General features: G+C 70.5%; 52 protein-coding genes (1 of these 52 running past the window's edge). 28 read left to right on the forward strand and 24 right to left on the reverse strand.

The window, feature by feature from the left end; all coding sequences use genetic code 11:
* Positions 1-196: 196 nt before the first annotated feature.
* From KTR66_RS24715 to KTR66_RS03985, 6 genes are all read right to left on the reverse strand, one after another.
* Positions 197-2,188, reverse strand: a complete 1,992-nt coding sequence (locus KTR66_RS24715) for an ABC transporter ATP-binding protein (protein ID WP_249731835.1) — start codon at positions 2,186-2,188, stop codon at positions 197-199.
* A complete protein-coding gene (locus KTR66_RS03965) occupies positions 2,185-3,006 on the reverse strand; it encodes an ABC transporter permease (RefSeq protein ID WP_213610688.1) in 822 nt (273 codons plus the stop codon). The genes KTR66_RS24715 and KTR66_RS03965 overlap by 4 nt, the downstream gene beginning before the upstream one ends.
* Positions 3,003-3,962 (reverse strand): ABC transporter permease, encoded by a 960-nt coding sequence (locus tag KTR66_RS03970; protein ID WP_213610690.1) that lies wholly within the window; start codon positions 3,960-3,962, stop codon positions 3,003-3,005. Before KTR66_RS03970 ends, KTR66_RS03965 begins: the two co-directional genes overlap by 4 nt.
* Positions 3,962-5,476, reverse strand: a complete 1,515-nt coding sequence (locus tag KTR66_RS03975; protein WP_213610692.1) for an ABC transporter substrate-binding protein — start codon at positions 5,474-5,476, stop codon at positions 3,962-3,964. The genes KTR66_RS03970 and KTR66_RS03975 overlap by 1 nt, the downstream gene beginning before the upstream one ends.
* Positions 5,477-5,494: 18 nt before the next feature.
* On the reverse strand, positions 5,495-6,154 hold the full coding sequence (locus KTR66_RS03980) for a DUF1028 domain-containing protein (protein WP_213610694.1): 660 nt from the start codon (positions 6,152-6,154) through the stop codon (positions 5,495-5,497).
* 103 nt (positions 6,155-6,257) lie between these two features.
* Entirely contained in the window at positions 6,258-7,556 is a 1,299-nt protein-coding gene (locus KTR66_RS03985) for a M28 family metallopeptidase (RefSeq protein WP_213610696.1), read from the reverse strand.
* Positions 7,557-7,644: 88 nt separating this feature from the next.
* On the opposite strand from KTR66_RS03985, the gene KTR66_RS03990 reads away from it, so the two are divergent.
* On the forward strand, positions 7,645-8,805 hold the full coding sequence (locus KTR66_RS03990; RefSeq protein ID WP_213610698.1) for a M20/M25/M40 family metallo-hydrolase: 1,161 nt from the start codon (positions 7,645-7,647) through the stop codon (positions 8,803-8,805).
* 14 nt (positions 8,806-8,819) lie between these two features.
* Positions 8,820-9,452 carry a uracil-DNA glycosylase family protein gene (locus tag KTR66_RS03995; RefSeq protein WP_213610700.1) on the forward strand — a complete coding sequence of 211 codons (633 nt, stop codon included), beginning with the start codon at positions 8,820-8,822 and terminating at the stop codon, positions 9,450-9,452.
* On the opposite strand, the gene KTR66_RS04000 is transcribed toward KTR66_RS03995, so the two are convergent.
* Positions 9,415-10,197 carry an IclR family transcriptional regulator gene (locus KTR66_RS04000; protein WP_213610702.1) on the reverse strand — a complete coding sequence of 261 codons (783 nt, stop codon included), beginning with the start codon at positions 10,195-10,197 and terminating at the stop codon, positions 9,415-9,417. The genes KTR66_RS03995 and KTR66_RS04000 overlap by 38 nt on opposite strands.
* A gap of 434 nt (positions 10,198-10,631) precedes the next feature.
* Between KTR66_RS04000 and KTR66_RS04005 the strand changes: the two genes are divergently transcribed.
* Positions 10,632-12,731 carry a hydantoinase/oxoprolinase family protein gene (locus KTR66_RS04005; protein WP_213610704.1) on the forward strand — a complete coding sequence of 700 codons (2,100 nt, stop codon included), beginning with the start codon at positions 10,632-10,634 and terminating at the stop codon, positions 12,729-12,731.
* The gene (locus tag KTR66_RS04010) at positions 12,728-14,269 is read left to right on the forward strand and encodes a hydantoinase B/oxoprolinase family protein (RefSeq protein WP_213610707.1); all 1,542 of its coding nucleotides are present in this window, start codon (positions 12,728-12,730) and stop codon (positions 14,267-14,269) included. Before KTR66_RS04005 ends, KTR66_RS04010 begins: the two co-directional genes overlap by 4 nt.
* Before the next feature lie 36 nt (positions 14,270-14,305).
* Here KTR66_RS04010 and KTR66_RS04015 read toward each other — a convergent pair whose 3' ends face one another.
* Positions 14,306-14,659, reverse strand: a complete 354-nt coding sequence (locus tag KTR66_RS04015) for a hypothetical protein (RefSeq protein ID WP_213610709.1) — start codon at positions 14,657-14,659, stop codon at positions 14,306-14,308.
* A gap of 54 nt (positions 14,660-14,713) precedes the next feature.
* Positions 14,714-15,880: a ribonuclease D gene (rnd, locus tag KTR66_RS04020; protein WP_213610710.1), complete on the reverse strand. Its 1,167-nt coding sequence runs from the start codon at positions 15,878-15,880 to the stop codon at positions 14,714-14,716.
* Between the two features lie 105 nt (positions 15,881-15,985).
* Between rnd and aspS the strand changes: the two genes are divergently transcribed.
* Positions 15,986-17,764 (forward strand): aspartate--tRNA ligase, encoded by a 1,779-nt coding sequence (aspS, locus tag KTR66_RS04025; protein ID WP_213610712.1) that lies wholly within the window; start codon positions 15,986-15,988, stop codon positions 17,762-17,764.
* 64 nt (positions 17,765-17,828) lie between these two features.
* Here the strand turns inward: aspS and galE are convergent, their stop codons facing one another.
* On the reverse strand, positions 17,829-18,827 hold the full coding sequence (gene galE, locus KTR66_RS04030; protein WP_213610714.1) for a UDP-glucose 4-epimerase GalE: 999 nt from the start codon (positions 18,825-18,827) through the stop codon (positions 17,829-17,831).
* A gap of 92 nt (positions 18,828-18,919) precedes the next feature.
* On the reverse strand, positions 18,920-19,741 hold the full coding sequence (locus KTR66_RS04035; protein ID WP_213610716.1) for a squalene/phytoene synthase family protein: 822 nt from the start codon (positions 19,739-19,741) through the stop codon (positions 18,920-18,922).
* A gap of 62 nt (positions 19,742-19,803) precedes the next feature.
* On the opposite strand from KTR66_RS04035, the gene KTR66_RS04040 reads away from it, so the two are divergent.
* The 3 genes from KTR66_RS04040 to KTR66_RS04050 all read left to right on the forward strand — a co-directional run bounded on the left by KTR66_RS04040 (position 19,804) and on the right by KTR66_RS04050 (position 23,442).
* On the forward strand, positions 19,804-21,765 hold the full coding sequence (locus KTR66_RS04040; RefSeq protein ID WP_213610717.1) for a methyl-accepting chemotaxis protein: 1,962 nt from the start codon (positions 19,804-19,806) through the stop codon (positions 21,763-21,765).
* 88 nt (positions 21,766-21,853) lie between these two features.
* The gene (locus KTR66_RS04045) at positions 21,854-22,492 is read left to right on the forward strand and encodes a superoxide dismutase (protein ID WP_213610718.1); all 639 of its coding nucleotides are present in this window, start codon (positions 21,854-21,856) and stop codon (positions 22,490-22,492) included.
* A 200-nt stretch (positions 22,493-22,692) separates the two neighbouring features.
* Complete coding sequence (locus KTR66_RS04050; protein ID WP_213610719.1) at positions 22,693-23,442, forward strand: substrate-binding domain-containing protein; 750 nt, start codon at positions 22,693-22,695, stop codon at positions 23,440-23,442.
* 497 nt (positions 23,443-23,939) lie between these two features.
* Here KTR66_RS04050 and KTR66_RS04055 read toward each other — a convergent pair whose 3' ends face one another.
* Genes KTR66_RS04055 through yajC form a run of 4 tightly spaced genes read right to left on the reverse strand, consistent with a single transcriptional unit; the run spans position 23,940 to position 26,790 of the window.
* Positions 23,940-25,178, reverse strand: a complete 1,239-nt coding sequence (locus tag KTR66_RS04055) for a cytochrome P450 (RefSeq protein WP_213610720.1) — start codon at positions 25,176-25,178, stop codon at positions 23,940-23,942.
* A 41-nt stretch (positions 25,179-25,219) separates the two neighbouring features.
* Positions 25,220-25,594: a YkvA family protein gene (locus KTR66_RS04060; protein WP_249731836.1), complete on the reverse strand. Its 375-nt coding sequence runs from the start codon at positions 25,592-25,594 to the stop codon at positions 25,220-25,222.
* Complete coding sequence (locus KTR66_RS04065; RefSeq protein ID WP_213610721.1) at positions 25,572-26,453, reverse strand: alpha/beta fold hydrolase; 882 nt, start codon at positions 26,451-26,453, stop codon at positions 25,572-25,574. Before KTR66_RS04065 ends, KTR66_RS04060 begins: the two co-directional genes overlap by 23 nt.
* A 4-nt stretch (positions 26,454-26,457) precedes the next feature.
* On the reverse strand, positions 26,458-26,790 hold the full coding sequence (yajC, locus tag KTR66_RS04070; protein WP_213610722.1) for a preprotein translocase subunit YajC: 333 nt from the start codon (positions 26,788-26,790) through the stop codon (positions 26,458-26,460).
* Between the two features lie 86 nt (positions 26,791-26,876).
* Between yajC and KTR66_RS04075 the strand changes: the two genes are divergently transcribed.
* Genes KTR66_RS04075 through KTR66_RS04085 form a run of 3 tightly spaced genes read left to right on the forward strand, consistent with a single transcriptional unit; the run spans position 26,877 to position 29,274 of the window.
* The gene (locus KTR66_RS04075) at positions 26,877-27,719 is read left to right on the forward strand and encodes an ATP-binding protein (RefSeq protein WP_213610723.1); all 843 of its coding nucleotides are present in this window, start codon (positions 26,877-26,879) and stop codon (positions 27,717-27,719) included.
* Positions 27,716-28,321 carry a pyridoxamine 5'-phosphate oxidase family protein gene (locus tag KTR66_RS04080; protein WP_213610724.1) on the forward strand — a complete coding sequence of 202 codons (606 nt, stop codon included), beginning with the start codon at positions 27,716-27,718 and terminating at the stop codon, positions 28,319-28,321. The genes KTR66_RS04075 and KTR66_RS04080 overlap by 4 nt, the downstream gene beginning before the upstream one ends.
* Positions 28,318-29,274, forward strand: coding sequence for an MBL fold metallo-hydrolase (locus tag KTR66_RS04085; RefSeq protein ID WP_371819017.1), 957 nt, complete (start codon positions 28,318-28,320; stop codon positions 29,272-29,274). The genes KTR66_RS04080 and KTR66_RS04085 overlap by 4 nt, the downstream gene beginning before the upstream one ends.
* A gap of 45 nt (positions 29,275-29,319) precedes the next feature.
* Here the strand turns inward: KTR66_RS04085 and KTR66_RS04090 are convergent, their stop codons facing one another.
* A complete protein-coding gene (locus KTR66_RS04090; RefSeq protein WP_213610726.1) occupies positions 29,320-30,030 on the reverse strand; it encodes an MORN repeat-containing protein in 711 nt (236 codons plus the stop codon).
* 138 nt (positions 30,031-30,168) lie between these two features.
* Between KTR66_RS04090 and KTR66_RS04095 the strand changes: the two genes are divergently transcribed.
* A complete protein-coding gene (locus KTR66_RS04095) occupies positions 30,169-30,759 on the forward strand; it encodes a transposase (RefSeq protein WP_213610728.1) in 591 nt (196 codons plus the stop codon).
* 8 nt (positions 30,760-30,767) lie between these two features.
* Here the strand turns inward: KTR66_RS04095 and KTR66_RS04100 are convergent, their stop codons facing one another.
* The gene (locus KTR66_RS04100) at positions 30,768-31,511 is read right to left on the reverse strand and encodes a nitronate monooxygenase family protein (protein WP_213611323.1); all 744 of its coding nucleotides are present in this window, start codon (positions 31,509-31,511) and stop codon (positions 30,768-30,770) included.
* A gap of 45 nt (positions 31,512-31,556) precedes the next feature.
* Positions 31,557-31,844: a hypothetical protein gene (locus tag KTR66_RS04105; RefSeq protein ID WP_213610730.1), complete on the reverse strand. Its 288-nt coding sequence runs from the start codon at positions 31,842-31,844 to the stop codon at positions 31,557-31,559.
* An 86-nt stretch (positions 31,845-31,930) separates the two neighbouring features.
* On the opposite strand from KTR66_RS04105, the gene glmM reads away from it, so the two are divergent.
* The 5 genes from glmM to KTR66_RS04130 all read left to right on the forward strand — a co-directional run bounded on the left by glmM (position 31,931) and on the right by KTR66_RS04130 (position 37,765).
* Positions 31,931-33,301, forward strand: coding sequence for a phosphoglucosamine mutase (gene glmM, locus KTR66_RS04110; protein ID WP_213611325.1), 1,371 nt, complete (start codon positions 31,931-31,933; stop codon positions 33,299-33,301).
* Positions 33,298-34,104, forward strand: coding sequence for a bifunctional hydroxymethylpyrimidine kinase/phosphomethylpyrimidine kinase (gene thiD, locus KTR66_RS04115; RefSeq protein WP_213610732.1), 807 nt, complete (start codon positions 33,298-33,300; stop codon positions 34,102-34,104). Before glmM ends, thiD begins: the two co-directional genes overlap by 4 nt.
* Positions 34,097-35,035: a hypothetical protein gene (locus KTR66_RS04120; protein ID WP_213610734.1), complete on the forward strand. Its 939-nt coding sequence runs from the start codon at positions 34,097-34,099 to the stop codon at positions 35,033-35,035. Before thiD ends, KTR66_RS04120 begins: the two co-directional genes overlap by 8 nt.
* Positions 35,036-35,059: 24 nt before the next feature.
* Positions 35,060-35,539: an ureidoglycolate lyase gene (locus KTR66_RS04125; RefSeq protein ID WP_213610736.1), complete on the forward strand. Its 480-nt coding sequence runs from the start codon at positions 35,060-35,062 to the stop codon at positions 35,537-35,539.
* A 159-nt stretch (positions 35,540-35,698) separates the two neighbouring features.
* Positions 35,699-37,765, forward strand: coding sequence for a TonB-dependent receptor (locus KTR66_RS04130; protein WP_249731864.1), 2,067 nt, complete (start codon positions 35,699-35,701; stop codon positions 37,763-37,765).
* Here the strand turns inward: KTR66_RS04130 and KTR66_RS04135 are convergent.
* On the reverse strand, positions 37,762-38,622 hold the full coding sequence (locus KTR66_RS04135) for a VacJ family lipoprotein (RefSeq protein WP_213610740.1): 861 nt from the start codon (positions 38,620-38,622) through the stop codon (positions 37,762-37,764). The two genes, KTR66_RS04130 and KTR66_RS04135, sit on opposite strands and share 4 nt — an antisense overlap.
* 63 nt (positions 38,623-38,685) lie before the next feature.
* Here KTR66_RS04135 and hpnI point away from each other — a divergent pair, with 63 nt between their 5' ends.
* The 10 genes from hpnI (at position 38,686) to KTR66_RS04185 (ending at position 47,455) form a co-directional block, all read left to right on the forward strand.
* Positions 38,686-39,831 carry a bacteriohopanetetrol glucosamine biosynthesis glycosyltransferase HpnI gene (gene hpnI / locus KTR66_RS04140; protein ID WP_213610742.1) on the forward strand — a complete coding sequence of 382 codons (1,146 nt, stop codon included), beginning with the start codon at positions 38,686-38,688 and terminating at the stop codon, positions 39,829-39,831.
* Positions 39,828-40,688 (forward strand): hopanoid biosynthesis-associated protein HpnK, encoded by an 861-nt coding sequence (gene hpnK / locus KTR66_RS04145; RefSeq protein WP_213610744.1) that lies wholly within the window; start codon positions 39,828-39,830, stop codon positions 40,686-40,688. The genes hpnI and hpnK overlap by 4 nt, the downstream gene beginning before the upstream one ends.
* A 30-nt stretch (positions 40,689-40,718) precedes the next feature.
* A complete protein-coding gene (locus tag KTR66_RS04150) occupies positions 40,719-41,498 on the forward strand; it encodes an SDR family oxidoreductase (protein ID WP_213610746.1) in 780 nt (259 codons plus the stop codon).
* 56 nt (positions 41,499-41,554) lie between these two features.
* Positions 41,555-41,956 (forward strand): dihydroneopterin aldolase, encoded by a 402-nt coding sequence (gene folB / locus KTR66_RS04155; protein WP_213610748.1) that lies wholly within the window; start codon positions 41,555-41,557, stop codon positions 41,954-41,956.
* Between the two features lie 291 nt (positions 41,957-42,247).
* A complete protein-coding gene (gene uvrC / locus KTR66_RS04160; RefSeq protein WP_213610750.1) occupies positions 42,248-44,131 on the forward strand; it encodes an excinuclease ABC subunit UvrC in 1,884 nt (627 codons plus the stop codon).
* A 5-nt stretch (positions 44,132-44,136) separates the two neighbouring features.
* Positions 44,137-44,754 (forward strand): CDP-diacylglycerol--glycerol-3-phosphate 3-phosphatidyltransferase, encoded by a 618-nt coding sequence (pgsA, locus tag KTR66_RS04165; RefSeq protein WP_213610752.1) that lies wholly within the window; start codon positions 44,137-44,139, stop codon positions 44,752-44,754.
* Between the two features lie 61 nt (positions 44,755-44,815).
* Entirely contained in the window at positions 44,816-45,442 is a 627-nt protein-coding gene (locus KTR66_RS04170) for a hypothetical protein (RefSeq protein WP_213610754.1), read from the forward strand.
* A 3-nt stretch (positions 45,443-45,445) separates the two neighbouring features.
* Positions 45,446-45,697 (forward strand): molybdopterin converting factor subunit 1, encoded by a 252-nt coding sequence (gene moaD, locus KTR66_RS04175; protein ID WP_213610762.1) that lies wholly within the window; start codon positions 45,446-45,448, stop codon positions 45,695-45,697.
* A gap of 16 nt (positions 45,698-45,713) precedes the next feature.
* On the forward strand, positions 45,714-46,157 hold the full coding sequence (locus KTR66_RS04180) for a molybdenum cofactor biosynthesis protein MoaE (RefSeq protein ID WP_213610765.1): 444 nt from the start codon (positions 45,714-45,716) through the stop codon (positions 46,155-46,157).
* Positions 46,154-47,455: a hypothetical protein gene (locus KTR66_RS04185; protein ID WP_371819019.1), complete on the forward strand. Its 1,302-nt coding sequence runs from the start codon at positions 46,154-46,156 to the stop codon at positions 47,453-47,455. Before KTR66_RS04180 ends, KTR66_RS04185 begins: the two co-directional genes overlap by 4 nt.
* A 4-nt stretch (positions 47,456-47,459) precedes the next feature.
* Here KTR66_RS04185 and KTR66_RS04190 read toward each other — a convergent pair whose 3' ends face one another.
* The 5 genes from KTR66_RS04190 to xseA all read right to left on the reverse strand — a co-directional run bounded on the left by KTR66_RS04190 (position 47,460) and on the right by xseA (position 55,816).
* Positions 47,460-48,911 carry a TolC family protein gene (locus KTR66_RS04190; protein WP_213610768.1) on the reverse strand — a complete coding sequence of 484 codons (1,452 nt, stop codon included), beginning with the start codon at positions 48,909-48,911 and terminating at the stop codon, positions 47,460-47,462.
* The gene (locus KTR66_RS04195; protein ID WP_213610769.1) at positions 48,908-52,069 is read right to left on the reverse strand and encodes an efflux RND transporter permease subunit; all 3,162 of its coding nucleotides are present in this window, start codon (positions 52,067-52,069) and stop codon (positions 48,908-48,910) included. The genes KTR66_RS04190 and KTR66_RS04195 overlap by 4 nt, the downstream gene beginning before the upstream one ends.
* Before the next feature lie 84 nt (positions 52,070-52,153).
* Positions 52,154-53,440, reverse strand: coding sequence for an efflux RND transporter periplasmic adaptor subunit (locus tag KTR66_RS04200; RefSeq protein ID WP_213610770.1), 1,287 nt, complete (start codon positions 53,438-53,440; stop codon positions 52,154-52,156).
* A gap of 145 nt (positions 53,441-53,585) precedes the next feature.
* Complete coding sequence (locus tag KTR66_RS04205; protein ID WP_213610771.1) at positions 53,586-54,371, reverse strand: M23 family metallopeptidase; 786 nt, start codon at positions 54,369-54,371, stop codon at positions 53,586-53,588.
* The gene (gene xseA, locus KTR66_RS04210; protein WP_213610772.1) at positions 54,368-55,816 is read right to left on the reverse strand and encodes an exodeoxyribonuclease VII large subunit; all 1,449 of its coding nucleotides are present in this window, start codon (positions 55,814-55,816) and stop codon (positions 54,368-54,370) included. Before xseA ends, KTR66_RS04205 begins: the two co-directional genes overlap by 4 nt.
* A 47-nt stretch (positions 55,817-55,863) precedes the next feature.
* Here xseA and purD point away from each other — a divergent pair, with 47 nt between their 5' ends.
* Positions 55,864-56,312, forward strand: the beginning of a protein-coding gene (gene purD, locus KTR66_RS04215; protein ID WP_213610773.1) for a phosphoribosylamine--glycine ligase. 826 nt of this gene lie beyond the right edge of the window; 449 of the gene's 1,275 nt are visible here — the first part of the coding sequence; the start codon lies at positions 55,864-55,866; the stop codon falls past the right edge of the window.

The raw sequence follows: 56,312 nt of genomic DNA on the forward strand, positions 1-56,312 counted from the left end.
ACAAACTCTCGACGATGGTCCAGCACTGATAACGCCTTCCAGGGCATCGCCTCTCTCCCGAGAAACCACGCCCAAAAGCGTCAACCATCTCTCCGAACATCCGTCAGGGATGTGTCCGGTCTGAACAAGGCCCCAGACCCCTTCAATAAGATGGGGTCCGGGGTCCGTGACCCCGGCCGCCGGAGGCCCTTTTTTCTTACCCCAATGCCGCCGGCATCGCGGCCAATTCGTCTTCCGGCAAATGACACGCGATCCGATGCGCCTCGCCGAAGACGCGCACCGGCGGCGCCTCCGTGTCGCAGAGGCTGCCGATATGGCGCGGGCAGCGGTGGGCGAAGCGGCAGCCCATGCTCCCCTGCCCGCTCTGCACATCGCCCTTGAGGCGGATGCGGGCCTCCGCGCGGCCTTCGGCGCCGACCACGGGGACGGCGGAGAGCAGCGCCTCGGTGTAGGGGTGATAGGGCGGCGCCAGGACTTCGGCCGCGCGGCCTTCCTCGACAATGGCGCCGCGATACATGACGGCGATGCGGTCGGCGATGTGGGCCACCACGCCGATATCGTGCGAGATGAAGAGATAGGCGACGCCGAGCTCGTCGCGCAGGTCGGTGAGAAGGTTCAGCACCGCGGCCTGGACGGAGACATCGAGGGCCGAGACCGCCTCGTCGCAGACCAGGAAATCCGGGCGGCTGGCGAGCGCGCGGGCGATGCCGATGCGCTGCTTCTCGCCGCCCGACATCTGGTGCGGGTAGCGGCTGCGATAGCTGGGCGGCAGACGCACCAGGTCGAGCAGGCGTTCGACCTCGCGCGTGGCGGCGGCGCCGTCCGCGATGCCGAAGCGGATGAGCGGGCGGCGCAGCGCCTCATCCACCGTCTGGCGCGGGTTGAGCGAGCTGTCGGGGTTCTGGAAGACGATCTGCGCCCGCCTGCGGAATTCGGTGGAGGCGTCTGGCGGGATGGATTGCCCATCGAAGCGGATGGCGCCGCTATCGGCGGCGATGAGGCGCAGCACGAGGCGGCCGAGCGTGGATTTGCCGCAGCCGGATTCACCGACCAGGCCCAGCACCTCGCCACGGCCGATGGTGAGCGAAACGCCGTCCACGGCGCGGGTGCCGGCGCGCTTCTTGAAGAGGCCGCCGCCGCCGAAGCTGCGGGCCAGGCCTTCGGCTTGGAGAAGGGGCGTCGGCGTGGGGCGTGTTGCGGCCTCGGGTGCCTCCGGGATGGGCCAGGGCTGGCCGGCGATGTCGAGGATGCGGTGGCAGCGGGCGCGTCGCGTTTCGCCGAGCAGGAGTTGCGGCTGGTCGCAGCCCGCGGCGGCGAAGGGGCAGCGGGGCTGGAAATTGCAGCCTGGCATGGGCTGCGTGAGGTCCGGCAGGCCGCCCGGGATGGGGGCCAGGCGCGCCATGCGGCCGCGATCCACGCGCGGAAGCGCAGCCAGCAGGCCGCGCGTGTAGGGGTGGCTGGGGGTGGCCAGAACCTCGGCGCAGGGCCCCTGCTCCACCACGCGGCCGGCGTAGAGGACGGTGAGTTCGTCGCAGAGACGGTCCACGATGCCGAGATTGTGGCTGACCAGCAGCATGGAGACGCCGCGCTCGCGCCGCAGCTTTTCCAGGAGGTCGAGGATCTGGGCCTCGACCGTCACGTCCAGCGCGGTGGTGGGCTCGTCGAGCAGGAGCAGTTCGGGCTCGCAGGCGAGCGCGGTTGCGATGATGGCGCGCTGCTTCATGCCGCCGGAGAGCTGGTGCGGATAGGCATGCGCGATCTCGGCCGGGCGGGGGATGCCCATCTCGCCCAGCAGCGTGATGGCGCGGGCGAGTGCGGCCTCGCGCGAGAGGCCCTGGTGCTGGACCAGCGGCTCCGCCACCTGGAAGCCGATGGTGAGGGAGGGGTTCAGCGCGGCCGCCGGGTCCTGGAAGACGACGCCGATGCGCCGGCCGCGCAATGCCTCGGCGGCGGCGCGCAGATCGGCGCCGTCGAAGGTGAGCGCCGCCGTCTCCAGCGTGGCGCCCTGGCCGAGCAGGCCGAGGATGGCGAGCACCACGGAGGATTTGCCCGAGCCGCTTTCGCCGACGAGGCCCATGGCCCCGCCGCGCCGAATGGCGAAGGAGACATCCTGCAGCGCATGCACCGGGCCGCGCTGCGTGGCGTAGCGGAGCGAGAGGCGCTGGATGTCGAGAAGGGGCGCGCTCAATGTCCGCGTCCTCTCAGGCGCGGATCGAGCAGGTCCCGCAGCCCCTCGCCCACGATGTTCACCGCGATGAGCAGCACGCAGAGGCAGAGGCCCGGCGCGAGGCCGATCCAGGGCGCCTCGCTGATGAAGGGGCGGCTTTCGGCGATCATCAGGCCCCATTCGCTGTCGGGCGGTTGCGGGCCGAGACCCAGGAAGCTGAGCGCCGAGCCCAGCAGGATGGCGAAGGTGATGCGCAGCGCGGTCTCCACGATCAGCGGCGGCCAGGCATTGGGCAGGATCTCGCGCACCAGGATGTGATATCCGCCCTCGCCGCGCGCGCGGGCGGCTTCCACGAAGTCCTCGGCCAGCAGGTCGAGCGCGACCGCGCGCGCCACGCGCGTCATGATCGGCACATAGACGAGGCCGACGGCGATGATGGTCTTGGCGAGGCCCGGCTCGGTGACGGCGAGGATGAGCAGGCCCAGCAGCACGGGCGGGATGGAGATCATCAGGTCCACCCCGCGCATGATGACCTCCTCCGTCCAGCCGCGGCGGAAGGCGGCGATGAGGCCGAGCGGCACGCCGATGGCGAGCGAGATGGCGGTGGCGCCGAAGCCCATCAGCAGCGAGTGATGCGCGCCGGCCAGCACGCGGGAGAAGACATCGCGGCCGAATTCATCCGTGCCGAACCAATGGGTGGTGGAAGGCGGTTGCAGGCGGGCACGGACGTTGAAGGCATCGGGCTCGAAGGGCGCGATCCAGGGGCCCGCGATGGCGAGGAGGATGATGGCGGTGACGATGACGCCACCGATCCACAAGGTGCGGGGAATGCGGTTCATCCGGCGCTGCCGCTCACCCGGATGCGGGGGTTCAGCACGGCGTAGAGGATGTCGGCCACCAGGTTGGCCAGCGCATAGATCGCGGTGATGACGATCATGCCGCCCATCATCAGCGGGATGTCCTGGTTGTCGATCGCGTAGATCAGCATGCGGCCAAGGCCGGGGAAGGCGAAGACGCTTTCAACGACGACGATGCCGCCGATCAGGATGCCGACATCCACGGCCAGCACGGTGATGGTGGGCAGCAGCGCATTGGGCAAAGCGTGGCGGCGCAGCACGATGCGCTCGGGCAGGCCCTTGGCGCGGGCAGCGAGCACGTACTTGCTCTCGATCGCCTCCAGCATGGAGGAGCGGGTGAGGCGCGAGACATGCGCGATGAGGCCCAGCACCAGCGTGGAGACCGGCAGGATCAGGTGCTTGGCCCAGCCGAGGAAGCCGCCATCGGCGAGCGGCGTGTAGCCGGTGGCGGGCAGCCAGCCGAGCCAGACGGCGAAGAAGATGATCACCAGGATGCACCAGAAGAATTCCGGCACCGCGATGAAGAAATACTGCGCGAGGGTCAGGCCGCGATCGGACCAGGAGCCGACATGGGTGGCGGAATGGATGCCCAGCGCGATGCCGATGATCGCCACCAGCACGATGCTGATGGAGGCGAGGATGGCCGAACGCCCCAGCGCCTCCAGGATCACCGGGCCGGCGGGGCGGTCCATGGTGAGCGACATGCCGAAATCGCCGCGCATCAGGCCGGTGAACCAGCGCCAGTATTGCTCATAGAGCGGCAGGTTGAGGCCCAGCCGCTCCTCCAGCTCAGCGATCGCCTGGTTGGTGGCGAATTCGCCGAGGATCATATGCGCGACGCTGCCCGGCAGGATATGGACGATGGCGAAGACCATCACCGTCATCGCCCAGAGGACGAAGAGGACCGAGACGAAGCGGCGCGCGAGAAACCCCAGCATCAGGAGGCGATGAAGCCCGCGCGGAGGTCGAACCAGCGCATCGGGTGCGTCTTCACGTCGCGCACCGAGGACCGGTAGGCGCAGGCGAATTTCTGCGCATAGGCGATGTAGCCCGGCGGGTTCTCCACCATGGCGCGCTGCATGGCGACGTAATGCGTCTTCTGCTGGTTGAGGTCGCCCGTCAGGCGGGCGGCTTCGAGGGCCGCATCCACGCGTGGCTCATTGTACATCCAGAGGCGCTCATTCTGGCTGCCGCGGGAATGCAGGAAGGGGAAGGTGGAGGTGTCGATGGTGGGGCGCGCGAAATAGCCGTCGATATAGGCCGGCGCCTTGCCCGCGACCTCGGCCGAGTAGCGGGCGAAGGGCACGCGCTGGATGTCGAAGTCGAAGCCGGCAGGGCGCGCCATCTGCTGGAGCGTGACGCCCAGGCGCTCGCGCACCGGGCGGCCCACCGGGATCACCAGCGGCACGCGCAGGCCGTTGGGGTGCCCGGCCTCGCGCAGCAGGCGCCGGGCCGTCGCCACATCGGGGCGCGTGGGGAAGCCGATGTCGCTCGCGAAGAAAGGGTGGCTGGGGGCGATGGGGCTATGCGTGGGCGAGCCCTCGCCGAAGAGCACGGCCTCCGCCACATCGGCCTTGGCGACCGCGATGTTCAGCGCGCGGCGCACGCGCGGGTCGTTGAAGGGGGCGATGCTGTTGTTCAGGATCGCACCATCCCAGGAGGCGGTGGCCACACTCTCCACGCGCACATTGCGCGCATCGCGCAGCGCGCGGATGTTCTCGGGGCCGAGATCCCAGACCACGTCGAGATCGCCCGCCTGCAAGGCCGCGATGCGCACCGACATCTCGGGCAGGATGCGCATCTCCACGCCGTCCAAGCGCGGGCCGTTCTCCCAATAGTTGGGGTTGCGCGCATAGACCACGCGGTCACCGGGCGCATAGCTGCGGAAGACGAAGGGGCCGGTGCCGATGGGGTTGGTCGCGAGCTCGTCGAGCTTGTCGGCCGGGACGATCTTCACCTGGCGGTCGGAGAGGATGTCGGCGAAGCCGCCGTACGGATAGGAGAGGCGGAAGATGACCGTATAGGGATCAGGCGCTTCCATCGCCGCGATCATGTCGTAATTGCTGCGGCTCGCCGCCCCCGTCGCGGGGTCGAGGATGCGGCGATAGGTGACGATCACGTCATTGGCCGTCATCTCGCGGCCGTGGTGGAACTTCACGCCGCGGCGCAGCTTGAATTCCCAGGTCTTGAGGTCCTGCGAATAGGTCCAGGATTCCGCGAGCTCCGGCACCACTTCCTGCTCTTCCGTCATGCGCGTGAGGCCGTTGAAGACGAAGACGGAGTGCATGAACTCCTCGCCGATCGTTGTCTTGGCGGGGTCGAGCGCGCGGAGGTTGGCGCTCATCGCGATGCGCAGCGTGCCGCCGCCGGCCTGGGCGCCGCCCGGGCGCGGCAGGCTGACGGCGCTGACCAGCGCAGGAAGGGCCAGGGCAGAGCGGCGGGGGAACTGCATATCGGTCTCTCCTGAGGTTCAGATGACGCCGGGCGCGGCGTCGGGGTCCACGGCACGGGTGACGAATTCGCGCAGCGAAGGAATGTAGGCGTTCCACAGCGCGCGCAGCGCGGAGATGGCCTCAGGCGCGAGGTCCACACGGAGGTCCACCAGCGGGAAGATTTCCTTCTCGACAACGATCAGCGCGGCGGAGATGACGGGCTTGCCCTCGCCGCCCGCCGCCTCGCCCGCTTCCATGGCGCGCATCAGGCGCTCGGCCAGCTGTTCGTCGGCACTCTCGGTGAAGGCCTTGGCCATGGCGGCGGGCACGCGGTCGTTCGCCAGGATATTGCCCATGGCGATGCAGTCGGTGACGTGGACGGCGGCGCGGGCGGGCTTCACGGCGGCGCCGTCGAATTGCGCGGTGCGGCCCTGGGCATCCATGACGGCGAGCTGGCGCCATTTGTGGTGCGGCGTGCCGGCGACCAGGGCGGCCAGCGTCTCCTCCGCCGAGCAGCCGCTGCGCAGGAGTTCCAGGCCGCGCGGGCCGAGGCGCGGGTCGGTGCGGTGCTGCGTCAGCACGCCGCCAATGCCGGGTGCGACATGCGGCACGCGCGAACCCACCGCGATGCTGGAGGTGGTGACGGCGGCGCCGAACTGCCCGGTGCGGGCGCAGCGGCCGAGGAGCGAATAGGTCATGTGGGAAGGCTACTCCGCTTCAGGGGCATGTCAGGGGGGGGCGACCCCGATTGTCCAGGAAAAACGACAGGCGCTGCCCAAGGTGGCGGCAGATGCGCGCGGATCATGCGGTGAGCCGCTGCACGGTCGCCTGATCCATGCGCGGGACCGGAACGGTCTCGCTCGCGCAGCCGGCCAGGACCAGCATGGCGGCGATGCTGGCGGCGAGCTTGAGCTGATGCGGATGCACCTTGTCCGGCGTATCGGCGGGCGTCAGCAGGAAGCGCATGTTGGAGAGCGGGCGGTCGAAGCCTGCGCACAACCGCAGCGCGGGGATGCCGTGGCGGATGTAGTTGGCGTGATCCGAATTGCCCATGAAGGGCGCGCTGATGCCGATGGAAAGCCCCGCCGGCTTCAGCGCCGCGTGCAGGAATTCCGCCATGCCGGGCACGCCGCTGGTCAGTGCCGTGATGCCCTCGGCGCCGGCCAGCGAGTCGAGGTTCACGTTCAGCACGCGCCTGGCGCGCTCGGCGGGCGGCATCTGCGCGAGGTGCGCGGCGGAACCCAGCAGCGCCCATTCCTCGATGTTGAAGAGGCCCACCTGCACGCCGCGCTGCAAACCAGGCACCACGTCACGGATGGCCTCGGCCACCGTCAGCGCGCAGGCGAGGCCGCTGGCATTGTCGATGGCGGAGCAGGCCAGGTCATGCCCGTCGATATGAGCAGACAGCACCACCAACTCGTCGCTCTGGCCGGGGATGGTGGCGAGCAGGTTCTCCGCGCTGCGATCCTCGAAGATACCTTCCACGAACATGCGGATGCGCTGGCCGGATTGCGCCGCCAGCGCCGCGCCCGCCTCGAAGCTCAGCCCCGCGCAGGGAATGTTGCCGGGCGCGCCATTGCCCGCTGAGCCGGTCACCGGCAGCAGGCCGGGCTCGTGGCAGGCGATGAGGAAGCCCGCCGCCCCCGCATCCCGCGCGCATTCGTATTTCTTGCGGCGATGCACATGGCCGGTGCCCACCATGAATTCATGCCGCACCAGGATGATGGCACCGCGCACCGCCTCGCCGACGGCCAGGATCTGCTCGGGCGTGCCGCGGCCGAGATCGAGCAGCGGCGCCTCCAGCCCCTCGGGCGGCGTCGCGGGCGAGCGGCCCAGCGCCTCGGCCTTGTGGGTGATGCCCTGCGCGTCCGTGATGCGGGCGCCGATGCGGGTCCAGCCGCGATAGGGGATGGGCTCGCGCGTGACGGCGGCGCCGGTCACTTCGGCGAGGCGCGGGGCGAGCCATTCGACCGCCGCCTTCTCGCTCGCCGTGCCGGAAAAGCGGCCGCCCGTGGCGCAGATGGCGGCGAAGTCCGCGTTGATTCGGGGCGAGGCCCAGATGCGGCCCAGAACCTTCTCGATCACGCATGGCTGCAGCATCGGCCACCCTCTTCGTCTCAACCGGGGACAGGCTGACGCGCCACGCGGCATCGGTCTAGGGTTGACCGGACAAAAAGGAAGGCACCCCATGACCGATATCCATCGCCACGCCGCCGGCATGCAGGCGGCACTCCCCGAGATCCTCGCCATGGCCGAGCGCTGCGTGAACATCGACAGCGGCAGCTACATGGCGGGCGGGGTGAATGCGGTGATCGACATCTGGGCCGGCATGCTCTCGGGCATGGGGTTCAGCGTGGAGCGCACCCCCCTGCCCGGCTTCGGCGACCAGATGACGGCGCGGCTGGCCCTCGGCGGCAATGGGCCGCGCGTGCTGGTGCTGGGCCATGCGGATACGGTCTGGCCTGAAGGCATCGCCGCCATCTGGCCCTTCAAGCGGGAGGGCGACACGCTGACCGGCCCCGGCGTGGGCGACATGAAGACCAATGTGGTGATGGCGCTGCACGCCATCCGGATGCTGCTGGCGGAGAAGGCGCTGGGGCACCTGGCTTCCATCACCGTCTGCATCGTGCCGGATGAGGAGATCGGCAGCCCGGGCAGCCGCGCCTGGCTGGAGGCGGAATCGCGCAATGCCGATCTCTGCCTGACGCTGGAGCCCTGCCGGCCCAATGGCGGCATGGTGGTGGGGCGCGGCGCGGTGGGCGCCTTCTACCTGAACGCGACGGGCATCACGGCGCATGTGGGCTCGGCGCGGGAGAAGGGCGCCTCGGCGCTGGCCGCACTCGCCGCGCTGGTCGAGCCGCTGGAGGCGCTGGGCGACCCGGCCAATGGCCTCTGCGCCACCGTCGGCATCCTGCGCGGCGGCGATGCGCGGCAGGTGGTGCCGGGCTCGGCCGAGATGCATGTGGACCTGCGCGCGCCGGATGATGCGGCGGGCGAGAAGCTGCTGGCCGAGGTGCGCGCCATCGCCGCCCGCCCGCCGCGGGATTCGCGCGTCACCATCACCGCGCGCGGCGGCTTCACGCGGCCCGCCTTCCCGACGCATGAGGGCACGCGCGTGCTCTATGCCAAGGCGGAGGAATTCTGCCGCGCGCTGGAGATCCCGGTGCACCAGGTGGTTTCGCGCGGGGGCTCGGATGGCAGTTTCTCGGCGCGCCTCGGCGTGCCGACGATCGATGGCCTCGGCCCCATCACGCATGAGACCTGCAGCCGGCGCGAATGGGTGGAGGTGCCCTCCATCATCACGCGGGGCGCAGTGCTGGCGGGGCTGATGGCCTCGGCGGGGCGCTGACGCATGCCGGGCGGATGAGGCAGCGCCTCGGCGAAGCCGCCTCGCCGCCTCCTGCGCCGGCTGATCCGCTCGGCCGGCTCGTCGCCGAGATCGGGGCCTGCCGGGCCTGTGCCGCGCATCTGCCGGCGGGCTGCCGGCCGGTGGTGCGGCTGGGCTCGGATGCCTCGATCCTGGTGATCGGCCAGGCGCCGGGCACACGGGTGCATGCGAGCGGCACGCCATGGGATGATGCGAGCGGCCTGCGCCTGCGCGACTGGATGGGGCTGCCGCCGGAGGTGTTCTACGACACGGCGCGCATCGCCATCATGCCCATGGGCTTCTGCTATCCGGGCACGGGGGCGAGCGGGGACCTGCCACCGCGCCCCGAATGCGCGCCGCTCTGGCACGAGCGGGCGCTGGCGCTGCTGCCGCGGCGGCGGCTCACGCTGCTTGTCGGCAGCTATGCGCAGAAGCGCTATCTGCCGGGGGCGCGGCGGCGGAGTGTGACGGAGATGGTCAGGGACCACGCGGCGCATGGGCCGGGCCTCTTCCCCCTGCCCCACCCCTCCTGGCGCTGCAATGGCTGGATGCGGCGCAACCCTTGGTTCGGGGCCGAGGTCCTGCCAGCGCTCAAGGCGCGGGTGGCGGCGGCGCTTCGGGCGGGCTGATGCGGATGAGTTCGGGCGGCTGCATGCCGTCCGGGAAGGGCGCACCCAACGTCGCGCAAAGGCCGCGCGCCGCGGCGGCAAGCTGCGCCGACAGCGCGTCGAGATTCGCCGTCGAGAGGCGCATGATGGGGCCGCTGATGTTCATCGCGCCGCAGAGCTGGGCGGGCGGGCCCCAGATGGCGGTGGAGAGCGAGGCGGTCTGCGGATCGGCGAGGCCTGCCGAGAAGAAGACCGTCTGGCGCCGCCGCGCTGCATCGGCCGCCGCGTCGCCATGCAGCAGCGTATGGCTGATCGAGGTGCGGTCGAGCGGCTTCAGATTCGGCATGACATGCGCGATGCGCACGATCTGCGGGCTTTCGACGCGGAACAGGGTGAGGCGGTTCTCCCCCTCGCGCACCTGGAAGGTCACCGTCTCGCCGGTCAGGGCGGCCAGGTCGCGCAGGACGGGCATCACATGATCTTCCAGGCGGAACTGGGCGCGATAGGCCTCGCCCAGCTGCAGCAGGCGGGCGCCAAGCTGGTAGCGCCCATCGGCGAGGCGGACGATGTAGCCGCGGCGTTCCAGCGAGACGAGGTTGCGCAGCACGGTGGGCTTGGCGAGGCCGGTGGCGCGAGCGAGCTCGGAGAGGCCGCGGGTGGTGGTGGCCCCCAGAAACGCATCCAGGATGGAGAGACTGCGCTCGACGGCGACGATGCCGCCGGAGCGGGGCTCAGGCCTTCCGGAGGATTCGTTGCGTGGTTTCATTACCTCCCATGTCATGTTTTTTTCCCGGCAGGTCAATGCCGCCGCGCTGGTCATCCGCACCACTTTGCCCATCATGGGAGGCCTGGGATGACCGAATTGACAGGCGATGGGCTGCGTTTCACCATGCGTACCGGCGGTTCATTTTTTGCAGGAACACTATATGCCGTTCGGAATAGTCAAGGATTCACGCCCATATGGAGCAGGCGGCCTGCTCGCGATCCGGCACAGTGATTCGAGGCCGTGGCAGCAATTTCCGCTGACTGATCCGGACAAATCTGCCATTCTCGCCGCCGCAATGCCCGGCAGATGACAGCGCGGTTGGATACCGCCGAGCCGAGACGATCAGGGGCCATACTTTCCCAAGGTCCGGAATGATGGTCCGCTGGAAAGACCGAGCCCTTCCCTCTCTGTGAGCCTGACGGAACCCGTTCCACGTGACTGTCCCTGGCATCTCCCTTGGCATCGATATCGGTGGAACCTTCACCGACCTCGTCCTGCATGACCCCGCGCTCAGCCGGTCGGGCAGCCTGAAGATCCTCACCACCCATTCCGACCCGGTCCAGGGCATCCTGGAGGGCACGCGCCGGCTGCTGGGCGAGGCGAGCGTGGACGCGGGCGAGATCACCCGCGTGGTGCATGCGACGACGCTTTTCACCAATGCGCTGATCGAACGGAAGGGCGCGCTCACCGCGCTGATCACGACGGCGGGCTTCCGCGACATCCTCAAGATCGGGCGCGAGCGCCGCTACGAGCTGTTCGACCTTTCGCTGCGTCCGCCCGCGCCGCTGATGCCCGATGCGCTGCGCCTCGAAGTTCCCGAGCGCGTGAAGGCGGATGGCACGGTGGCGACGCCGCTGGACCTCGCCGCACTCGACGCGGCGGCGGATGCGGCCGTGGCGGCGGGTGCCGAGGCGATCGCGATCCTCTTCCTCCACAGCGACCTGCACCCGGCCCATGAGGAGGCCGCCGCACGGCGCATCCAGGCGCGCCACCCGGGCATCGCCGTCACCGCCTCCCACGCCATCGTGCGCGAGGTTCGCGAATATGAGCGCGGCTGCACCGCGAGCGCCAACGCCTATGTGGCGCCGATGGCAGGGCGCTACCTCGCGCGGCTGGGCGGGGAACTGGCCGCGCTCGGCATCGCCGCGCCGCTGCTGCTGACGCTGTCCAATGGCGGGATGACGCATCTCGAGGAGGCGGTGCGCGCCCCCGTCCAACTGCTGGAATCCGGCCCCGCGGCGGGCGCGCTCGCCGCCGCCTATCTGGCCGGCGGGCAGGAGCCGCGCATCCTCGCCTTCGACATGGGCGGCACCACGGCCAAGCTCAGTGTCGTCGAGCACGGCGAGCCGGAGGTGGTCTTCGGCTTCGAGGCGGCCCGCCAGGCGCGCTTCATCGAGGGCAGCGGATTGCCCATCCGCATCTCGACCGTGGATCTGATGGAGATCGGCGCGGGTGGCGGCAGCATCGCGCGGCGCGATGCGATCGGCCTGCTGAAGGTAGGGCCGGACAGCGCGGGCTCGGAGCCCGGGCCCGCCTGCTACGGGCGCGGCGGGACTGAGGCGACCGTCACCGACGCCAATCTTCTGCTGGGCTATCTCGACCCGACCCGCTTCGCCGGCGGGCGTCTGCCGCTGGATCGCGACGCGGCCGAGGCGGCCATGGCGCGGCTCGCGGCCACGCTCGGCATCACGCCCGAGGCGGCGGCATGGGGCATCCATGACGTGGTGACGGAGGCGATGGCGAGTGCCGCGCGCACCCATCTGGCCGAGCGCGGGCGCGATGCGTCCGGCTTCACGCTGGTCTGCACCGGCGGCGGCGGGCCGGTGCATGGCTATCACCTGGCGCGCAAGCTCGGCATCCGGCGCGTCATCGTGCCGCCTGAGGCGGGTGTGGCCTCGGCCCTCGGGCTGCTGACGGCGCCGCCACGGGTGGACCGGGTGGCAACGCTGGGGCGGCGCCTGCTGGCCTGGCGCGCCGCCGAGCTGGAGGCCGCCTTCGCCGCGCTCGAAGCCGATGCGCGGGGCGTGCTGGCGCGCGGCGCCATGGACCATAAGAGCTGGGCCGAGGATGCGCCGGCACCGGAGCGCGTGGTGGATGCGCGCTGCGTGGGCCAGGGGGCGCATATGCCCGTGACCCTGCCGCCCGCGCCCTGGCCGAGCGACGACGCGGCGCTGCATGCGATGGTCACCGCGGCTTTCACCGCCGCCTATCAGGAGCGCTTCCGCCGCCCGCCCCCCGCCGTGCCGATCGACCTCGTCCACGCGCGGATCGTGCTGCGAGGTGCGGCGCGGCCGCTGCCCCTGCCGCCGGCGCGGCGCGGCTGGGAGGGACCGGCCAAGACGCATCAGCGGCGGATCATCTCCGGCGGTGCTGGCGCCATGGCCGACATCTATTCCCGCCCCGGCCTCGCGCCCGGCTTTTCGGCCTGCGGACCCGCGCTGGTGGAGGAGAGCGGCTCCACCCTCGTCGTCGGCGACAAGGGGCGGCTCAGCGTGCTGGAAACCGGCAACATCCTGGTGGAGATCCGCGCATGAGCAAGCTCGATCCCGTCAAGCTCGAGCTGGTCTGGACGCGGCTGATCTCGGCGGTGGATGAGGCGGCCAAGGCGATCGTCCGCACCTCCTTCTCGACGCTGTCGAACGAGGCGAATGACTTCGCCTGCGTGTTGACCGATGGGCAGGCGCGCTCGCTCGCGCAGAACACCGGCTCGATCCCGAGCTTCATCGGCACGCTGCCCAATACGGTGCGCGCCATTCGTGAAGCGATCCCCGAAAGCGAGATGCGGCCGGGCGACATCTACGTCACGAACAATCCCTGGATCGGCACGGGCCATCTGAACGATGTCTGCCTGGTGCGGCCGATCTTCCATGGCGGACGCATCGTGGCCTATGGCGCGACGACGAGCCATGTGCCCGATATCGGCGGGCGGCTGCGCAGCACCGAGGCGCGCGAGCTGTTCGAGGAAGGCTTCCACATCCCGCCCATGCTGCTGCTGCGCGACGGCGTGGCCGATGCCACGCTGATCAAGCTGCTGCGCACCAATATCCGCACGCCTGACCAGACGGAGGGCGACATCTGGGCGCAGGCCTCCGCCGTCACGCTGATCGGCGACCGTGTGGTGCAGACGCTCTCGGATCATGGGCTGGCGGATCTGACGGCGGTCGCCACCGAGATCTTCGACCGCTCGGAGGCCGCGATGACCGAGCGTCTGCGCGCCCTGCCGGAGGGAAGCTGGAGCGCGGCGTTCGAGACGGACGGGATGGACCAGCCCTTCCATCTGGAAGTGCGGGTGACGCTGAAGGATGGCGCGCTGCTGGCGGATTTCAGCGGCAGCAGCCCGCAGCAGCCGCGCTCGGTGAATTGCCCCTTCACCTATACGCGCGCCATGACCTGGTTCGTGCTGAAGGCGATGCTGCTGCCCGAACTGCCAAGCAATGAGGGCATCTTCCGCCCGATCCGGATCAGCGTGCCGGAGGGCTGCATCCTGAACCCGCGCGAGCCCGCGCCGGTGGGCGGGCGCGCGGCGACGGGCCATTACGTGCCGGTGCTGATGTTCCAGGCGCTCGCCGAGGCGATCCCGGACAAGGTGCGCGCCGCCCCCGGCAGCCCGCTCTGGATGATGAGCCTCGCGGGCCGCGACCAGGCGGGGCAGCCCTATGCGGGCACGCTCTTCTTCAATGGCGGGACCGGCGCGGGGGCGGCGCAGGATGGCTGCGATTCCATCTCCTGGCCGTCGAACATCTCGGCGACCCCCGTGGAAGTCGCCGAACGCACGGCGCCGGTGATGATCCATCGCAAGGTGCAGCGTGCGGGCTCGGGCGGCGCTGGCCGCCACATGGGCGGGCTGGGGCACGAGACCGAGATCGAGTGCGAGACGGATGGCATGGCCGCCGTCTTCGTCACCGAGCGCATCAAATACCCCGCCCCCGGGCTGTTCGGCGGCGGCCCGGGCGCGCGGGGCGAGGTGCTGATGGACGGCAAGCCCGTGAACACGCGGGTGCAGCAGGTGCTGAACCGGGGCACGCGCGTGACGGTGCGGACGCCGGGCGGCGGGGGCTACGGCACGGGCTGAACGCCTGAAGATTGTGAACCTGAACGCGGCTGCGCGCTACCGCACAATACCCAGGTCAGCGCGCATGGCTTCTTGCAGAGTGGCATGCGCCCTCACCCGTCCGGAGCGATCGTCATTCGTATCAATGATCAGACGTATTGCGTCTCGAACTTCCTTTGACGCGACCAGGTCACACCGCATCTGCCAATAGGCAAAATGCTTGGCAGCCTCGTCCGTGCCCTCAACTGCAGCCCGATGATAAGCTTCAAGAAGCCCGACGTAAGCCGCCTTCTTCTCCTGGAAGCGCAACTCGTCCTTCTTTGACCTCTGAGATAACCAAGCTTGCACGAGCGTAGTGACAATCGAGCCGAGTCCGAAGGCGGTCAATAACGGGATAAGTTGCAGCATCATGAGCCAATCAGTGCCCCCTGTCGCAGAGTAAACTTCCCTCCGCAGCGGCTGTCATTAATCGGTGCGGATCAGCCGCACACGCCGCCCCGCCACGCCGAGCGCGAGGCGCCCGGTCTTCAGCGCCAACGCATCCTCGCCGAAGACCTCGCGCCGCCAGCCCTGCAGGGCGCGGATCTCGGGCTCGGCTTCGCTGGCAAGGCGCTCCAGGTCCTCGCTGTCGGCCAGCAGCTTGGGGGCGACGTGATGCGCCTCCGCACTCGCGGCCAGGAGCACCTTGAGCAGCGCCACCAGCGCGGGCGAGGCCCCTGCCCCGCGGCGCGCTTCCAGCGGCTGGGGCAGTTCCTCCTCCGGGAGCGTCTTGGCCTCGGCGATGGCGGCGAGCAGCGAGGCGCCGGACTTGCCGCGGGCGAAGCCCTCGGAGATGCCGCGGGCGCGGGCGAGCTGGTCGGCCGTGGTGGGTGCGGTCGCGGCCACTTCCAGCAGCGTCTCGTCCTTCACCAGGCGCCCGCGCGGGATGTTGATGCGCTGCGCCTCGGCCTCGCGCCAGGCGGCGGCCGCGCGCAGCACGCCGAGGAAGCGACGGTTGGTCGTCTTGGGCTTCAGCCGCTCCCAGGCCTCGGAGGGCTCGGTGATGTAGGTGGAGGGCTGGAGCAGCGCGTCCATCTCCTGCGCCACCCAATCGAGCCGCCCTTCGGCCATGAGCTTCTCGCGCAGACGGAGATAGACCTGCCGCAGGTGAGTGACGTCGCCCGCCGCATATTCGATCTGCGCCTTGGAGAGCGGGCGGGCCGACCAGTCGGAGAAGCGATGCGCCTTGTCGATGGAGGCGCCGGCCAGCGCGCGGACCAGGCTGTCATAGCTCGCCTGGTCGCCGAAGCCGGCCACCATGGCGGCGATCTGGGTGTCGAAGAGCGGCGTGGGGACGGCGCCGAATTTCAGGAGGAAGATCTCCACATCCTGCCGGGCGGCGTGGAAGACCTTCACCACGGCCGGGTCGGCCAGCAGGTCACCCAGCGGGGCGAGGTCCATCCCCGGCGCCTCGGCATCCACCACGGCCACCTCGTCGCGGCCGGCGAGCTGGACGACGCAGAGCTCGGGCCAATAGGTGCGCTCGCGCATGAACTCGGTGTCCACCGTCACGAAGGGCTCCTGGCGGAGTCGTTCGCAGAGCTCGGCCAGCTCGGCGGCTTGGGTGATCAGGCGGGGCGATGGTTCCGGCATGGGTCCGGTTTGCAGCCGGAAGGGCCGCCATGCAAGGGCATGGCTTGACAGCACGGCCCCGCGAAGGCCCTTACCGGGGCCGCACATTGCTCATTGCAGGATCACATGCACGCCTACCGCACCCATACCTGCGGCGCGCTCCGCGCCGAACATGCCGGGCAGACGGCCCGCCTCTCCGGCTGGGTGCACCGCAAGCGCGACCATGGCGGGCTGCTCTTCATTGACCTGCGCGACCATTATGGCCTGACGCAATGCGTGATCCCGAGCGGCTCGGCCGTCTTCGCCGCCGCCGAGGGTCTGCGCGCGGAGAGCGTCATCACCGTCACCGGCGAGGTGGTGGCGCGCGAGGCGGGCACGGTGAATGACAAGCTGCCGACGGGCGCGATCGAGCTGCGCGTGAAGGAGCTGGTGGTGCAGTCCACGGCCGATGTGCTGCCCTTCCAGGTGGCCGATGACAGCCCGGCCCCGGAAGAGCAGCGCCTGCGCTACCGCTTCCTCGACCTCAGGCGCGAGCGGCTGCAGCGCAACATGATCCTGCGCGCCCAGATCATCCAGGACATCCGCGAGCGCATGATCGCCACGGGTTTCAACGAGTTCCAGACGCCGATCCTGACCGTGTCCTCGCCCGAGGGCGCGCGCGACTTCCTGGTGCCGGCCCGCCTGCATCCGGGCAAGTTCTACGCGCTGCCGCAGGCACCGCAGCAGTACAAGCAGCTGACGATGGTGGCGGGCTTCGACCGCTACTTCCAGATCGCCCCCTGCTTCCGCGACGAGGCGGGCCGCGCCGACCGCACGCTGATGTTCTACCAGCTCGATGTCGAGATGAGCTTCGTCACGCAGGAAGATGTCTTCACGACGATGGAGCCGGTGATCCGCGGCACCTTCGAGCGCTTCGCGGATGGCCGCCATGTGGATGCCGGGCCCTGGATCCGCATCCCCTATGCCAAGGCGATGCTGGACTATGGCTCGGACAAGCCGGATCTGCGCAACCCGCTGGTGATCCGGGACGTGACCGAGCAGTTCAAGGGCTCGGGCTTTGGGCTGTTTGCGAAGATCGCGGCCTCGGGCGGCGTGGTGCGTGCCATCCCCGCCCCCGGTGCGGGCGGCAATCCGCGCAGCTTCTTCGACAAGCTGAACGAATGGGCGCGGGCCGAGGGCGCGGGCGGCCTCGGCTACATCACCTTCGACGCGGAAGGCCCCAAGGGCCCGATCGCGAAGAACCTGGAAGCGGACCGCGCCGAGGCGATCCGCGTGGCTTGCGGGCTGAACCCGGGCGATGCCGTCTTCTTCGCCGCCGGCAAGGAGGCCGATGCCGCCAAATTCGCCGGCCAGACGCGCCTGCGCCTGGGCAATGAGCTGGGGATCACGGAGAAGTCCGGCTTCCGCTTCTGCTGGATCACCGACTTCCCCTTCTATGAGCTGAACGAAGACACCAACCAGGTGGATTTCAGCCATAACCCCTTCTCGATGCCGCAGGGCGAGATGGAGGCGCTGGAAACCCAGGACCCGCTGACCATCCCGGCCTACCAGTATGACGTGGTCTGCAACGGCTATGAGATGGCCTCGGGCGCCATCCGCAACCACAAGGCGGAGATCATGGTGAAGGCCTTCGGCATCGCGGGCTATCCGCCCGAAGCCGTGGAAGAGCGCTTCGGCGGCATGCTCAACGCCTTCCGCTACGGCGCGCCCCCGCACGGCGGCATGGCGGCGGGCATCGACCGCATCGTCATGCTGCTGGCGGAGGAACCCAACCTGCGCGAGGTGAACCTCTTCCCGATGAACCAGCAGGGCGAGGAGCTGATGATGGGCTCGCCCTCGACGGTGGACGAGCCGCGGCTGAAGGAACTGCATATTCGCGTGCAGATGCCGCAGCCGAAGAAGTAACACGAGGGGCGCTGCCCCTCGACCCCGCCGGGGTCCGTGGCGGACCCCGGACCCCGGCCGCGAGTCAGGCCGCTTCGCGGGCGCCGTAGCCCTGGGGATGCGCGGCATGCCAGTTCCACGCCGTCCTGACGATCTCGTCCAGCGCGGCATATTTGGGCGTCCAGCCGGTCTCGGCCCGGATCAGCGCGGAGGAGGCCACCAGCGCCGGCGGGTCGCCCGCGCGGCGGGGGCCGTTCTCATGCGGGACCTTGCGGCCGGAGACGCGCTCGACGGCCGCCATCACCTCGCGCACCGAATGCCCGGCGCCATTGCCGAGGTTGTAGCGCACCGAGCCCTGGTCGAGCCGCGGCAGCACGGCGATATGCGCGGCGGCCAGGTCCATCACATGGACGTAGTCGCGCACCGCCGTGCCGTCCGGCGTGTCGTAATCCGTGCCGAAGACATGCAGCGGCGGCAGGCGGCCCAGCGTGGCCAGGATCGCGCGGGGGATGAGATGCGTCTCGGGCTCATGGTCCTCGCCGGCGCGGCCGAGAGGGTCGGCGCCGGCCGCGTTGAAGTAGCGCAGCGAGGCGGAGCGCAGGCCATGCGCGCCCTCGGCCCAGGCCAGCGCCTGCTCCATCATCAGCTTCGACAGGCCATAGGGGTTCACCGGGCTGGTCTCCGCCTCCTCCGTGATGGGCACGGATTTCGGCACGCCGAAGACGGCGGCGGTGGAGGAGAGGACGTATTTCAGGCAGCCGCCCTTCACCGCGGCCTCCGCGAGGTTGACGCTGTTGGCCAGGTTCTCGCGGCAATAGCGCAAGGGCTGCTGCATGCTCTCGCCCACGAGCGAGAGGGCGGCGAGGTGGAAGACGGCGTCGAACTTCCAGGCGGCGAAGATCTCGTCCAGCCGCTTCCGCTCGCTCAGATTGGCGTGGATGAAGGTGGCGCCGGGCGGGATGGCGTTGCGATGGCCGGTGGAGAGGTCATCCACCACCACCACCTCATGCCCGGCATCGAGCAGGGTGAGGACGAGGTGGCTGCCGACATAGCCGGCGCCGCCGGAGACGAGATAGCGTGCCATGGGTGTTCCGATCTGACCGGGCCGGTGTGCTCCCGGAATATGGCATCAATTCGTTGCGAGCGGCGCGCCGATCGCCGCAATTGGCCGAGGGCTCAGCGGGGCCCGCGTTGCGCGGCCAGCATCACGGCGAGCCGGTCCATCAGGCCGCGCATGACGGGGCGGCCGGCGGCGAGGTGCTTCAGGTCCCGCCGGGCCAGCACCAGGGGCAGCGCGGCGGCGCGGGCCTCGCGCGGCAGGCCCTGGAGCGGCAGGGCGGCGGGTGCCTCGCGCGCCAGGGCCGCGATGACGGGCGCGGCGCGCGCCGGGTCCTCCACCACCGCCTCGGGCGCGATGAGGTCGGTCGGCAGAAGGCAGCGGCCCTGGGCGGCGAGCGCGGGCACGGCGCGCAGAAGGCCCGCCAGGCCATAGAGCAGGCCAGCTTGCTGCAGCGCGGGAAGCAGCGCGGGGGGTGCCTCCAGCAGCCGCCCGGCCGCCACCGCGAAGCCGCCCGCCGTGCCGCGAAGATAGGCGTGGAATGCGGCGGTGCTGGCGATGCCCTCCTCCTCCGCCTCCATCTCGCGCGCCTCGGCCATGGCGATGAGGCTTTCGGCGTCGAGCGCGCCGGAGCGGATCGCGGCAGAGAGCGGTGCCGCCACCTCGTGCTGGCGCGGGGCTTGGCCGGCAGCGGCCTCCTCCACCGCCTCGCGCCACCAGGTGAGGCGGATCAGGGCGAGGATGGGGTTGCTGGCCACCTCGCGCGCGCGGGCCAGCTCATGATTGAAGGCGATGAGGGTGAACAGCGCCTCGCGCTTCGCGGGCGGGGCGAAGAGGGCGCAGAGAAAGCGGTCCGGGTCGTGGCGGCGGGCGATGGCGCCGCAGGGGCTGAGTTCGGGCACGGGGAAGCCATGGCCGCAACGCCGCCGGCGCGCAAGCATCCGCCGCTTCACGCTTCGGCAAGGAAGAGGCGCGATGCTGCCGGGAAAGGAGTTTTCCCCGCATGAAGATGTTCCATTCGATCCAGGCGCGCCTGATCCTGGCCTTCTCGGCGATCGCGTCCCTCGTCGCCGCGGGCATTACGGGCCTCGCCATGATGCAGATGTCCGAGCAAGCGGCACAGGCGCAGCAGGTCACCGTGGCGCGGGTCACGGCGGCCACCACGGCCAGCCTGAACACCGAGCTTCTGCGGCTGCAGAGCCTGGGCCTCAGCCTGGCGGCGGATGCGCGGCTCATCGAGGCGGTGCGCCGCACCGATCGCGCCGGCATGGGGGCCGTGCTGGACCCTGTCTATCGCAACCTGCTGGCCGAGCGGCAGATCTCCACCTTCGGCGTGGCGACGCCGCCCGGGCTGCTGCACTACCGCGCCCATAGCGAGATGACGGCGCCCGAGGACATCGCGCAGCGGCGCGGCGACGTGATGGCGGCGCTGGCCGGCCGCATGGCGCAGGGCGTGATCGTGGCGGCGCAGGGGCTCGCCTTCGCCTCCACGGTGCCCGTGATGTCCGAGGGACGACCCATCGGCGCCATCTTCGGGCAATCCTTGGCGAGCGACGAGTTTCTCCAGCGCATCAAGGCCTCGGTGAATGCGGATCTCCTCGTCCATGTCGAGCGCGAGGGGCGGATGGCGCGGATCGGCGGCACGGTGCGCGAGGGGCAGCTCGCCCCCGACGTGCTGCGCCAGGGCCTGGCCGGGCCGACCCCGCCGGTGAGCCTGGCCGTGGGCGACCGGCAGCTCGCCGTCTTCGCCCTGCCCCTGCTGGACCATGCGGGCCGCCCCGTCGCGGTGGCCGAGCTGATGCTGGATACGACGGCGGCCGCCGCGGCGGCGCGGGCCGCCATGTGGAAGCTGCTGGGCTTTTCCTTCGCCGCGCTGCTGGTCACGCTGCTGCTGGCGCTGTGGATCGCGCGCGGCATGGCACGGCCCATCGGCGCCATGACGGGCGCCATGGGCGAACTGGCCCAGGGGCGGCTTGAGACCGAGGTCCCGGCCCAGGGGCGGCGCGACGAGATCGGCGCCATGTCGGCCGCAGTGCAGGTCTTCAAGGAGAATGCGCAGGCGGTGCGCCGGCTGGAACAGGAGCAGGCGGCCCAGGCTGCGGCGGCCGAGGCGGAGAAGCGCGCCGCCATGCACCGCATGGCCGAGACCTTCGAGGCGAGCATCGGCGGCGTGGTGGACAATGTGGCCTCGGCCTCGGTGGAGATGGAGGCCTCGGCGCAGTCGCTCACCCGCATCGCCGAGCGCACCACGGGCCAGGCGGCGGCGGTGCGGGGTGCCACGGAGGAGGCGGCGGCCAATGTGCAGACCGTCGCCGCCGCCAGCGAGGAACTGGCGGCGACGGTGGGCGAGATCGCCCGCCAGGTCTCGGCCAGCAACGACATCGCGCGCCGCGCGGTGGAGCAGGCGGAGGATACGAATGGCCGCGTGCAGGGGCTGAACTCCGCCGCGCAGGAGATCGGCGAGGTGGTGCGGCTGATCAACGACATCGCGGCGCGGACCAACCTGCTGGCGCTGAACGCCACGATCGAGGCGGCGCGGGCGGGCGATGCGGGCAAGGGCTTCGCCGTGGTGGCGAGCGAGGTGAAGGCGCTCGCCGCGCAGACCGCGAAGGCCACGGAGGAGATCGGGGCCAAGGTGCAGGAGATGCAGGCCGCGACCGCGGCCTCGGTCACCGCGATCCATGCGATCGGCCAGACCATCGGCGAGATGAACCACATCGCGAGCGGCATCGCCTCGGCCGTGGATCAGCAGGGGGCGGCGACGCGCGAGATCGCGCGCAGCGTGCAGAGCGTGGCCGCCGGCACACAGGAGGTGGTGGGCAACATCGCCGGCGTGAACGAGGCGGCGGACGAGACGGGGGCGGCGGCCGGCCAGATGCTGGCGGCGGCGGGCGGCCTCTCGCGCGAGGCGGATCAGTTGAAGCGGGAGGTCACGGGCTTCGTCGCGCGCATCCGGGCGGCCTGAGGGGTGGGAAAGCGCGGGCGCCGTGGTTGACGCTTCGCCCTGTGCTGCTTAGCTGCGCAGCACTGATCCTCACCTCCGGAGAAACGCCATGGCCTTCAGCCTTCCCCCGCTCCCCTATTCGACCTCCGCGCTCGCCGCCCAGGGCATGTGCCAGGAGACGCTGGAGCTGCACCACGGCAAGCACCACAACGCCTATGTGACGGCGCTGAACGGCCTGATCGAGAGCAAGGGCCTGGCCGGCAAGTCGCTGGAGACCATCGTGGCCGAGGCCGGCAAGGCCGGCGCCGATGGCCTGCCCGTGCTGAACCAGGCCGGCCAGCACTGGAACCACATCCTGTTCTGGCAGGTGATGTCCCCCAATGGCGGTGGCGACAAGCTGCCGGCCAAGCTCGCCGCCAAGATCGATTCCGACCTGGGTGGCCTGGCCGCCTTCAAGGAGGCCTTCAAGCAGGCCGGCGTCACGCAGTTCGGCTCGGGCTGGTGCTGGCTGATCATCGGCACGGATGGCAAGCTGAAGGTGACGAAGACGCCGAACGGCTCCAACCCCGTCGCCACCGGCGAGGGCACGCCGATCCTGGGCTGCGACGTGTGGGAGCACGCCTATTACCTCGACTTCCGCAATGTGCGCCCGAACTACCTCGACAACTTCCTGAACAAGCTGGTCGATTGGTCCGTGGTGGAGAGCCTGATGGACAAGGGCGGCCTGGCCTCGGGCCAGAGCGCCTGATCCAGTCTTCCGGCTGAAGCGAAGGGGGCGCGGTCCGCGAGGGCCGCGCCCTTTTCCGTTGGTGCGATGGATGCGTAAAGTTTCACACGGGCGCGCCGTGTTCACGCCGCACGCCCTCGTCTCTCGCTGTGAGGATGACACGGCGTTTCGGCGGTTCCACCGCAACGCGTCATGCTCGAGAATACCGAATGGAGCCCGCCATGCAGCGCCGATCCCTTCCCCTGGCTCTCGGCGCGGGGCTTGGCCTGCTGGCCGCCCGGCCCGCGCGCGCGGCGGAGATCACGCTGCTGTGCTCGAACGGGCTTCGCTCGGTGGCGGAGGTGGCCCTGCCGGAATTCGAGCGCGCCACCGGCCATCGCGTGGTGGCGAGCTATGGCGCCTCCAGCATCCTGGCGGGCCGAATCATGACGGGCCTGGACTTCGAGGTGACGGTGCTGACCCCCAGCTTGATCAGCGAACTGGCGGCGGCGGGCCGCGTCGCCCCGGACTCGGCCGTCACGCTGGCGCGTGCCGGGCTGGGGCTTGCGGTGCGCGAGGGCGCGCCGCGGCCGGATATCTCGACGCCCGAAGGGCTGCGGGGCGCGCTGCTCGGCGCCAGCTCCATCGTGGTCAGCTCGGCCGGGCAGAGCGGCATGGGCTTCCGCCGCGTGATCGAGACGCTGGGAATTTCGGGCGAGCTGACGCCCCGGCTGCGGCCCAATGCAGCGGGGATGAATGCCGCGCTGGTGGCCCGGGGCGAGGCGGAGATGGCGGTGCAACTGGTGCCGGAGCTGATGGGTGTGCCGGGGGCGGTGGTGGTGGGCCCCTTCCCGCCCGCGCTGCAGAGCTTCGTCGTGCTGACGGCGGGGCTCAGGGCCGGGGCCCGCGAGCCGGCGCAGGCGTTGCTGCGCTTCCTGGCGGACCCGGCGCGGCATGCGCTGATCCGGGAAAAGGGGCTGCAGCCGGGCTAGAGCACGTTCCGATCAGCTTGAATCAAGCTGATCGGAAGGTCGTGCTCTAGAAACGTAACTGCTAGAGCAGCTTATGTCCGATCGAGTTGAACCGATTAGCGGTTCAACTCGATCGGACGCTGCTCTAGCAGGCTGCTGAAAAACTCCGCTGTGGGACCGAGGGGCCAGCCCCTCGGACACCCCGGCAAGAACCTCAGCTTCTTGCATCTCCGATAAGTATTTGATTTAATTTAACAATTGAAGATCCAAGAAACTGAGTTTCTTGGCGGGAGAGTACGAGAGGGCGGAGCCCTTTCGTCTTTTGGCCTTTTTCAGCAGCCTGCTAGAGCCGCTTCACCGCAAGCGAGGACGGTGAAGCCGCTCCAGCCCGGGGCGTGAACGCGGCGCGCCCTGGGCCTTGATCCGCGCGGGCGGAAGCGAGGGCCGAGGGCCCGCCTTCGCGGAGCGGATGCTCCTCCGGGCGCGGATGCTCCTCCGGGCGCGGTCCCGCCGGGGGCTCAGTCGAACGCCACCACGAGGCGCTCGGCCACGATGCCGCGCTTCGCGAGCCGCCCCGCCGCGCCAGGCGCGCGCCGCAGCCCGGGCCGCCGCAGCAGCGGCTTCAGCGTCATGTGCAGGGTCGCCTCGCTGATCGCGCGGCCGATGCAGGCGTGCAATCCGTGGCCGAAATGGATGTATTCCACGTCGCGCCGCCCCGCATTGAAGCGCGCCGGGTCCGGCACGCGCCGCTCATCCATCATGGCGGAGGCAAAGCAGACCAGCACCTTGGCGCCGGCCGGGATGGTGCGGGCGCGTGGGGTGCCGGCCGCGATGACCGTGGGCGCCAGGGCCACCCGCGGCAAGGCGGGGGCCAGCGGGTCGAAGCGCATCGCCTCGCGGATGATGGCATGAAGGCGCGTGTCGTCATCGGCGCGCGCCGCCGCCTGCGCCTCGGCCAGCGGACCCGGGCGGCGGAGCAGCTGCTCCAGCGCCTGCGAGAGCACCATGGGCACCTGCGGCGGGCCGCCCACCATGAGGCAGAGCAGCAGCGTGCGGATCTCGATGTCACTGAAGCCTGCCCGCCCCTCGGCCTGCGCCGCGAGGCAGCGGCCCAGCACGTCATCCCCCGCCGCGCCAGCGGATTTGCGGTTGGCGATGGCGGCATCGAGATGGGCGCGGAAGGCGGCGGCGGTCGCCAGCACGGCGGCGCGCCCGGCGGGGTCGGTCGGCGTCTCGCCGAAGAGGCGCGTGGACCAGACATCGAGCCGGCCGGCGGCGGGTGCGGGAATGCCGAGCAGGCCGGCGAGCACATCGAACCCCACCCGGCGCGTCATGGCCACCACGTCGAGCCGCCCGCCCGCTGCCGCGACCAGCGCCTCGGCCTGCTGTTCCGACTGGCGTGCCAGGGCGGGCAGGTCGCTCATGCGCATCACCGAGCGCGCGGCGGCGAGGCCCTCACGGTATTCGGGCCCGTCGTTCATGCCGAGGAAGAAGGGCTCGCCATCGGTCAGCACATCGAGCGTGACCTTGTAGGGCACGCCGAAGCCCGCATGGTTGCGGAACACCTCCAGCACGTCGTCATGGCGCGTCACGGCATAGGTGCCGCCGATGCGCGGGATGGGCCAGAAGCGGCGGAAGGCGGCGAAGACCAAGGGCGTGGAGGCCAGGGCGCGGTCCAGAAGCCAGCCCTTCAGGCCGGTGGGACCAGGCAGGGAAATCCGGTCCGAAGTGACCTCGGCGGAGGGAGGATGGCGCACGCGCCACGGTAACGCGGCCCCGCCAGACCCGGCAACCACCGTCAGGCGAACAGCCCGGGGAGCAGCGCGCCGAGCGAGAGCCAGGCCAGGACCACCAGAGCCACCCCCAGGCGACTGACCGGCCGCGCGGCCGCCGCGGTGGCGGCGGCCCGGAATTCGGCGAGCAGCGCCGGCGGCAGGGCACGCAGCAGCAGCAGCAGCATGGCGAGCGGCAGCAGGAACGCTTCATCCAGCAGGCCCGGCACGGGGATGGCGTCGGGAATCAGGTCGATCGGCGAGAGCGCATAGGCGGCGACCAGCAGCGCGAAGAGGCGGATGGCCCAGGCGTGCGGCTGTCCCGGGCGGCGAGGAAGAGGGCATGGGCATCCCGCCGGATGGCGCGGGCCCAGCCCTTCAGGCGTTCCAGCATCCGACATCCAGCAGGGCGCGGGCGAATGCCTCGGGTGCTTCCTGGGGCGGGTTGTGGCCGATGCCGGGGAGCAGGCGGCGCTCGAAGCGGCCGGTGAAGCGGGGCGAGGCGTTCGGGCCAGGCGGGTTCACGCCATCGGCGAGACCGTGCAGGTCGATCGCCGGGGTGGTGATGGGAGGCAGCTTCGCCAGCGCCGCCTCGATCGCGTCATGCGCCGGGTCGCCGGCCACCAGGGCGAAGCGGTGGCGGTAGGAGTGGATCACCACCTCGACGAAATCCGGGTTGTCGAAATGCGCGGCGCTGGCGGCGTAGTCCGCCTCGGTGAAGCGCCATTCGGGGGACCAGAGCTGCCAGAGCAGGCGGCAAAGCTCGGCGCGGTTCTCTGCGAGGCCGCGGGCGCCGCGCTCGCTGTGGAAATAATATTGGTACCAGTGGCGCATCTCGCGCTCGGGCGGCTGGGGCTCGGCGCTGCGGGCGATGTCCTGGATGTTGTAGCCGGTGCCGGTGACGAGGCCCCTGCAACGCTCGGGATGGAGTGCCGCCACCACGCAGGCGGCGCGGCCGCCCCAGTCATAGCCGGCGAGGATGGCGGACGGGATCGCCAGCGCGTCCATCAGCGCCAGAAGATCCGCGCCCAGCGCCCCCTGCGCGCCGGAGCGGAGCACGCCGGGCTTGAGGCGGGTCTCTCCATAGCCGCGCAGATGCGGGACCAGGACGCGGTGGCCGGTGAGATGCGGCACGACCGCGTCATAGCAGCGTGCGGCATAGGGGAAGCCGTGGAGGAGGATGACCACCGGCGCTTCGGCCGGCCCGTGTTCCTCCACGGCGATGGTCAGCTGCGGGGTCTCGACGTGCCGCAGCTTCATCGGATCAGCTCTTCGCGTCGTTCGCCGCTTCGGGCCGGATCACGCTGCCGATGGTGCCGCGCACGACCGTCACGCGCACATTCGGCGCGATCTCGACCTCGACCTCGTCGGACGTGTCCTTGACCGACTTGATCTCGCCCACGATGCCGCCCGCGGTGATCACGCGGTCGCCGCGCTTCAGGCTGCCGAGCATGGCGCGGTGCTCCTTCATCTTCTTCTGCTGGGGGCGGATCAGCAGGAAGTAGAAGACGACGAAGATCAGCAGCAGCGGCAGGAGCTGCATGACGATCGCGCCCGCGCCGGCGGCGTCCTGGGCATAGGCGGGGGAGATGAGCATCGGGCCTCGCAGAGTTAAAAGGATGCGGGGCAGATGAACTGCCGGAAGGCTTGCGTCAACCGCGATCCGGCGCTTGAAGCCCTTCCATGGATCATGACCTCCTCGCCCGTATCGCCGCCGCCCTGGAACGCCTGGCCCCGCCGCCGGCGCCGCCGCCCTCGCTCGAGGGCGCCGATGCCTTCGTCTGGCACCCGGGCCGCAACCAGCTCTCGCCCGTGCCGAAGGTGAGCCGGGTGGACATCATCCTGCTGCAGGGTGTCGCCCGGCAGAAGGAGATCATCCTGGAGAACACGCTGCGCTTCGCCCGGGGGCTGCCGGCCAACAACGCCATGCTCTGGGGGGCGCGGGGCATGGGGAAATCCTCCCTCGTGAAGGCCGCCCATGCCGAGGCGAACCGGCTGCATCCGGGCAGCCTGGCGCTGATCGAGATCCATCGCGAGGATATCCGCACCCTGCCCGACCTGCTCGGCCATCTGCGGAACCAGGAGCGGCGCGCCTTGGTGTTTTGCGATGACCTCTCCTTCGAGAAGGAGGATGCCGACTACAAGGCGCTGAAGAGCGTGCTGGATGGCGGCATCGAGGGGCGGCCCGCCAATGTGCTGTTCTACGCCACCTCCAACCGCCGCCACCTGATGCCGCGCGACATGATCGAGAATGAGCGCAGCACCGCCATCAATCCGGGCGAGGCGGTGGAGGAGAAGGTCTCGCTCTCCGACCGCTTCGGCCTCTGGATCGGCTTCCACAATTGCGACCAGGACACCTTCTTCGCGATGATTGACGGCTATGCGGGGGCGATGGGCCTGCCCATCAGCCAGGAAGACCTGCATGCGGCGGCCGTCGAATGGTCGGTCACACGGGGCGGGCGCTCGGGGCGCGTGGCCTGGCAGTTCATCCAGGAGATGGCCGGGCGGCTGGGCGTGAAGGCGTGAAGTTCCTCGCCACGCTGGAGGAGCTGCACGCGCTCTATGGCGTGCCGGGCCCGGCCTCGACGCGGAAGGAAGCGCCGCGCGTGACGCCGGAATATCGGCGCATCATCGAAGCCGCGCCCTTCCTGGCGCTGGCGACGGTGGGGCCGGAGGGGGCCGATTGCTCGCCGCGCGGCGATGCGCCGGGGCAGTTGGTGCGCATCCTGGATGAGCGGACGCTCGCCTTGCCCGACCGGCGCGGCAATGACCGGATCGACAGCCTGCGGAACATCATCCGCGACCCGCGCGTGGCGCTGATGTTCCTGATCCCCGGCTCGGGCAATGCGCTGCGCATCAACGGCACGGCGCGGATCACGGCGGATGCGGCGCTCTGCGAGAGCTTCGTGATGGAGGGGAAGCGGCCGCGCAGCGTGGCGGTGATTTCCATCGAGACGATCTATTTCCAATGCGCCCGCGCGCTGATCCGCAGCCGGCTGTGGGAGCCGCATGCGAAGCCCGACCTGCCCACGCCCGGCCAGATCCTGGCCGCGATGACCGAAGGCGAGGTGGGCGGTGCGACCTATGACGCCGAATGGCCGGAGCGCGCGGCGAAGAGCATGTGGTGAGCATCGCGCCTGCCATCCGCGACGCGAAGGGCCGTTTCCTGAACCCGGACGGCTCGCCCGCCGCGCAGCCGCTCTCTCGCGTGGCGCGGATGATGTGGGAGGGCAAGGGGCCGCGCTGGCCGCAGGGGCTTCGCAACCCGCCCCAGCCGCCGCCGCCCGCGCGCGTGCCGGAGGGCCACGCCGCCTTCACCTTCATCGGCCATGCGAGTTTCCTGATCCGCCTGGCGGATGGGACGACCCTCCTGACGGACCCGATCTTCTCCGAGCGGTGCAGCCCCTTCACCTGGCTCGGGCCCAAGCGGGTGCGGCCCCCGGCCCTCGCCCTGGACGACCTGCCGCGCATTGACGCGGTGCTGGTCAGCCATGGCCATTACGACCACATGGATTTGCCGAGCCTGCGCGCGCTGCATGCGCGGTTCCAGCCGCGCCTGCTGACCGGCCTCGGCCACGCCGAGTTCCTGGCGAAGAACGGCGTGCCCGGCGCCATCGAGCTGAACTGGGGCGAGGCCGCCGAACTCCCCGGCGGGCACCGCGCCACCTATGTGCCGATGCGGCATTTTTCCGCGCGCGGCATTCGCGACCGGGCGCTCGCGCTCTGGGGCGGCTTCGCCGTGGAGGCCCTGGCCGGCGGGCGGTTCCTGTTTGTCGGCGATACGGCGGCGGGCGGGCATCTGGACGTGATCGGCCGCGCCTTTGGCGGCTTCGGCGTGGCGCTCATCCCGATCGGCGCCTATGCGCCGCTGTGGTTCATGCAGGCCGTGCACGTCACGCCGGAACAGGCGGTGGAGGCGCAGGCGCAACTGCGCGCCCGCACCGCGCTCGCCATGCATTTCGGGACGTTCCAGCTGACGCAGGAGCCCATGGAAGAACCGGCGCGACGGCTGCTGGCGGCGCGGGGGGCGCAGGATTTTCGTGTGCCGGGGTTTGGGGAGAGTTTGGTGCTGGAGATTTGAAAAAGAGAAGCGGGGGAACTCGTTCCCCCGCACCCCCTCCTCCGTTTACGGGCAATCCGACAATGGCCTGGCGATCGAGGCGCGGGCGCCGGCGGGGCCGAGATGGCAGCCGCTGAACCAGGCGCCGCGATACCAGCGCTGCTCGGCCGCGATGAAATAGGCGCCCTGGCCATCGGCACGGTCGTCGCGGTACTCGCCCTCGTAGCGATTGCCATTGGCCCAGACGTAGACGCCTTCGCCATGGAAGCGACCATCGCGCCAGCGCCCCTCATATCGGTCGCCATTGGGGTAGAGCATCACGCCGTGGCCCTGTCGACGGCCGTCGCGCCATTCGCCATCATAGCGGGCGCCATTGGCCCAGAGGTAGACGCCGTGGCCGTTCTGCCGGCCATCCATCCAGGCCCCCTCATAGCGGTTGCCGCTGGGCCAGGTGACGGTCGCCTGGCCATCCAGCCGGCCCTCGCGCATCTGGCCGCTGAACTGGCTCACCATGGCGGGCGCGCCGCCATCCTGGCTGCGCCACTCGCCCCTCCCCTGCCCCTGGGCGGGGCCGCGCGGGCAGGCGCCGCTCCAGGTGACCGTCTCGTTCGGCTGGGGGTTGCTGTTCCAGAGCCAGCAGCCATTGCGCGGATCCACCACCCAGCCGGGACGGAAGGGCTCGGCCAGGTTTTCGCGCAGCGGGGGCGCAGGGCGGTTCTGCGCCGAGGCGAGGCCAGCCGCGCAACACATCGCCAGCAAGGCAAGGCTCCAGCGCATGCGCCGTCTCCCATGTTCCAACCCATGAAACAACACACCGCCCACCCCTGCCAGCGCCAAGTTGCCGCAGGGGTTCGGGGAGCCCGTGGCTCCCCGATTTCCTTGACTTTTCACCCTGATTAGGTATAGTTTCCTGGGATGCAACAGCGCGTCCCCTTCTCCGCCCTCTCAGACCGACAATGGGACGCCTTGCGCCCCTATGTCCTGGCGCAAAAGGCCAGCAATGCCGGGCGCAAGATGGTGGACCTGCGCGAGCGCATGAACGCCATCCTCTTCCTGCTCTCCACCGACGCGCCCTGGCGCGAACTCCCCGAACGCTACGGCCCCCCCGGCACCGTCTCGCGCCATTTCCGCCGGCTCAGCCATGGCGGGTTCTGGGAACACCTGCTGGAGGCGCTGCATGACCTCGGCCCGCGCCATCCGCTCCAGCAGCTCCGCCGCGTGATCTTCCGGGGCGCGCGCAGGGCCGCGAAGCTGGTCGGATTGCGCATCATTGTCCTGGCGAGACGGTTGCAGCTTCTCGAAGCCCTGCCTGGGCCGCCCTGGCTGCTACCCGATCCCGATTTGTCCAAAACCTTGGTTGAGCTGTTCAAACGCCGCTTCGAAGATCCGGAGCCCCGCCGGTTCCGCCGCTGGTGGCGCAAGATGGGCCGCACCTATATCCGGCTCTTCAGCGCCGCGACCGGAAGGCGCCACATCCCGCGCTGCGTCAGGCTCGCCATGCCGTGAGGCGGCCCTCAGGGCAGCAGCGCCTCCGCCTCCGCCCAGAGCCGGCGGGTGAGCTCGGCCGCCGGTTCGGCGCGGGCCATGGCCGCCCCCTGCCCGGCCCAGGCCTGCATCCGGGAGAGGTCGCTCGCCTTGGTCGCCGCGTTGCGCATCGGCGTGGTCAGCACGCGCTGCAGCGGATAGGGCGCGGGGGGTGTCGCCTCGAAGGCGCGGGTCGCGTCATTGGCCAGGCCGCGCGCGAGGCGGCCGGAGAAGGCGCGGGTCAGGACCGTGTCCTCGGGGGCGGCGTTCGCCAGGCCATCGGCCCAGGCCGGCGCCAGGCCGGTCTCGGGGCAGCGGAGATAGGCGGTGCCGAGCTGCACGGCGCTGGCGCCGAGCGTGAGTGCGGCCGCGATGCCCCGCCCATCCATGATGCCGCCCGCCGCGATCACGGGGACCGACAAAGCATCGGCGAAGCGGGGGATGAGCGCGAAGAGGCCGATGAGCTGCGCTTCGGCCGCCTCGGGCGTGAAGGAGCCGCGATGGCCGCCGGCCTCCGCCCCCTGGGCGATCACGGCATCCGCGCCCGCGGCCTCGGCCGCGCGGGCCTCAGCGAGGGTCGTGGCGTTGCAGATCCAGAGGATGCCGCGCGCCTTGAGTTCCGCCACGAAGCCGGGCTCCCAAAGGCCCATGATGGTGGAGACGACGGGCGGGCGGGCGGCCAGTACCGCCTCGCATTGGGCGGCGAAATCGGGGAGGAAGGGGCCGTCGCCCAGCGGCGGCGGCTCGGGGCCGAGCGTGGCGAGCGCCGCGCGGGCGGCCTACTCCCGCGCCGCATCGCGGATGGGCGGCGGGTCGGGCGCCCAGAGGTTCACCTGGAAGGCGCCATTGCTGCCGGCGCGGAAGCCCTCGGCCCAGGCGGCGATCTCGGCCGGGCTCATCTGCAGGGCGCCGAGGCCCGCCATGCCGCCGCCATTGGCGACGGCGACGCCGAGTGCCACCGGCGAGGCGCTGGCCATGGGGGCCTGGAGGATGGGGAGGCGCAGGCCGAAGCGGGCGCAGAATTCCATGGCGCGAGCGCGGGCGGCGCGGGTGCTGGCGGGGCTCATGGGGGAAGGGTCGCGCGGCGCCGCGATTGTGTCCATCCGGGCGCGGCGGTAGCAATCGGCGCATGACCACCCGCAAGGCACCCCGCATGAGCCCGGACACCACCCCGCCCCGCAAGAAGCTCTTCGGCACGGATGGCATCCGGGGCACGGCCAACAAGGCGCCGATGGACGCGATGACGGCGCTGCGCCTGGGCCAGGCGGCGGGCAAGTATTTCAACCGCGGCACGCATCGCCACCGCGTCGTCATCGGCAAGGACACCCGGCTTTCGGGCTATATGCTGGAGCCGGCGCTGACGGCGGGCTTCGTCTCGGCCGGGATGGATGTGGTGCTGGTGGGGCCGCTGCCCACGCCCGCCATCGCGATGATGACGCGCTCGCTGCGGGCGGATCTGGGCGTGATGATCTCGGCCTCGCACAACCCGCATGAGGACAATGGCATCAAGCTCTTCGGCCCCGATGGCCTCAAGCTCTCGGACGAGCAGGAGGGCGACATCGAGGCGCTGATGGCGGGCGATCTGTCCTCGGCCCTCGTCTCGGCCTCCAAGCTTGGCCGGGCGTCCCGTCTCGAGGATGCGCCGGGCCGCTATATCGAGGCGGCGAAGCAGAGCTTCCCGCGCGGCCTCACGCTCGAGGGGCTGCGCCTCGTCGTGGATTGCGCGCATGGCGCGGCCTACAAGGTGGCCCCCACCGTGCTGTGGGAGCTGGGGGCCGAGGTGGTGAGCGTCGGTGTCGCGCCCGATGGCTTCAACATCAACCGCGGCGTGGGCTCGACGGCGCCGCAGCAGCTGGCCGAACTGGTGCGCGAGCGGCGGGCCGATCTCGGCATCGCGCTGGATGGCGATGCCGATCGCGTGGTGCTGGTGGATGAGCAGGGCACGGTGGTGGATGGCGACCAGATCCTCGCCGTCATCGCCGATTCCTGGGCGCGGGAGGGCAAGCTCAAGGGCGGCGGACTGGTCGCGACCGTGATGAGCAATATGGGCCTCGAGCGCTTCCTCACCTCGCGCGACATCGCGCTGCACCGCACGGCGGTGGGCGACCGCTATGTGGGCGAGCGCATGCGCGAACTCGGCTGCAATCTGGGCGGCGAGCAATCGGGCCACATGATCATCAGCGATTTCGGCACGACGGGCGATGGGCTTGTCGCCGCGCTGCAGGTGCTGGCCGTGCTGGTGGAGGAGAAGCGGCCGGCGAGCGAGGTGTGCCGCCGCTTCGTGACCCTGCCGCAGAAGCTGGTCAATATCCGCTTCTCCGGCACGACGCCGCTGAAGGACCCGGCGGTGCAGGAGGCGATCGCGGCGGAGGAGAAGCGGCTGGGTTCGCGCGGCCGCGTGCTGATCCGCGCGAGCGGGACCGAGCCCGTGATCCGCGTCATGGTCGAGGCGGAGGAGGAGGAATTGCTGAACCAGTCGCTTGATGCGCTCTGCGGCGTGATCCGCGCGAAGCTCGCCGCATGAAGGGGCGCGTGCTGATCTGCGCCGGCTCGGATTCGGGCGGCGGCGCGGGCATCCAGGCCGACATCAAGGCGGTGACGGCACTCGGCGGCTTCGCCATGACGGCGATCACGGCGCTGACCGCGCAGAACACGCTGGGCGTGCAGGGCGTGGTGGGCGTCGAGCCCGGCTTCATCCGGCAGCAGATGCGCTCCGTGCTGGACGACCTCGGCGCGGATGCGATCAAGACCGGCATGCTGCATGACAGCCCGACCATCGAGGCGGTGTGCGACGAGATCGCGGCGCTGGCGCCCGATCTGCCGGTGGTGGCGGACCCGGTGATGGTGGCCACCGCGGGCAGCCGGCTCCTGGCCGATGACGCGGTGGAGACGCTGAAGCGGCGGCTGCTGCCCATCGCCGTGGTGCTGACGCCCAACATCCCGGAAGCCGAGGCGCTGACGGGGCTCGAGATCCTGGATGAGGGCGGCATGCGCGCCGCGGCCCAGGCGCTGCTGGAGATGGGCGCCCAGGCCGTGCTGCTGAAGGGCGGCCATATGGAGGGCGAGGCGCTGGTGGACCTGCTGGTGACGCGCGACGGCGTGCATCGCTACGAGGACCGGCGGATCAGCACGCGCCACACCCATGGCACGGGCTGCACCCTGGCTTCGGCCGTCGCCGCCGGGCTGGCCAAGGGGCTGGCGCTGGAACCCGCGGTGCGCCGGGCGCGCGCCTATGTGCGCGCCGCCATCCTGCGGGCACCCGGCTTCGGCACGGGCCATGGGCCGCTGGATCATGGCGTGACGGTGGATACCAGCCGCTTTGACTGACGCGGCCGTCTCGGACCTGCCGGCGGAGAGCCGCAGCCTCGCGCATTTCCCGCTGCCGCTGCTGGCGGTGCCGCTGGGCCTGGGCGGCCTCGGCCTCGCCTGGCGCGAGGTCTGGTCCCTGCCGGTGAGCGAGGTGGTGCTGGCGCTGATGGTGCTGGCCTGGGTCACGATCCTGGGCACGCATCTGCTGCGCGCGGCGCGCCACCCGGCGGCGGCGCTGGCCGATTGGCGCAACCCGATGCGCTGCGGCTTCGTGGGGGCGGCCTCCATCGGCATGATGCTGAGCGCGGCGGCGCTGACGCCCTATCTGCCGGGCTTCGCGCGCGGCCTGCTGCTGCTGGCGATCACGCTGCACCTGGGCATCGGGCTTGCGCTGTTGGCCCGCGTGCTGCGGGGCGAAGGCAGTGCGGCGATGCTGGTGCCGCCCCTGATGATCCCGCTCGTCGGCAATGTGCTGGCGCCGATCTTCTGCGTGCCGCTCGGCCTCGCGACGCTGGGCTGGATGCTCTTCGGCGTGGGCATGCTGCTCTGGCTGGCGTTGCAGCCGCTGCTGCTGGGCCGGCTGTTCGAGGCGCCGCTGCCGCCGCCGCTGCGCCCCTCGCTCGCCATCCTGCTCGCGCCGAGCGCGGTGGGCGCGCTCGCCATCCAGGCGCTGGGCGGGCCGCTGCCGGCCTTCCTGGCGCTTTACGGGTTGGCGGCCTTCACCTTCGCGCTGCTGCTGCTGGTGCTGCGGCACATGCTGGGGGCGGGCTTCACCCTCGGCTATTGGGGCTTCACCTTCCCGCTGGCCGCCTTCACGGCCGCGACCATCAAGGTGGCGCCCTGGTGGATCGGGCTTGGGATGCTCGGCCTGTCCACGCTCGTCATCGGCGCCATCGCGCTGGCCACCCTGCGGCTCGCGCTGAATGGCGCGCTGCTGCGCCCCCATTGAGCCCGGCTTGAGAAGGAGAGAGCGATGACCCGCATCCTGCGCGCCATGCCCCGGATGGCGACCCCCGAAAGCATCGCGCCCTTCGGCACGCTGATCGAACCGACGGAGGACGGGCACCCCTTCGGCGCCGAAGATGCCGAGCTGGACCTGACGCAGGGAACGCCGCGCCTCTACATCATGCGGCTGCGGCAGCGCCCGCTGCTGATCCGCGGCATCACGCGGCATGCGCGCGTCACGCAATGCCTCGCCAGCATGAAGGGCGAGGAGTGGTTCATCGGCCTCGCCGAACCGGGCGACGCGCCAATGCCGGAGGAGATCCGCGTCTTCCGCATCGGCGGTGACGTGGCGTTGGCACTTCATGCCGGCACCTGGCACGCGGGCCCCTTCTTCACCGCGCCGAGCGTGGATTTCCTCAACCTCGAACTCACCGACACGAATGAGACGGATCACGAGACGACGCGGCTCGATCAGCTGCACGAGACCGTGATCGAGATCCTCGCGTGAGCTGCGCCCGGGGCTGCGGCCCCGGGGCTTGCAGAACCACGCATTGTCCGAAGTTGCGCAAGTGCGCCACTTCCGCTTCTCTATCGCAAGCTGTTGATTTCACACGTTTTTGTGAAGACATCTACAGCTTTACCGATGAAGAGGTGAAGAGTGGTGCAGATGTTGGTGGTGTTCCTCCTGCTCCTCCTGCCGGGCGCGGCCTGGGCGGTGGAGGCGGAGATCGAGGATGTCGTCGTCAATTCCGCGCGGCACGTGACGGCGCGGGAGAGCATCCCCGCCAGCACCGGCGCCAGCACCACCACCATGGACCGCGAGACGATCGAGCGCATGCCGCAGGGCAATGCGGCCTCGCTCAACCAGATCCTGCTCCAGGCGCCGGGCGTGGTGCAGGAGGCGCAGGGCGACCTGCATGTGCGCGGCGACCACCGCAACCTGCAATACCGCATCAATGGCGTGACCCTGCCGGAAGCCATCAGCGGCTTCGGCCAGATGTTCGATGCGCGCGCGCTGCGCTCCGTCTCGCTGCTCACGGGCGCGCTGCCGGCGCAGTTCGGCTATCGCACGGCGGGCATCGTGGAGTTGACCTTGCGCTCGGGCATCACCGATCCGGGCGGAAGCATCGGCGCCTATGGCGGCAGCTTCGGCACATTCCAGCCGGCGCTGGCCTATGGTTCCTCCATCGGGCCCTTCGAGTATTTCCTGACGGGCAACTATCTGCAGAGCCAGCGCGGCTTCGAGAACCCGACGGCGGCGCGGGACTCCATCAACAACGACACGCAGCAGATCCGCGGCATCGCGAATTTCGGCTATCAGCTGGACGACTTCACGCGGATCAGCGTGATCGGCGCCACCAACCAGTCGCGCTATCAGATCCCGACCGTGCCGGGGCAGGTGCCGCAATTCTCGGCCTTCGGGCAGGACCTCTACGAGAGTGCCGCGCTGCGCGCGCGGCAATGGCAGCGCTCGAGCTTCGGCGTGGTGGCGGTGCAGCATGCGCGCGACACCTGGGACCTGCAGGTCGCGGGCTTCCTCAGGCAGACCTCCATCAACTACCTGCCGGACGTGCTGGGCGAGATGATCTTCAACGGCGCGGCGGCCGAGACGCGCAAGCGCAACACCTCGATGGGCCTGCAGGTGGACGGCGTCTGGCGCGTGGCGGCGAACCACACCATCCGCATGGGGCTCTATGCCTCGCGCGACGTGACGCAGAATGTGAACAACTCGACCGTGCTGCCGCTCGGCGCGGATGGCGTGGCGCTGGATCAGCCCTTCACCATCCAGGAACGCGGCCGCATCAACGGCCAACTCTATGGCATCTACGCGCAGGATGAATGGCGCCTCGCCGAGGGGCTGACCCTCAACTTCGGCGCGCGCTTCGACGTGATGCGCCAGCAGGTGGAAGCGAGCCAGCTGAGCCCGCGCGCCAACCTGGTCTGGCAGGCGAGCCCCGAGACCACGCTCTCCATCGGCTATGCGCGCTACTTCACGCCGCCGCCCTCCGAGCTGCTGACCGCACCCGCGCTCGCGCTCTACGCCAATACGACGCTGGCGCCGGAGGTGCCGATCGCCTCAGCGCCGCGGCCGGAGCGCGCCAACTACTACAACGTCGCGATCCGCCAGCGGCTGGCGCCCAACTGGCAGGTGGGTGCCGATGCCTTCTACCGCGACGTGCAGGACATGCAGGATCTCGGCCAGTTCGGCAGCGCCTATATCTTCTCGCCCTACAACTACCGCCAGGGCCGGGTCTATGGCGTGGAGCTGACGACGAGCTACCGCGAGGGGCCGTGGCTGGCCTATGCGAACCTGACGCTGTCGCGCTCCGTGGGTCGTGGCCTCGTCTCCAACCAGTATTTCTGGAGTGCGGCCGAGCTCGCGCAGGTCGAGAGCAAGTTCGTGCGGACGGATCATGACCAGCTCGTCACCGGCTCGGCCGGTGTGAGCTGGCGCGGCTGGGAGGGAGGCACGCTCTCGGGCACGCTGGTCTATGGCAGCGGCATGCGGCGCGGCTTCGCGAACAGCGAGTCGGTAACGCCCTATGCCACGGTGAACCTGGGCCTCGCGCAGCAGTTCACGACGCCCGAGGGTGGTGTGTGGACCGCGCGGGTGGACCTGGTGAACCTGGCCGACCGCTCCTACCAGCTGCGGGATGGAACGGGCATCGGCGTGGGCGCGCCGCAATACGGCATGCGGCGGGCGATCTTCGCGGGTTTGAGCCGGGCGCTTTAGGGACGAGCCCCCTCCGGCACGCCGCGCGCCGGGGTTGGGCCGGTGGTCGCGGCGGCGGGCGGCGCCACGGCGGTGATGGAGTGCTGCACGCGGGCCGCGGGTGCCGCGGCGGGCGCGGGATCGGCGGGCGCGCCACCTGGGTCATCCAGGGTGGAGAGCCCCTCGCCCTCCACGTTGCTGCGGCCGAGTTCGGCATTGCGGCGCTGGCGCACAACGCTGCGCAGGCGGGCGTAGTAGTCCAGGCTCTCGCTGCGCAGGGCGTCCAGCGTCTCGATATTCTCGGCACGAAGGTCGAGGCCGCCCAGCGCGCCACGCCCCACGCCCAGCATCTGCGAGAGCATGGCCGAGGTGGTGGCGCCGGTGACGAGGCCGACGGGGCTCGCCAGCGCGTCCACGCCATCGCCCACCGCGTCGCGCACCGTGGTCGGGCCAAAGATGGGGAGCATCAGGAAGGGGCCGTCGGGCACGCCCCAGGCATGCAGGGTCTGGCCGAAATCGCCCGTGCGCCGCTCGATGCCCGAGGCGGTGGCCACGTCGAAGAGACCGAGCCCGCCCGCCGTCGAGTTGATGTAGAAGCGCATCAGCGTGTGGCCGGCATCCAGCATGCGGCCCTGCAGCAGGTTATTCGCCAGCACCACCGGCTCGTTCAGGTTGCGCAGGAAGTTGCGCAGCGCGGTGCGCATGGGCGCGGGCACATTGTCACGATAGGCCTCGGCCGCCGGGCGGATGATGTTCTCATCGAGCGAGGTGTTGAATTCCAGCACGGCGCGGTTCGACGCCTCGAAGGGGTCGGCGGGGTCGCTGCCGGGAGGGCCTTGGGTGGCGCAGCCGGCCAGGAGGGCCAGGGAAAGGCCCAAGGGAAGTATCCGCTTCACCACCCTACTCTACCCGCCCTGGGATGGCCGCGCGATAGTGCGCGCGTGACGTTCTATTTCGCCCTCCTGCTTCTTCTGGTCGCGCTGGCGGGCGCGGCGCAGGCCCTGCTGGCGCGCCGTGCGCTGCGGCGGCTGGCGGCCACGCCGGCCCCGACCGCCCCTGCCCTGCCCGCCAGCCTGCTGAAGCCGCTGCACGGCAACGAGCCCGGGCTGGACGCGAACCTCGCAGCCTGCCTGGCGCAGCGCCATGCGGCGCCCTACGAGGTGCTCTTCGGCGCGGCCGACCCGGCCGATGCGGCGCTGCCCGTGGCGGCGGCGGCGATGGCGGTAAGCGACACCCCGGCACGGATCATCAGCGGGGGTGCCGTGCTGGGGACGAACCGCAAGGTCTCGCAGCTCGTCCATCTCGCGGCCGGGGCGCAGCATCCGGCGCTGGTGGTGAGCGATGCCGACATGCGCTGCCCGCCGCATTGGCTGACGGCGGTGACGGCGCCGCTGGCGGAACCTGGCGTCGGTCTCGTCACCTGCCTCTATCGCGGCGAACCGGCCGACGCCTCGGCCTGGTCTCGCCTCGCCGCGCTCGGCATTGACTGGCACTTCCTGCCCAATGCGGCCCTCGGCGAGGCGATGGGCCAGGCGAATGGCTGCTATGGCGCGACCATGGCGCTCTCGCGCCCGACGCTGGGGCGGATCGGCGGCTTTGAGCCGCTGCTGCCGCTCCTGGCCGATGACCATGCGCTGGGGGCGGCGGTGCGGGCGCTGGGGCTGAAGGTGGTGGTTTCCCCGGTGATCCCGGCTCACGTCATGTCCGAGAAAAATCTGACATCTCTCTGGAATCACGAAATTCGTTGGGCGCGCACCGTGCGGCTTCTCAACCCCGCCGGCTATGCCGGGCTGGCGCTGACGCACCCCCTGGCCTGGGCGCTCCTCGCGTTGGCGATCGCGCCCGGCGCGCTCACGCTGGTGGGGCTGGGCGCGGTACTGGCGGCGCGGCTCGCTTTGGCCCAAGGCGTGGATGCGGCGCTTGCCGTGCCGGGCGGCTGGCGCCGCTGGGCCTGGCTGCCAGCGCGAGACCTGCTTTCCGCCGCTGTCTGGGTCGCGGGGCTGCGGCGCGGCGGCGTCGTCTGGGGGGCGGAGCGCTACCGGCTTGGCGCGGATGGCCGGATGGTGGAAACGGGCCGCGAGCCATGAAACGCCTCATCCTCACCGCCGACGATCTGGGCCTGGCCCCCGAGACCAACGCCGCGATCGAGCGCGCCCATCGCGAGGGCGTGCTGACGGCCGCGAGCCTGATGGTGGGCGAGGCCGGCTTCGAGGAGGGTGTGCGCGTCGCCCGCGCCAATCCGGGCCTGGCCGTGGGCCTGCACCTGACACTCACCGATGGCGTGCCGGTGCTGCCCGCCGCGCAGATCCCGGCGCTGACGCAGAAGAATGGCCGCTTCCGGGACGACATGGCGGCGTTGGGCCTGCTGCTGGCGCTCTCGCCCGCCGCCAAGGCGGAACTGGCGGCCGAGGTGGCGGCGCAGGTCGAACGCTTCACGGCCACCGGCCTCACTTGCGACCATGTGAACGCGCACAAGCATTACCACCTGCACCCGCTGATCGCGGCGGCGCTCATGCAGGCGGCCGCCGGCGCCGGGGTGCGCTGCATCCGCCTGCCCTGGGAGCCGGGCGCCCTGGTGCGCGCGGTGGACCCCGCGAGCCCACGCCCGGCCGAATGGGCGCTCAAGCCCTGGTGCGGCACGCTGCGCCGGCGCGCGCTGAATTGGAACCTGGTCGCGCCGGACCGGGTGGTGGGCCTCGCCTGGTCCGGGCATTTCACGGCGGCGCGGCTGACGGCCGTGCTGCCGCGCCTGCCCGGCGGCGTGACCGAGCTCTACTTTCACCCCGCTCTGGCCGGCGGGTTCCCGGGCTGCGCCGCCGGCTACGACTACGCGGGCGAGCTGGCGGCGCTGTGCGATCCTGCAGTGGCAGAGGCCGTGGCAGGGATCGAGCGCGGGGGCTATGCGGCCATGCTCTTGCCGAAACCGGCCGGGGCCCTCAGTTGAGGGGCGCTTCTTCCCCGCACGAGGTCTCCCTTGCTTCCGATCCGCCAGGACATCCCCCGCCGCGCCCTGGTCACGGGCGGCGCGAAGCGGCTCGGCCGCGCCATCTCCCTGGCGCTGGCCGATGCGGGCTTCGATGTGGCGATCCACTACAACAGCTCGGACGCTGAGGCCGAGGCGCTGGCGGCCGAGATCCGCGCGCGCGGCCGGGCCGCGACCACGGTGAGGGCGGACCTGATGCGCGAGGCGGAGGTGGCAACCCTGCTGCCCCGCGCGACCGCGGCGCTCGGCCAGATCGGCGTGCTGGTTAACAATGCCAGCACATTCGAGCGTGACGAATGGAACGACGCGACGCGGGACAGCTGGGACCAGCACATCGAGCCCAATCTGCGCGCCCCCTTCCGGCTCATGCAGGATTTCGCCAAGGCGCTGCCCGCCCCGCAGCATGGCGTGGTGCTCAACATGCTGGACCAGCGCGTGATGTCGCTGACGCCGCATTTCGTGAGCTACACGGTGAGCAAGGCCGGGCTCTGGGCGCTGACGCAGCAGATGGCCCTCGCGCTCGCGCCGCGCATCCGGGTGGTCGGCATCGGCCCCGGGCCGGCCATGCCGAGCCCGCGCCAGAGCCAGGCGCAGTTCGACCGGCAATGCGCCTCGGTGCCGCTGGCACGCGGCACCTCGCCCGAGGAGATCGCCGCCGCCGCCATGGCGCTGCTCAGCCTCTCCTCCGTCACCGGGCAGGTGATCCACCTGGATGGCGGGCAGCACCTGCAATGGTCCCCCGCCGGCCCGGGAAGCGCGCCGGAGGAATAGGCGCGGGGCGCCCTTGGTGCTACGTCGCGCCCTCGACCAACTGGATACTGCCCTGCATGACCGCCGCCCCGCCCCGCATCCGCAAGGTCTTCGTCCGCGGGCTGGAATTGCAGGCCCGCCTCGGGGTCTTCGCGCATGAGAAGGTCGGCCCGCAGCGCATCCGCATGCATATCGAGCTCGATGTGGTGGATGAGAGTGCGGCCATCGGCATCGGGCCCGACAATCTGGAGCGGGTGGTGGATTACGGCCACCTGGTCCATGCCGCCCGGGCCGCCGTGGCGGAGGGTCACGTGCTGCTGGTGGAGACCCTCGCCGAGACCGTGGCCGAGATCGCGCTGCGGGATTGTCGGGTCCTGCACGCCCGTGTCTCGATCGAGAAACCGGATGCTTTCGCCGATGCGGAAAGTGTCGGTGTGACCGTAGAGCGAGAACGCGCGCAAATGGGCGTCAAGTCTTGACGGCGGTTTTGGCGAAGAATCATCCACCGCCGAAACTGACCCCGCGCGCCGCACTGAATTTGCAATACTTTCTTCATAAAGCCAAAACATGCCAGTCGGGCATTCTCCAGGGAATCCTGTGATTTCAATACCTTAGATTGATGCCCAATCTTCGGGCAAAGTGACCTAACCCAAGGAGCAAGGCCGTTCTCGCTGGCCTCTGCCCAACGTCACCCACAGAGTTATCCACAGGATCGGGGGATTGTTCATCATGGCTTGAGCCCCCCGCTCCGGCCCGGTAAGCGCAAACCCATGGAATCCGCCGATTCACCCGAGGGGGTGCAACAGAGCGGCCTCGCCGTGCTCGAGGCGGCGCTGCCCAACCTGCCGCTCTCGCCCGGCGTCTATCGCATGCTCGATGCGAAGGGCGACGTGCTCTACGTCGGCAAGGCGCGGGCGATCCGCAAGCGAGTGACCAGCTATACGCAGGTCTCGCGCCTGCCCGAGCGGCTCAGGCGCATGGTCCATGAGACCCGCCGCGTCGAGGTCATCACCACCGCTTCGGAGGCCGAGGCGCTGCTTCTGGAGGCCAACCTCATCAAGCGGCTCAGGCCGCGCTACAATATCGTCCTCCGCGACGACAAATCCTACCCCTGGCTGATGGTCACGGATGACCACCCCTTCCCGCAGATCGCCAAGCATCGCGGCGAGCGGCGGAAGGGCGCCAGCTACTATGGCCCCTTCGCCAGCGTCTGGGCCGTGAACCAGACCATCACGGCGCTGCAGCGCGTGTTCCTGCTCCGCACCTGCCGCGACACGGTCTTCGACACGCGCGACCGCCCCTGCCTGCTGCACCAGATCAAGCGCTGCGCGGCCCCCTGCGTCGAGCGCATCGATGCCGCCGACTACGGCGCGCTGGTGGCCGAGGCAAAGCAGTTCCTGGAGGGCGAGACGCCCAGCATCCAGAAGCGGCTGGCCGCCGAAATGGAGGCCGCCGCCGAACGCCTGGAATTCGAGCGCGCGGCCTCCCTGCGGGATCGCATCCGCGGCCTGACCCATGTGCAGGGCAGCAGCCGCATCAATCTCGATGGCATGGGCGATGCCGATGTGGTGGCGCTGCATATGGCGGCCGGCCAGTCCTGCGTGCAGGTCTTCTTCTTCCGCGGCGGGCGCAACAACGGCAACCGCCCCTATTTCCTGACGCATTCCAAGAGCGACATCACGCCGGAGGAGGTGCTCGGCAGCTTCCTCGGCCAGCTTTATGACGACCTGCCGCCGCCGCCGCTCGTGCTGCTGAGCCACGAGGTGCCCGACGCGCCGCTGATCGCGGAAGCCCTGGCCATCAAGGCGAACCGGAAGGTCGAGCTGCATCGCCCCCAGCGCGGCGAGAAGCGCGACGTGGTGCTGCACGCCGAGACCAATGCGCGGGAAGCCCTGGAGCGTCGCCTCGCGGAATCCACGGCGCAGGGCCAGTTGCTCGAGGGGGTGCAGCGCCTCTTCGACCTCGCCGAGCGGCCGGAGCGCATCGAGGTCTATGACAACAGCCATATCATGGGCACCAACGCCTATGGCGCGATGATCGTGGGCGGCCCCTCGGGCTTCATGAAATCCGCCTACCGCAAATTCAGCATCAAGGAAGCGAAGCCCGGGGACGACTTCGCCATGATGCGCGAGGTGCTGGAACGCCGCTTCGGCCGCGCCCTCAAGGAGGACCCGGCGCGCACGGAAGACGGCTGGCCCGACCTTGTCGTCATCGATGGCGGCCAGGGGCAGCTCTCGGCCGCGACGGCCGTCATGGCAGAGCTGGGCCTGGAGGACATCCCGCTCGTCGCCATCGCCAAGGGCGTGGACCGGGACGCCGGCCGCGAATGGTTCCACATGGCCGGGCGCGAGCCCTTCCAGCTGCCGCCGCGCGACCCCGTCCTCTACTACCTGCAGCGCCTGCGGGACGAGGCGCACCGCTTCGTCATCGGCACGCATCGCGCGGGCCGCGCCAAGTCGCTGACCAAATCCGAGTTGGATGACGTGCCCGGCGTCGGCCCCAAGGTGAAGCGGGAGCTCCTGAACCATTTCGGCTCGGCCCGCGGGGTGCGCCAGGCGAGCGAGGCCGATCTCGGCAATTGCCCCGGCGTCGGCCCATCCCTGGCACGCCGCATATATCAGCATTTCCACCTTGGCGCTGGCCAAGCTACATAGACGCCGTGCCGACCGACCTGCCCAATCTCCTCACCCTCTCGCGGATCCTGGCGATTCCGCTGCTGGTGGTGTTCGTCGCGATTCGCGCCCCCTGGGCCGACATGGCGGCCTGCGCGCTCTTCTCGGCGGCCGCCATCACCGACTATTTCGATGGCAAGATCGCGCGCGACCGCAAGATCGTCTCCGATTTCGGCCGCATGCTGGACCCGATCGCCGACAAGCTGCTGGTGGGTGCCGCGCTCATGCTGCTGGCCGGCTTCGAGCGGCTGCCCAACTGGGCGCTGCTGCCCGCCATCGTCATCATGCTGCGCGAGATCCTGGTCTCGGGCCTGCGGGAATACCTGGCCGGCATCAATTATGGCCTGCCGGTCACAGCGCTGGCCAAGTGGAAGACCGGCTTCCAGATGGGCGCGCTCGGCACGCTGCTGGCCGGCGACAGCGGGGCCACCGTCATCGGCCTCGGCTTCCTGCCGGTCTCGCTGATCGGTGAACTCATGCTCTGGACCGCAGCCGCGCTCACGCTCGTCACCGGTTGGGATTACCTGGCAGCCGGGCTGCGCCATGCGGCGCGCGAGACACCGCCTCACACTTCGTCACCCGCGAACCCGATGAAGCGGCCTTGAGATCGAATCCCGCACGACGCATCTTGCACCGCAAGATGACCTTCTCCTCCAGGAGTCACGTATGCAGTTGAAGCTCTCGGCGTTCAGGGCGGCGGCCCTGCTGACCGCCACCGTCGCGGTTGCGGGCTGCACCAGCGTCGAGTCGGGCATTGCCAGCGTGCAGAACAGCCTCACCGGCACCTATACCCGGTTCGGGCCGCAATGGGGCGGCATGCGCCCGGCCATGCCGACCGAGAGCCTGACCGTGCAGCGCATCCGCGGCGCCGCCGATCCGCTGGAGCCGCTGCGCCCGGAACCGGGCGATGTCTGGCCGGTGGAGGAAGGGCCGCGCGCCACGCTCGCCAATCCGGAGGAAGCGCTCCGCGGTGTCCGCACCTCGGATGCACCGCCGCCCCGCAGCCGTGGCAGCAGCAGCGCCTTCGAGAACGCCCCCGGCGCGGCCCCGCCGGTGATGTCCCCCATCTTCGAGGCGCCGACACCGCCGCCGCGCGCCAACCGCACGGATGGCGCGACCGCCCCAGGCCAGGTGTTCCAGGCGCCCCGTGGGCCGGTGGTGGGCACCGGCGGCGCGGGCAATGTGCAATCCACCGTCTCGCCCCAGGGCTCGGGCCTCGCCATCCGCGATGGCGCGACCACCACGCTGTTCGGCGCCGATGGCCGCGTGCAGCAGGTGCCGACGCCGCGCTGAGCCATGCAGATCCTCTATTTCGCCTGGGTGCGCGAGAAGATCGGCCGCGCGGGTGAGGAACTGGCCCTGCCCGCCGGCGTCACCGATGTGGGCGGCCTGATGCGCCATCTGGCCGGCCTCGGCCCCGGCCATGCCGCGGCCTTCGCCAACCCCTCGGCCATCCGCGCCGCGGTGAACCAGGATTTCGCGGCGCTGACCGATCCGGTCGCGGATGGCGACGAGGTCGCCTTCTTCCCGCCCGTGACCGGTGGCTGATGAGGGGCGGCTGAGCATGGCGCGCATCGCCGTCCAGGAAGCGGAGTTCGACGTAGCGGCCGAGACGGCGCGGCTGACGCAGGGCCGCACCGATATCGGCGCCGTCGCCAGCTTCACGGGCGTCTGCCGTGCCGATGACGGCCTGGCCGCCATGGTGCTGGAACACTATCCGGGCATGACCGAGCGCGCGCTGACCAAGATCGCGAACGAGGCCCAATCGCGTTGGCCGCTCACCGGCTGCACCGTCATCCATCGCGTGGGCCGCCTGGAACCGGGGGCCCCCATCGTCCTGGTGCTGACGGCCAGCGCCCATCGCCAGGCGGCGTTGGAAGCCTGCGCCTTCCTCATGGACTGGCTGAAGACCAAGGCGCCCTTCTGGAAGCGCGAGGAATTCACCCAAGGCCACGCCCGCTGGGTCGAGGCGCGCAGCGAGGACGACGCCGCCGCCAGCAAGTGGTGAGCGCTTTCGCCGCCGTGCTGGCCGGCGGCCTGCTGCTGATCTGGCCCGCCTTCCTCAACGGCTATCCGCTGCTGTTCAGCGACAGCGGGGCCTTCCTCGCGCAGACCGTCGTGCCGCTGATGATCTGGGACAAGCCCTGGATCTACGGCCCCTTCGCCTGGGCATTCCACCAGCATGTCTCGCTCTGGGGCAGCATCCTCGCACAGGGGATCATCGTCTCCCACCTGCTCTGGCTGCTGGCGCGCGTGCTGGGGCGGCCCGCGCCGGGCGCGCATCTTCTGCTCTGCGGGGGGCTCGCGCTGCTCACCACCCTGCCCTGGTCGGCCGCGCTGGTGATGCCGGACATCCTGGCCCCCGTCGCGGTGCTGGCCGCGATCCTGCTGGGCTGGGGTTGGGCCGCGCTCAACCCCGCCGAGCGGATCTGGCTGATCCTGCTCGGCAGTGTCGCGACCGCATCGCATCTCTCGCATCTGCCGGTCATGCTCGCGCTGCTGCTGCCGGCCCTGCTGATGCGCCTGCGCTGGGCGCGCTGCCTCGCCGTGCTGGCGCCGCTGCTGGGCGCGGTCCTGCTGCTGCTGGCCACCAACATCGCGGGCCATGGGCGGATTGCGCTCTCGCCCTATGGCAGCAGCTTCCTGCTGGCGCGCCTCATCGCCGATGGGCCGGCCGCGCGCACCATCGCCGCGCGCTGCCCGGAGGCGGGCTGGTATCTCTGCGATTTCGCGGGCCGCCTGCCGCAGGATGCAGATGCCTTCCTCTGGGCGCCCGACAGCCCGGTGAATCGCACGCCCGAAGGGACGCCGATCTTCCTGGGCGGGATGCTGCTGGCCCCCGAGGCCGGCGCCATCGTCGCCGAGACGCTGTGGCGCGAGCCGCTGACGGTGCTGCGGGCCGGGCTCGGCAATGGGTGGCGGCAGCTGCTCACGGCCGGCATCGGCGACACGCTGGGCAACCGGCATCTCGACGTCGCGGTCCGGCCCCGTCTCGTCCAGGGCTTCCCCCCGAGCGAGGTGGCTGGTTTCGACGCGGCCTTGCAGCAGGGGCCGGGTCTCGCGGAGGTCGGGCGCGCCTTCGCCTGGCTGCATCCGCTGGTGCTGCTGGCCAGCCTGCCGCTGCTCGCCTGGGGCTGGTGGCGGGGCGATGCGCGGCTGCGCGGGATTGTCCTGGCACTGATGGTGGCCGTGCTGGCGAATGCCTGGGTGACTGGCGGGCTATCCGGCGTGCATCCGCGCTACCAGGCACGCATCGCCTGGCTGATGCCGCTCGGCGCCTGGCTCGCCTGGCCGCGGCGGCGGTGACGGCTCAGAGCCGCGCGGCGATGCCGCTCACGCCGGTGGCGAATTCCAACTGCGCGAGCGCCGCCAGATAGGCGGCACGCGCATTGTTGGCGCCGACGCGCGTGGCATTCAGCGTGCGCAGCGCATCCAGCACATCGAGCAGCGAGCGCCCGCCGGCCAGATAGGCCTGCTCCGCGCTGCGATAGGCGAGTTCCGCCCGGTTCAGCGCGCCGCCCGTGTAAAGGCGGAGCAGCGCGCGGGATTGCTCATAGGCGGCCCAGGCGGTGGCGAAATCCGCGCGGCCTTGCAGGAGCGCCGCACGCGCCTGCGCCTCGAGCTGCCCCTGCTGCCCCTGCGCGGTGCCGATCTGCCCGGTCACGATCTGGTTGGTGAAGAGCGGCACGGAGAGGCTGAACGTGAACTGGTTGGTCGCGTTGAGCGGCTGCGAGGCGCTCGGCAGATCCTGCGAGAGGCGGGAGCGGCTCCAGCCGCCATTCAGCGTCACGTCGCGCCAGCGCTCGGCCTGGGCGAGGTTGGTGTTGGCCGCACCCGCCGTCGCGGCGCGGGCGGCGGCCACGACATCGGCGCGGTTCTGCACCGCCTCGGCCAGTTCGTCCCGCGTCACGCCCGGCGTCGGCATCGCGTCGAACCGCCCCCGGACATCGAGCGCGATGGGCGGCAGCGCGGCCGTGGTCGGGTTGCGCGCCGCCGGCGCGTTGAAGGCCGCCGCATCCATCGCCAGGACGACGGCCACCTGCGCCACGGCGGCCGCGTAGTTCTGCGCGGCGGCGGTCACATCCGCCTCGAAGGGCAGGCGGCTCGCCTGGAAGCGCAGCAGGTCGCCCTCCGGCAGCGCGCCATCCTGCAGCTGGCGGCGCAGCAGTGCCTCGGTGCGATCGAGGCTGCCGCGATTGGCGAGCGCGACCTCGAGGTTCGCGCGCGCGGCGAGTGCGGCGATGAAGGCCTGGCGCAGCTGGAAGAACTGCAGGCGCAGCGCATCCAGCACCTGCGCCTCGGCCACCGCGATGTTGTGTTCCGCGAGGCGTGTGCGCAGCGTGCGCTTGCCGCCCGTCTCGATCAGCACGGTGAGGCCGAGGGCGATGTTGTTCGCCGGGCTGATGAAGCGCGCCCCCTCGATGCGGTTGCCGTTCTGCGTGCTGTTGAACTCGGCGAAGGTGTTGCCGATGCTCACCTGCGGCGGCGGCATCGAGGAGGCGACGAGGCGCTGCGCGCGCACCGCATCCACGCCCCGCTGGGCCGCGATGACGGTGAGGTTGCGCTCCAGCAGCATGCGCTCGGCCTCGTCCAGCGAAAGCACGCGCGTGCCGGTGGGCAGCGGCAGCGGCACCATGCCGGGGCCCAGGGCCCGCGCGGGGCGCGCGGCGCTGGGCGCGGGGGAGGCGACGGGCGGCGGGCTTTGCGCCAGCGCGGGGCCGGCCAGCAGCAACGCCGCGAGGGAGGGAGCAAGCCGCCTCATGCCGGCAGCCCCGCGCGCTCGCGCCGCGCGGCCAGCGCCGCCTCCTGCCGCGCAAGGTCCTTGGGCCGGCCCAGCAGGTCGATCAGCGCCGGAAACACCACGAGGATGAAGACGGGCACGAGGCCGATGCCCCCCACGACGACGATGGCGAGCGGCTTGGTGACATCGGCGCCGATGCCCGTGGCGAGCGCCATGGGCAAGAGCCCGAAGAAGCTCGCGAAGCAGGTCATGAAGACCGGGCGCAGTCGGTCCTGGCCGGACTGGTCGAGGGCCGCGCGCCAGGGCATGCCCTCATGCCGCAGGTGGTTGAAGTGGGCCAGCAGGATGATCCCCTCCATCACGGTGATGCCGAACAGCGCCAGGAAGCCGATGGCGGCCGGAACCGAAAAGTTCAGCCCCGCCGCCCCGAGTGCGAGGATGCCACCAACCAGCGACATCGGCACCATGGCCATCACCAGCAGCATCTCCCGGATGTTGCCGAACTGCACATAGAGCAGGATCATGATGATGATCAGCGCCACGGGCACGATCATGAGCAGGCGCTTCACCGCCTCCTGCAGATTGCGGAACTCGCCCACCCAGTCCAGGCGGTAGCCCACGGGCAGTTGGACCTCGCGCGCCACCAGGGCCTGCGCCTCCAGCACCGCGCTCGCCGGATCACGGCCACGCACCGAGAAGCGGATGGGCACGTAGCGGCTGCCATCCTCGCGATAGACATAGGCCGTGCCGGAGACGAGCTGGATGTTCGCCACATCCGCCAGCACCGCGCCGCGCGGGCCGCCGACCGGGATGCGGCCGATCGTGTCGAGGCTGTTGCGGAAGGGTTCGGCGAGCCGCACCACGATCGGGAAGTTGCGATCGCCGCCCGGCTCGTAGAGGCGCCCCGCCTCCCGCCCGCCGATCGCGGCCTGGATCACGTCGTTGATCTCTTCCACGCGCAGGCCGAAGCGTGCGGCGCGGGCGCGATCAATGGTGACCGAGACGGTGGGCTGCCCCAGCGTGGGAAAGACCGCGATGTCCGTGAGGCCCCGCACCTGCGTCAGCACGCCGCGGATCTGCTCGGCGCGCGCCGTCAGCACGTCGAGCTCGGTGCCGAAGACCTTGATGGCATTGGCGCCCTTCACGCCCGAGGCCGCCTCCTGGACGTTGTCGCTGATCGCCTGGGCGAAGCTGAACTGCACGCCGAGGAAGCGCTCGGAGAGACGGGCATTGATGGCCGCTACAAGCCCGTCGCGGTTGCGCGCCGTCGTCCAGCGCTCGGGCGGCAGCAGCGGCATGAAGAATTCCGCGTTGAAGAAACCGGCCGGGTCGGTGCCGTCATCCGGCCTTCCCTGCTGCGAGGTGACGGTCAGCGCCTCGGGGAATTCCATGAGCGTGGCGCGGATGCCCTGCACCGTGGCGTGGCCTTCCTCCAGCGAGATGGTGCCCGGCATGGTGGCGCGGACCCAAAGATTGCCTTCCTCCAGCGTCGGCAGGAATTCGGCGCCGAGCAGCGAGAGCACGAAGATCGAGACCGCCACCAGCATGGCGGCGATGGTGAGCGCGAAGGCGCGCAGGCCCATCGCGGCATGGTAGAGCTTGGCGTAGGACCAGCGCAGCAGCCGCACCAGCGGCGTGTCGCGCTCCTGGCTGTTCTCGCTCAGCAGCACGGCGGAGAGCGCCGGGACGATGGTGAAGGCCGCGATGAGCGAGCCCGCGATGGCATAGGCGTAGGTCTTGGCCATGGGGCCGAAGATGCGACCTTCGATGCCGCCCATGGTGAAGAGTGGGATGAAGGCGACGATGACGATGAGCAGCGCGAAGAGGATGGGCTTGCCCACCTCGCTGCCCGCGCGAAGGATGATGAGCGAAATGCCCGAGAGCCCGCCCGAGGCCTGGCCCCCGGCATAGAGGTGCGGGTTGCGCCGCGCCATGGCGAGGTGTCGGTAGATGTTCTCCACCATGATGATGGTGGCGTCCACCAGGAGCCCGAAATCCAGCGCGCCGATGCTGAGGAGGTTGGCGCTCTCGCCGCGCGCCAGGATGACGAGGACGGCGAAGAAGAAGGCGAAGGGAATGGTGGCGGCGACGACGATCGCGCCCCTGAGATCGCCCAGGAAGAGCCACTGGATGACGAGGATGAGCACCACGCCCACGATGATGTTGTGCACCACCATGTGGGTGGCGAGCTTCACCAGGTCCTCGCGGTCATAGATGGGCACGATGCGCACGCCGGGCGGCAGGATGCCGCCGGCATTGATGCGGGCCACCTCCGCCTGCACGCCATGGATGGTGGGCAGCGTCTGCTCGCCGCGCCGCATCAGCACGGTGGCCAGCACCACATCCTCATCCTGCTCATGCCCCGCGATGCCAAGCCGCGGCAGCGCGCCGATCTCGATGGTGGCGACATCCGAGAGCAGCACGGGCGAGCCATCCGGCGAGGCGGTGAGGACGATGTTGCGGATATCGTCCAGGCTGCGGATCAGGCCGATGCCCTGCACCACCGCCGCCTGTGGGCCGATCTGGATGGTTCCCGCCCCCACAGTGGCGTTGCCGCTGCGCACCGCCTCGATCACGGCGGGCAATTGCAGCCCGAAGGCGTTGAGGCGCGGCAGGTCAATGGTGACGGAATAGGCCTTGCTGCGGCCGCCGAAGCTCGTCACGTCCACCACGCCGGGCACGCGCTTGAAGCGCCGCTCCAGCACCCATTCCTGCAGCACCTTCAGGTCATCGGGCGAGAAGCCGGGCGGGCCCACCACGCGGTAGCGCATGATCTCGCCGATCGGCGAGAGCGGGCTGATGGTGGGGTTCGCCCCGTCCGGCAGGTCGCGCAGCACGGCCAGGCGGTTCAGCACCTGCTGCAGCGCCTGCTCATAGGTGTAGGCGAAGGTGAACTGCACCCGCACATCGGAGAGGCCGAACAGGCTGGTGGAACGGATGGAATTGAGGTTGGGCAGGCCCGCCATCGCAAGCTCGACCGGGATCGAGACGTAGCGCTCGATCTCCTCCGCCGATTGCCCCGGGTTCTGCGTGATGATGACGACCTGCGGCGGCACCGGGTCCGGATAGGCCTCGATGTTCAGCTTGAGGAAGCCATAGGCGCCCACCGCCACGAAGGCGATGAAGAGCAGGATGACCAGCGCCCTCTGCTGGAGGGAAATGGCGACGATTTGGCGCATTCAATGCCTGCTCAGCTAGGCCGCGTGCGGGCGCGGCGGAAATTCAGGACATCACGGCCGCGGTTGGGCGCCGTGACCATGCGCTCAGTCGATCCGCGCCGCGCGGTCGATGAAGAGGGCGCCGCCGGTGACGAGACGGTCGCCGGCCTCCAGCCCTTCCTTCACCTGGATCATGTCGCCCGAGCGGATGCCGGGCGTGATGCGGCGCATGGTGAAGCGGCCTTCCGGCAGCGCCACCCAGACGAAGGCCTCCGAGCCGCGGAAGATCACAGCGCTGGCCGGCACGGCGGGTGAGCGCTCGGCCTCGCCCACCGTAATGCGGAAATTGGCGAACATCTCGGGGCGCAGGACGCCTTCCGGATCCTGCACCTCGGCCATCACCATCAGGCGGCGCGTGGCGGGATCGAGACCCGCCGCGGTGCGGACGATACGCGCGGGGAATTCGCGGCCCGGCAGCGCGCCGACCGTGACCTCCACCGCCTGGCCCACGCGGATCAGCGGCACGTCCAGCTCGCGCACATGGGCGACGAGCCACATGGTCGAGAGATCGGCGATGGTGAAGACCGGATCGCCCTGCCCGGCCGAGACCCATTGCCCGGGGCCCACGCGGCGCTGGGTGATGGTGCCGGCCAGCGGCGCCGTCACGGTGATCAGGCCGCTCACCTGCCGCGTGCGCTCGATCTCGGCGATCTGCTCGGGCGTGCGGCCGAGCACGCGCAGGCGGTCGCGCTGCGCCTCGGATTGCGCGACGGCGCTGCGCGCATCGGCCTCGGCGGCGCTGAGCGCAGCGCGGGCCTGCTCCACATCGCGCTGCGAGGCGGCGCGGGCGGAAAACAGCGATTGCTGACGCGCTTCCTCCCGCCGCGCCTGCTCCAGCGCCACGCGGGTCTTCTGCACATTGTCGAGGGCGGCGAGCCATTCATTGGCGGCCGCCGTGATTTCGGGCGTCTCCACCTCATAGAGCGGCTGGCCCACCTCCACGCGATCCCCCACCCGGGCGAAGGCGCGGATCACCCGGCCCGTGAAGGGCGAGAGCATGGGCGTGGAGCGATCATCATTATAGGCGATGCGGCCCTCGGCCATGCGCTCGGGCCGGAATTCGCGCATCTGCACCGGTTCGATGCGCAGGGCGCGCATCTCGTTCTCGTTCAGGCGGAACTCGCCGGCGGGCAGCCGCTCGGGTGCGGCGGCTTGCGAGGGCGGGGGCTCGGCCTGGTTCAGGTAGAACCAGGCGCCCGCACCCAGTGCCAGCGCCAGGCCGATCCAGGGCCACGGCCGGGCCCCCGCCTTTTCCTCGACCGGGGCTTCCGCCTGGACCTTGGTCTCGGCGTGGGTCTCGGCCTTGGGCCGTTCCTGGTGGATCACGTTCATGCGAGTTCAGGACTTTCCAACGCGAAAGTGAACGGGACAACGCAAGACATGAGCTGCCGGAACCTCGCGATATCCACGAAGATAAACGGAAGCTGAACGGATGGGGAGCGCTTAGAGATAAAATCTTCGTCACGCAATCGAAAAATTAAGCGGGCAGCAGCGGCTGCGGATCAAGCCAGACGCGATACCAGCTCAGGCTGAAATGCAGATGTGGCCCGGTGACCCGCCCCGTCGCCCCCATCGCGCCGATGCGGCTTCCCTGGCTCACTTCCTCACCCTCGCGCACCTCGATGGCAGAAAGATGGGCGTAGAGCGTGTTCACCCCATGCCCGTGGTCGAGCACGATGAGCTTGCCGAAGAAGTGGAAATCCGCCGCCAGCGTGACCTTGCCCGATTGGGCGGCCAGGATGGGCGTGCCGACCGGCCCGGCCACATCGAGCCCGTAATGCGGCTGGCGCGGCTGGCCGTTCAGCACGCGCTGGCTGCCGAAGACGCCGCTGATCCGCCCCCGCGCCGGCCAGGCCAGGCCGCCGGCGAAATCCGTGCGCGCCGAATCTACACCGCGCACCGCCGCCAACCGCTCGCGCTCCACGCGGATGCGCTCGAGTGCCGCCGCATCGGGCGTCACCTGCGCGGGCGGCAGGCCCGTGATGTGCTGCACATCCCATTCACGCCGCGCCACCGCGATGGAACGCGCCGCGCCGTTCACGGTGAGCGTGGCGCTCGGCCCATGATCCCGCCCGAAGCCCAGCGCGAAGAAACCCTGCGGCGAAACACGCACCGCCTGCCCATCCAGCGCGAGCCGCTGGCCCTGTGCCCCCTGCCCGATCAGCAGCGCGCCCTGCTGGGGCGTGCCGCGCCACTCGACCGCCCGCGCCGGCCCCGCGCCCAGGATCAGGGCCGGAAGGGCAAGGGCGGCGCGGCGCTTCACAGCAGGCTGCCCTGGGTGGGTTTGGGCGGTGCCTTTGGCTTGCCGCCCGCGGCCGTGGCCTTCACCGCGCCGTCCTGGAAGGTGATGGTCAGCGCCGCCCCGGGCGCCACCTGCGCCGCCTGGGTGAGGGCCGCGCCATCCGCCCCCTGCACCAGCGCGAAGCCGCGCGCCAGCACCGCGTTGTAGCTCACCGCCTCCAGCCGCGCGGCGAGGCCCTCGACCCGCGCGCGATTCTCGCGGATCAGCGCCTGGACCGGCACGGGCGAGAGCCGCGTCAGGGCCGGCGCCGCCTGCCGCTTCGCCTGCCCACGCGCCCAGGCCGCCTGCAGACGCTGGTCGAGCGCACAGAGCGCATGCCGCCCCGCCGCGATCGCCTCGCGCGGGTGGCGCAGCCCCGCGCCGAGCCGCGTGACCTCCGCCCGCTTGGCCGCGACGAAGCCCGGCAGGGCAGCGCGCAGCCGCTCGCCCCGGTCATCCAGGCGCTGGCGCAGCTGGTTCACCATCGCCGGCAGGTCGGGCAGGCCGGCCTCGGCGCGCGTCAGGTGAAGCCGTGCCTCGCGCAGCCGGGCGGTGACCTGGTTGTCGAGGCGCGCGCCGCGCTGCGCCAGGTCGGCCGCCAATTCGAGGCGCGCGGGCACCGCCATCTCGGCCGCGGCCGTCGGCGTCGGCGCGCGGCGGTCGCTCGCGAAATCGATGAGGGTCGTATCCGTCTCATGGCCCACGGCGGAGATGAGCGGGATGGTCGAGGCGGCGGCGGCGCGCACCACCACCTCCTCGTTGAAGGCCATGAGGTCCTCGAGCGAGCCGCCCCCGCGCGCCACGATCACGACATCCGGGCGCGGCACGGGCCCGCCCTCGGGCAGTTCGGAAAAGCCGCGGATGGCGGCGGCGATCTTCTCGGCCGCCCCCTCCCCCTGCACAGGCACCGGCCAGAGGAGGACATGGCGCGGAAAGCGGCGGGCGAGCGTGGTCCGGATATCCTGGATCACCGCGCCCTGCGGGCTTGTGACCACGCCGATCACACGCGGGAGCAACGGCAGCTTCCGCTTGCGCTCGGCCTCGAAGAGGCCTTCCTTCAGCAGCGCCGCCCGCAGCGCCTCGATCCGCGCCAGCATGGCGCCCGCGCCGGCATATTCCAGCTTCTCGATGACGAGCTGGTATTTCGAGCGATCCGCATAGGTGGAGAGGCGGCCGGTGGCGATCACCTCCATCCCGTTCTCGGGGCGCAGGCCCACGCGCGCGACGGCGCTCTTCCAGATCACCGCCTCGATCTTGGCGGCCTCTTCCTTGAGCGAGAGATAGATATGGCCCGAGGCATAGGGCTTGACCTCGGTCAGCTCGCCGCGGACCCGCACGCGCGAGAAGGCGCCTTCCAGGGTGCGCTTGATGGCCCCCGCCAACTCGCCCACACCGTATTCGGGAACATTGGCGCCGATTCCGTCCATGTCCGACTTATAGGGGTGGAATTGGGCTTTGCGGAGGCGGTGTTGCAATGAAGGTTCTGGTTGTCGGCGGCGGTGGCCGTGAGCATGCACTCTGCTGGGCCATCGCGGCCTCCCCCCTGCTGACCAGGCTCTGGTGCGCGCCGGGCAATCCGGGCATCGCGGAAGTGGCGGAATGCGTGGGAATCGGCGCGGAAGACGTGGGTGGCCTGGTCGCCTTCGCCCGCGCCGAGACGGTGGATCTGGTGGTGGTGGGGCCCGAGGCGCCGCTGACGCTGGGCCTCGCCGATGCCTGCCGGGATGCCGGCATCGCCTGCTTCGGCCCGAGCGGCGCGGCAGCGCGACTCGAAGGCAGCAAAAGCTTCTTCAAGGAGATCGCGAACGCCGCAGGCAGCCCCACCGCCGCCCATGGCCGCTTCGCCGAGGCCGAGGCCGCCCGTGCCTATATCCGCAAACAAGGTGCCCCCATCGTGGTCAAGGCCGATGGCCTCGCCGCCGG

This window comes from Roseococcus sp. SDR (genome assembly GCF_019083995.1).
In the GTDB taxonomy this organism is placed as follows: domain Bacteria; phylum Pseudomonadota; class Alphaproteobacteria; order Acetobacterales; family Acetobacteraceae; genus Roseococcus.

Excerpts from the sequence above, each read along its gene's own strand:
- KTR66_RS03965 (WP_213610688.1), bottom strand. The coding sequence starts at position 3,006 with ATGAACCGCATTCCCCGCACCTTGTGGATCGGTGGCGTCATCGTCACC.
- KTR66_RS03970 (WP_213610690.1), bottom strand. The coding sequence starts at position 3,962 with ATGCTGGGGTTTCTCGCGCGCCGCTTCGTCTCGGTCCTCTTCGTCCTC.
- KTR66_RS03975 (WP_213610692.1), bottom strand. The coding sequence starts at position 5,476 with ATGCAGTTCCCCCGCCGCTCTGCCCTGGCCCTTCCTGCGCTGGTCAGC.
- KTR66_RS03980 (WP_213610694.1), bottom strand. The coding sequence starts at position 6,154 with ATGACCTATTCGCTCCTCGGCCGCTGCGCCCGCACCGGGCAGTTCGGC.
- KTR66_RS03985 (WP_213610696.1), bottom strand. The coding sequence starts at position 7,556 with ATGCTGCAGCCATGCGTGATCGAGAAGGTTCTGGGCCGCATCTGGGCC.
- KTR66_RS03990 (WP_213610698.1), top strand. The coding sequence starts at position 7,645 with ATGACCGATATCCATCGCCACGCCGCCGGCATGCAGGCGGCACTCCCC.
- KTR66_RS03995 (WP_213610700.1), top strand. The coding sequence starts at position 8,820 with ATGAGGCAGCGCCTCGGCGAAGCCGCCTCGCCGCCTCCTGCGCCGGCT.
- KTR66_RS04000 (WP_213610702.1), bottom strand. The coding sequence starts at position 10,197 with ATGAAACCACGCAACGAATCCTCCGGAAGGCCTGAGCCCCGCTCCGGC.
- KTR66_RS04010 (WP_213610707.1), top strand. The coding sequence starts at position 12,728 with ATGAGCAAGCTCGATCCCGTCAAGCTCGAGCTGGTCTGGACGCGGCTG.
- KTR66_RS04015 (WP_213610709.1), bottom strand. The coding sequence starts at position 14,659 with ATGATGCTGCAACTTATCCCGTTATTGACCGCCTTCGGACTCGGCTCG.
- rnd (WP_213610710.1), bottom strand. The coding sequence starts at position 15,880 with ATGCCGGAACCATCGCCCCGCCTGATCACCCAAGCCGCCGAGCTGGCC.
- aspS (WP_213610712.1), top strand. The coding sequence starts at position 15,986 with ATGCACGCCTACCGCACCCATACCTGCGGCGCGCTCCGCGCCGAACAT.
- galE (WP_213610714.1), bottom strand. The coding sequence starts at position 18,827 with ATGGCACGCTATCTCGTCTCCGGCGGCGCCGGCTATGTCGGCAGCCAC.
- KTR66_RS04035 (WP_213610716.1), bottom strand. The coding sequence starts at position 19,741 with ATGCTTGCGCGCCGGCGGCGTTGCGGCCATGGCTTCCCCGTGCCCGAA.
- KTR66_RS04040 (WP_213610717.1), top strand. The coding sequence starts at position 19,804 with ATGAAGATGTTCCATTCGATCCAGGCGCGCCTGATCCTGGCCTTCTCG.
- KTR66_RS04045 (WP_213610718.1), top strand. The coding sequence starts at position 21,854 with ATGGCCTTCAGCCTTCCCCCGCTCCCCTATTCGACCTCCGCGCTCGCC.
- KTR66_RS04050 (WP_213610719.1), top strand. The coding sequence starts at position 22,693 with ATGCAGCGCCGATCCCTTCCCCTGGCTCTCGGCGCGGGGCTTGGCCTG.
- KTR66_RS04060 (WP_249731836.1), bottom strand. The coding sequence starts at position 25,594 with ATGTCGGATGCTGGAACGCCTGAAGGGCTGGGCCCGCGCCATCCGGCG.
- KTR66_RS04065 (WP_213610721.1), bottom strand. The coding sequence starts at position 26,453 with ATGAAGCTGCGGCACGTCGAGACCCCGCAGCTGACCATCGCCGTGGAG.
- yajC (WP_213610722.1), bottom strand. The coding sequence starts at position 26,790 with ATGCTCATCTCCCCCGCCTATGCCCAGGACGCCGCCGGCGCGGGCGCG.
- KTR66_RS04075 (WP_213610723.1), top strand. The coding sequence starts at position 26,877 with ATGGATCATGACCTCCTCGCCCGTATCGCCGCCGCCCTGGAACGCCTG.
- KTR66_RS04090 (WP_213610726.1), bottom strand. The coding sequence starts at position 30,030 with ATGCGCTGGAGCCTTGCCTTGCTGGCGATGTGTTGCGCGGCTGGCCTC.
- KTR66_RS04095 (WP_213610728.1), top strand. The coding sequence starts at position 30,169 with ATGCAACAGCGCGTCCCCTTCTCCGCCCTCTCAGACCGACAATGGGAC.
- KTR66_RS04105 (WP_213610730.1), bottom strand. The coding sequence starts at position 31,844 with ATGAGCCCCGCCAGCACCCGCGCCGCCCGCGCTCGCGCCATGGAATTC.
- glmM (WP_213611325.1), top strand. The coding sequence starts at position 31,931 with ATGAGCCCGGACACCACCCCGCCCCGCAAGAAGCTCTTCGGCACGGAT.
- thiD (WP_213610732.1), top strand. The coding sequence starts at position 33,298 with ATGAAGGGGCGCGTGCTGATCTGCGCCGGCTCGGATTCGGGCGGCGGC.
- KTR66_RS04125 (WP_213610736.1), top strand. The coding sequence starts at position 35,060 with ATGACCCGCATCCTGCGCGCCATGCCCCGGATGGCGACCCCCGAAAGC.
- KTR66_RS04130 (WP_249731864.1), top strand. The coding sequence starts at position 35,699 with ATGTTGGTGGTGTTCCTCCTGCTCCTCCTGCCGGGCGCGGCCTGGGCG.
- hpnK (WP_213610744.1), top strand. The coding sequence starts at position 39,828 with ATGAAACGCCTCATCCTCACCGCCGACGATCTGGGCCTGGCCCCCGAG.
- folB (WP_213610748.1), top strand. The coding sequence starts at position 41,555 with ATGACCGCCGCCCCGCCCCGCATCCGCAAGGTCTTCGTCCGCGGGCTG.
- uvrC (WP_213610750.1), top strand. The coding sequence starts at position 42,248 with ATGGAATCCGCCGATTCACCCGAGGGGGTGCAACAGAGCGGCCTCGCC.
- KTR66_RS04170 (WP_213610754.1), top strand. The coding sequence starts at position 44,816 with ATGCAGTTGAAGCTCTCGGCGTTCAGGGCGGCGGCCCTGCTGACCGCC.
- moaD (WP_213610762.1), top strand. The coding sequence starts at position 45,446 with ATGCAGATCCTCTATTTCGCCTGGGTGCGCGAGAAGATCGGCCGCGCG.
- KTR66_RS04180 (WP_213610765.1), top strand. The coding sequence starts at position 45,714 with ATGGCGCGCATCGCCGTCCAGGAAGCGGAGTTCGACGTAGCGGCCGAG.
- KTR66_RS04190 (WP_213610768.1), bottom strand. The coding sequence starts at position 48,911 with ATGAGGCGGCTTGCTCCCTCCCTCGCGGCGTTGCTGCTGGCCGGCCCC.
- KTR66_RS04195 (WP_213610769.1), bottom strand. The coding sequence starts at position 52,069 with ATGCGCCAAATCGTCGCCATTTCCCTCCAGCAGAGGGCGCTGGTCATC.
- KTR66_RS04200 (WP_213610770.1), bottom strand. The coding sequence starts at position 53,440 with ATGAACGTGATCCACCAGGAACGGCCCAAGGCCGAGACCCACGCCGAG.
- xseA (WP_213610772.1), bottom strand. The coding sequence starts at position 55,816 with ATGGACGGAATCGGCGCCAATGTTCCCGAATACGGTGTGGGCGAGTTG.